We start from the raw sequence: 54077 nt of genomic DNA on the forward strand, positions 1-54077 counted from the left end.
AGCTCGGCGAGCATTTCGCCACGATTTCCGCCGGAGAGCAGCAGGGCGGTGGATTCCGTGAGGTTGCTGCTCTCCGCCGCGCTGCTCTCCTCGGCCCTGGCACGGGCGGCGAGCGCCTGCAGCGCGGGCGCGGCCAGGTCCTGGCGGACCGGGGCGAGCAGTGCGAACGCCCGGATGGCGGTCCAGCGGCGGGCCCAGTTGGTGTCGCTGCACCACTGCGTCAGCAGCCGCAGGATCGCCGGTGCCTCCAGCAGCTGGGCCAGGGTCAGGGCGTTTGCCGCCGTCACCCGGGGCCCGAAGGATGGGGAGAGCGCCCACCCGTCGATCAGGGCCGCCATCGCGGAGGGCAGATCGGCGGTCGCCAGCATCGCGACCGCGGCTGCCGCACGGGTACGGACCAGCGGACGGCGGTCCCGAGCGAGCTGTTTCAGCCAGTCCACCAGGGCGGGGCGCGCCGAGGGGTGGCCGGTCCACACCTCGGTGAGCAGGGTGTGCGCCGTCCGCGGCTCCCGGAAGTGCGCCAGATACTGCGGGACGGGTCCCCAGTCGGTCGGTTCGTTACGGGTCGTGCCCTCGGCGCGGGCCAGGGCGAGCCGGTCGGCCGCCGACGGACCGAAGACGGGGATCGCGGGCTCCTGCTCGGGATGCTGGAGACGCTGGAGGTTGACGAAGAGCCGGTCGCCGAGTTCGGCGGCCAGCACGTAGGGAGCGCCGTCGAAGACGGAGAGCGAGATCAGGAACGCCTTGTCCCGCAGGGCCAGTTCACCGTCCGGGGCGCTCAGCCAGTCGCGGCACTGCTTCTCCACCGCGTCGAGGCTGAAGCCCGCGAGCCGGGCGAGCGCCGCGGCGCTGCCGTCGTACGCGGCCAGCTGCTCGGCGAACCGGGCGGCCTCCGCACACCGGTGGTGGCCGTGCGCGAGGAAGTCCCGCACCGGTTCGAGCTCCAGCAGCCGCTCGGTCTCCGCGCCACCGGGCTCGCGGGCGGCGAGAAAGGCCCGCAGCACCTCCTCGGCGGGCGGCGGCTCCCAGCAGAAGGGCGTGACACCGGGCAGATACCGGGGTGCTTCGACGGTGATCACCAGATAGCCGTCGTCGAACTGCTTGAGCCGGTCCACCGCCGCGTACAGATGGGTGTCCCGCAGTGGCCTGTTGCGGCTCAGCGGCATGTCGCACAGCACGTGCCCGCCGGGACCGGTGAGCTGGGCGGGCAGCGCCGAGGGGCCGGTCTCCGGCTGCAGGGCCCGGACGGTGGGTACCCCCAGCCGGTCCAGCAGCATCAGCGCCGCTGTCCGGCGGCCGGTCGAGTGCGGACCCGACAGTACGAGGACCCGCTCGGCGCGCAGACGCTGGAGCGCTGCGGCGAACGAGGGTCCCTCGACGAAGACACCGGACAGCCGGTCCAGTTCCCCGCGCGGGATCTCGCCCGAGGAGTGGACGGAACCGGTCGCGGAGGTGTGGTGGTGGATCTCGGTCTTGCCGCCCATGAAGACGTCGCCCGCGACCTGGCCGCCGGATACGCCGTGCTGTGCCCCGCCGACCAGGGAGCCGCCGAAGGAAGCGGCCGAGCCGAGGATGAACTCCGGTGCGTGCGCGAAGAGTTCGCGCTGCGCCGCGCGTGCCTCCTGTGCCTGCTCCTCCGGTTCGTGGGCCCCGTCCGGGCGGTGCTCACCGGGCTGCGGCGCGTCCGGCGCGGCTCCGCGCGGCTGACCGGGAAGGTGTGAGGGCTGGTCCGGTGTGTTCACGCGCGCCCGGTCCGGTTGCTGCCGCCGAGGTGGACATCGCCGTTCACGGTGCCGCCCGACACCCCGTGCTGGTCACCGTTGACCAGGCTGCCACCGAACTGGGCGCCACCCGCACCGAAGTTGAAGACGGCGCCTCCGCGCCCCGCGGCCCCGACGGGCCGGGGCGCGGTGTCCTGGCCCGGCGCCGGGCGGTCCCCCGATCCGTCCGGCGCCGGTACCTCCGCCGTCCCGCCGTCCTGGTCCCGCGGGCCGGTGTCCGGCACCGGTCCGTGGAGCCAGGCCGCCAGCGGTCCGTTCTTGCTGGCGACCGTGATGGCGTGGAAGGCGTTCTTGGGGATGCCGGGATGGTCGTGGCGGACGATCCCGGCGTGCACGCTCTGCGAGACGCAGAGCGCGAAGTCGTCGGAGCGCTCGCGCAGGGCGGCGCGCAGTACCTCGGCGTCGAGCAGTCGGCAGGCGTGATTGAGGTCGGCGCCCACCCAGCCGTGCGGGTCGATCGCGACGTACCCGGTGGCGACCACGGCGCGCAGCCGGATCTGTGCCGAGCTGGACGCCATCCTGTTCACCGAGCGCAACTGGACCGGCACCTCGGTGAGCAGCGCCCGCAGCAGCGCGGTCACCGACGCGTTGGCGTCGATCAGCTCCATGACGGAGTCACCGCGGTCGGCGCGCAGCCGGTACGTCTCGTCGATGCCGGCGCTCTCCAGGGCCCGGTCGGTGATGCCGTACAGCATGCGCCGCAGATAGGCCTGTTCGATGTCGTCCCGGTTGCTGTACTTCTCGATGTCCAGCAGCAGGATCGTCCGGCTCACGGGGTCGTTCATGGGCACCTCTCGGGTGGTCTGCGGGCCTGGGCGGCGATGGGCTTCCGGCCTGGGCAACAGCTTCGGGTCCGCGGGCGTGGAGCAGTGAGGGCAGATGACGCACTCGGAGTGTGACCGTGTGCACAGAGTGGCTCCGGGTGACTCGTGCTCACTCCCGGTCAGGGATTCCAGCACCGGGGCCCTTCGCGCCGGGCGGCCCGGCGCGGGCGATCCGGCGCAGCACATCCGGCCGGGTGATCACCAGGGTCCGTCGCCCGGTGACCACGGCGCCGCGCTCGCGCAGCTCTTTCAGCAGCCGCTGCACCATCTCCCGCGAGGCACCGACGGAACCGGCGAGTTCCTGCTTGCTCAGGGGTACGGCCAGCTCGATGCCCTCGTCGGTGCGCCGCCCGTGCGTACGGGCGAGGTCGAGCAGCAGCACCGCGAAGCGTTCCCGTACATGCAGGGAGGCGAATTCGAGCCGTCGCCGGTCCGCCGCGCGAGTACGGTCCGACGCCAGTGCGAGGAGCGCGAAGGACGTGGCCGGGGAGCGGCCGAGGAGCCCGGTGAAGCGCTCGTGCTCGACGGCCAGGGCGCGGACCGGTTCCAGGGCGGTCACCGTCGCCGAGCGCGGGCGGCCGGTCAGCGCGGCGGATTCGCCGATGACGTCGCCGGGGCCGCGCAGGGCGAGCAGGGCCTCGTAGCCGTTGGCCGCCGAGGCGGTGACCTTCGTCCAGCCGGTCAGGATGAACAGGACGTGCGAGGACGGTTCGTTCTGGTGGAGAAGGACCACTCTGGGCGCGAAGGCCAGTTCGTGGCCGAGTGCGAGCAGCGCTGCCCGTTCCTCGCCCTCCAGCCGGGCCAGGAACGGCACACGGTCGTCCAGCCCCCCGTCGCCGGGTAGGTGCGCTGCTGTCATGTCGGCCCCCGAATCAGCACAGCGGATCGATCAACGTAGCGGACCGGGCGGCGGTCCGGGACCGGACCGCCCGGATTGCCGCCGCGCCGCCGGTCCGGCTGTGGGAGAACGGCCGAGGGCCGGCGCGAAGGGCCCGGCGTGTTGTGGTCCAGGGCATTTGTTTTGACCGCAGTCGGTGAGGTAGGTACGCTCTGACCTTGTGCCTGGGGTGTGCCCTGGCTCCTGTGCGTGTCTTCAACCGCATGACGAGTCCTTGAGCGGCCACCGCAATCTGCGCTCTTTCCGCCGTTCGGCGGAGGTCCGCAGTATTCGACACACCCGACCGCGTGGGTCGGAGATGTTCCAGGTTAGTTTCACTACACGGCACACAGAAACCGGAGAAGTAGTGCCTACGATCCAGCAGCTGGTCCGGAAGGGCCGGCAGGACAAGGTCGAGAAGAACAAGACCCCCGCGCTCGAGGGCTCGCCCCAGCGTCGTGGCGTCTGCACGCGTGTCTTCACGACCACCCCGAAGAAGCCCAACTCGGCGCTCCGTAAGGTCGCGCGTGTTCGCCTGACCTCCGGCATCGAGGTCACGGCCTACATCCCGGGTGAGGGACACAACCTGCAGGAGCACTCCATCGTGCTCGTGCGTGGTGGCCGTGTGAAGGACCTGCCTGGTGTTCGCTACAAGATCATCCGCGGTTCCCTCGACACCCAGGGTGTCAAGAACCGCAAGCAGGCCCGCAGCCGCTACGGCGCCAAGAAGGAGAAGTAAGAATGCCTCGTAAGGGCCCCGCCCCGAAGCGCCCGGTCATCATTGACCCGGTCTATGGTTCTCCTCTTGTCACCTCGCTGATCAACAAGATCCTGCTCAACGGCAAGCGTTCCACTGCCGAGCGGATCGTGTACGGCGCCATGGAAGGCCTCCGCGAGAAGACCGGCGCAGACCCGGTCATCACGCTGAAGCGCGCGCTTGAGAACGTCAAGCCGTCGCTCGAGGTCAAGTCCCGCCGTGTCGGTGGCGCCACCTACCAGGTGCCGATCGAGGTCAAGCCCGGTCGTGCCGCCACCCTCGCCCTGCGCTGGGTCGTCGGTTACTCCCGCGCCCGTCGCGAGAAGACGATGACGGAGCGGCTCACCAACGAGCTGCTCGACGCCTCCAACGGTCTTGGCGCTGCCGTCAAGAAGCGCGAGGACACCCACAAGATGGCCGAGTCCAACAAGGCCTTCGCGCACTACCGCTGGTAGTCGCTACCCACATCGAGACCGAGAGAAGATTGAGCCTTATGGCCACCACTTCGCTTGACCTGGCCAAGGTCCGCAACATTGGGATCATGGCCCACATCGACGCGGGCAAGACGACCACCACTGAGCGGATCCTCTTCTACACCGGTGTGAGCTACAAGATCGGTGAAGTCCACGACGGCGCTGCCACGATGGACTGGATGGAGCAGGAGCAGGAGCGCGGCATCACGATCACGTCTGCCGCGACGACCTGCCACTGGCCGCTCAATGATGTCGATCACACGATCAACATCATTGACACCCCGGGTCACGTCGACTTCACCGTCGAGGTGGAGCGTTCGCTCCGCGTCCTCGACGGCGCTGTCACCGTGTTCGACGGTGTCGCGGGCGTCGAGCCGCAGTCCGAGACTGTCTGGCGTCAGGCGGACCGCTACGGCGTGCCGCGTATCTGCTTCGTCAACAAGCTGGACCGTACCGGTGCCGAGTTCCACCGCTGCGTCGACATGATCGTCGACCGCCTCGGTGCGGTGCCGCTGGTCATGCAGCTCCCGATCGGTGCAGAGGCCGACTTCAAGGGCGTCGTCGACCTCGTGACGATGAAGGCCTTTGTCTGGTCTGCCGACGCGAGCAAGGGCGAGATGTACGACATTGTCGACATCCCGGAGACCCACACCGAAGCGGCCGACGAGTGGCGCGGCAAGCTGCTCGAAGCCGTTTCCGAGAACGACGACGAGATGATGGAGCTGTACCTGGAGGGCGTCGAGCCCTCCGAGGACCAGCTGTACGCGGCGATCCGCCGTATCACCCTTGCTTCCAAGGGTTCTGCGGACTCCGTCACCGTCACCCCCGTCTTCTGTGGCACCGCGTTCAAGAACAAGGGCGTGCAGCCCCTGCTCGACGCGGTCGTCCGCTACCTGCCTTCCCCCCTGGACGTCGAGGCCATCGAAGGCCACGACGTCAAGGACCCCGAGGTCGTCGTGAAGCGTCAGCCTTCCGACGACGAGCCGTTCTCCGGTCTTGCGTTCAAGATCGCGAGCGACCCGCACCTCGGCAAGCTCACCTTCGTCCGGATTTATTCGGGCCGCCTCGAGGCCGGCACCGCGGTGCTGAACTCGGTCAAGGGCAAGAAGGAGCGCATCGGCAAGATCTACCGCATGCACGCGAACAAGCGTGAGGAGATCGCGTCGGTGGGCGCGGGCGACATCATCGCCGTCATGGGGCTCAAGCAGACCACGACCGGTGAGACGCTCTGTGACGACAAGCAGCCGGTGATCCTGGAGTCCATGGACTTCCCGGCGCCGGTCATCGAGGTCGCCATCGAGCCCAAGTCCAAGGGTGACCAGGAGAAGCTGGGTGTAGCCATCCAGCGTCTCTCGGAGGAGGACCCCTCCTTCCAGGTGCACTCCGACGAGGAGACCGGCCAGACCATCATCGGTGGTATGGGCGAGCTTCACCTCGAGGTGCTGGTCGACCGCATGCGGCGCGAGTTCCGCGTCGAGGCGAACGTCGGCAAGCCCCAGGTCGCGTACCGCGAGACGATCCGCAAGACCGTCGAGCGTATCGACTACACGCACAAGAAGCAGACTGGTGGTACCGGCCAGTTCGCGAAGGTGCAGATCGCGATGGAGCCCATCGAGGGCGGCGACGCGACCTACGAGTTCGTGAACAAGGTCACCGGTGGCCGCATCCCCCGTGAGTACATCCCCTCGGTGGACGCGGGTGCTCAGGAAGCCATGAAGTTCGGCATCCTGGCCGGTTACGAGATGGTGGGCGTGCGCGTCACCCTTCTCGACGGTGGTTACCACGAGGTGGACTCCTCGGAGCTCGCCTTCAAGATCGCCGGTTCGCAGGCGTTCAAGGAGGGTGCCCGCAAGGCGTCCCCCGTGCTCCTCGAGCCGATGATGTCGGTCGAGGTCACCACGCCCGAGGACTACATGGGCGATGTGATCGGCGACCTGAACTCCCGCCGTGGCCAGATCCAGGCCATGGAGGAGCGCAGCGGCGCTCGCGTCGTGAAGGGCCTCGTGCCCCTCTCGGAGATGTTCGGCTACGTCGGAGACCTCCGCAGCAAGACCTCGGGTCGCGCAAGCTACTCGATGCAGTTCGACTCCTACGCCGAGGTTCCGCGGAACGTCGCCGAGGAGATCATCGCGAAGGCCAAGGGCGAGTAACTCTTCCGAGTCCACGCTTTAGGCTTGTCACCGGAGCCACTGGGGCATTCGGCGCGTAATGCGCCGAATGCCCCGGGCCCCGGCATCCCAGCAAAGATCACCTGGCGCCGATGAAGCAAGGCGTACAGAACCACTCCGCAGGAGGACCCAGTGGCGAAGGCAAAGTTCGAGCGGACTAAGCCGCACGTCAACATCGGCACCATCGGTCACATCGACCACGGTAAGACGACCCTCACGGCCGCCATTACCAAGGTGCTGCACGACGCGTACCCGGACCTGAACGAGGCCTCGGCCTTCGACCAGATCGACAAGGCTCCCGAGGAGCGCCAGCGCGGTATCACGATCTCGATCGCGCACGTCGAGTACCAGACGGAGTCGCGTCACTACGCGCACGTCGACTGCCCCGGTCACGCGGACTACATCAAGAACATGATCACGGGTGCCGCGCAGATGGACGGCGCCATCCTCGTGGTCGCCGCCACCGACGGCCCGATGCCGCAGACCAAGGAGCACGTGCTCCTGGCCCGCCAGGTCGGCGTTCCGTACATCGTTGTCGCGCTGAACAAGGCCGACATGGTGGACGACGAGGAGATCCTGGAGCTCGTCGAGCTCGAGGTCCGTGAGCTCCTCTCCGAGTACGAGTTCCCGGGCGACGACCTTCCGGTCGTCAAGGTCTCGGCGCTCAAGGCTCTTGAGGGCGACAAGGAGTGGGGCCAGACCGTCCTCGACCTGATGAAGGCCGTCGACGAGTCGATCCCGCAGCCCGAGCGTGACGTCGAGAAGCCGTTCCTGATGCCGATCGAGGACGTCTTCACGATCACCGGTCGTGGCACCGTCGTCACCGGTCGTATCGAGCGTGGTGTCCTCAAGGTCAACGAGACCGTCGACATCGTCGGTATCAAGACCGAGAAGACCACCACCACGGTCACCGGCATCGAGATGTTCCGCAAGCTGCTCGACGAGGGCCAGGCCGGTGAGAACGTCGGTCTGCTCCTCCGTGGCATCAAGCGCGAGGACGTCGAGCGCGGCCAGGTCATCATCAAGCCCGGTTCGGTCACGCCGCACACCGAGTTCCAGGCCCAGGCCTACATCCTGTCGAAGGACGAGGGTGGCCGTCACACCCCCTTCTTCAACAACTACCGCCCGCAGTTCTACTTCCGTACCACGGACGTGACGGGCGTGGTGACCCTTCCCGAGGGCACCGAGATGGTCATGCCGGGTGACAACACCCTCATGGACGTCGCGCTGATCCAGCCGGTCGCCATGGAAGAGGGCCTGAAGTTCGCCATCCGTGAGGGTGGCCGGACCGTGGGCGCCGGCCAGGTCACCAAGATCCTCAAGTAATTACTTGACGGTCTGACCTGGTAGCTCCGCACCAGAGCACCGAGAAGGGCCCCCGGCCCGCCGTTCGCGGCGGACCGGGGGCCCTTCTGCGTTGCCCGCGACTGTCTGGCCGGGGCGGTCGGCTACCGGGTGTAGGGGAGGACGAATTCGTAGTCCTGCGCGAGGAGTTGCGGCAGGTAGTCGGCGACGGCCTGAACGGTCTGGTCGCGGTTGCCGCCGCCGTCGTGCTGGAGGATGACGCTGCCCGGCGAGGCCCCGGTCAGTACCGCCTGCTCGATCTTGGACACTCCGGGACGCGCCCAGTCGTTGGTGTCGATGTTCCAGCCCAGCGGCTCCATGCCGAGGTCCGCGCAGATCGCCAGGGACTCCGCGTTCCAGTCGCCGTAGGGCGCGCGGCACCAGCGCGGGGGAGCGCCCAGGGTCTTCTCGATGATCTCGCTGGTGCGGCCCAGTTGGTCCCTGACCTGAGCGCCGGAGAGCTTGGTGAGCTGGGGATGGGTGTACGAGTGGTTGGCGATCTGGTGGCCCTCGGCGGAGACGGCGTGGAGCAGTTCGGGGAACGCGGTGGCGTTCTCGCCGATGACGAAGAACGTCGCCCGGATCCGGTACTTGCGCAGCACCGCCAGGACCTGCGGGGTGTTCACCGGGTGCGGGCCGTCGTCGAAGGTGAGCGCGATCCTGCGGCCCTTCGGGGCGGGGAGGACGTACTCCGCCGACGTACGGACCTGGGCGTGCGCCGGGGGCACCCCCATGGAGCTGTCGCCCGCGATGGCCCGCAGCCGGAAGTGCTCGGGGTTCTGTCGTACCCCGGGCCGTACGGCGGCGGGGCCCGCGGCTCCGGTCACGGGAGCACTCGGGGTGGGTGTCGCCGAGGGCGTTCCGCTGCCCTTGGGGCCGGGGGTTCCCCGGGAGGCCCCCCGGTCCGGAGCGATGTTCAGGACGTCCGTGGCGAAGGCCGCGCACATCACGCCGGTGGCGATGGCGGCGGTCAGGAATTGCCTTCGTGATTTTGTGTGATGATCTGATTGCATGCCTATGGCGATGCCACAGAGCTGTCCCTGGATGTCGAAGCCGCGCCCACCGGGGTCCGGGAGATCACCCGATGGGCGCTGTGGTCGTACGCGGTCGGCCCAAGGCGGGACCGGCTCCGTCGGCCGGACCCCGCGAGCCGGGCGGGGCCTTCGGGACGCGGTCTAGACGGACCGGACCGGCCGCCAGAGCCAGGGGAGCGCGCCGGGGCCGATTCCGGCGATCGTCGGGCCCTCGGTGCTGGTGCGGCCGTTGAGCAGGGTGGCCCCTTCGAGCGGTACGACCCCGTCGGTGCGGGTCAACACCTTCCCGTTCAGCAGGAGTTGGACCCGTCCTCGGTCGTCCTGGCCGAGCAGCGCGGGACCGGCGGCGTGTCCGAGGGGGTGCCGGCCGCCCAGATGCACGCGGGTGGTCGCGGCCGTGGCGGGCTTGCGGTAGTAGACATCGATGCCACCGTCCGGCGCGGCCACGGCGGTGGGGAAGTCGCCCGGCAGCGGCAGGCCCGGCTCCGGACGTTCGGTCAGCGGTCCACCGTCCGCGTCCTGGGTCCAGTGGTGCACGGTGTCACGGCCCGACGCGAAGACATGGACACGGCCCGCTGTGTCCAGCGTGGCGGAGAGGCCGTCCTGTATCTGGGCGCCGCCGAGATCGGTCCAGTCGCTCCAGCGGCCCTGGGCGCTGCGCACCCGCGTACTGATGCCCTGGGCGGCGTTGCGCAGGAAGAGGTGGACGCGGCCCTGCTGGTCGGTCACCGCCACCGGGACCCCGATGCGGCGCCCCTTCTCCGGGTCGGACTCCGGGTTGCCGAGCCCGGTCCAGGCGGCGAAGTTCCCTCCGGCGGTGCGCTGTTCGAGCAGTACGACCTCGCGCGTATTGGCGGCGCCGTGCCCGGCGATGGAGGCGAACCGCAGGGCGAACAGCAGCTGTCTGCCGTCCTTGAGCGTCGCCGAGCCGAGCGCCGGGGCGAGCGGTCCGCCGCCCAGGTCGTGCGGCGGCCCCCACTGGCCGCTGCCCGGCGCGGTCTCGCGCCAGCGCACCGCCCGCAGGCCGAGCACTCCGTACCCGACGAGGCGGCCGTCCTCGGTGGTGGCCAGCGAGGGGCGCGGGCCCGGGTAGCGGTAGTGGGTGGAGCGGACCCACCCCTTCTTGTTGGTCAGCGGTCGTCCGAGGCCGACGTTGTAGTCGCCGCAGCCGCCCGGGTTGCCGCAGTTCCAGGACTCGCTGCCGCCGTACGGCACCAGATGTGCGGCCTTCTCCTGGAGCACCTTCGGTGACAGGTTCTTCGGCCAGTGGCGGTTGTAGTAGCCCCGGTACGCGGTGGTGACGAAGGCCGGTATGTCGCCGTGGCCCGCCGTGGCCTCGGCGACCCAGCGTATGAGCGCCGCCCAGCTGAACGAGGCGGTGGCGGTGTGGTCCGGGTGGTCGGAGTAGCCGACCTGCTCGCTGTCCTTGCGGCGGACCGCGTCGGTGCTGTGCTGGACGTCCGGGTCGGGGTCGAGGGTGTGCACGACCGTGGGGCGGTACTGGGTGAGCAGCCCGGTGAGTACGTCCACCAGTCCGTCGTAGGTGTACGAGCCGGTCGACTCCAGCGGCGAGCCCTCGGCCGCCACCGTCCGCAGGTTGAGCCCCCGGTCGGACCAGAGCGACGGCAGTCCCAGCCGCCCCCGGGAGGTGTGCATGGCAAGGTTGAGGAATATCAGCTCGACCCGGCGACCGCCCCGGACCAGGGTGTTTATCTCGGCCTTGTGACCGCCGCGCAGGGTGGTCACGCCCTTCTGCCACTGCGTGAAGGGCGCCAGTCCGAGCAGCGCCGCGTACGCCTGGCGCAGCCCCTGGTGGCGGGCGGACGAGTAGGCGGGCTTGTCGGGGAGCGGATGCGGCTGCCCGGCGACCACGTTGATACCGGTGGCCTCCCCGGCGGTGACGTACACGGAGACCAGCGGGGTGCCGGAGTCCAGCATCCGCTGGGTGTCCGGGTTCATGAAGTACAGGTCGTCGTCGGGGTGCGCCAGTATCTGCATCAGCCGCTCGTGCCTGGCCACGGATATCGCCTTGCCAGGCATGGGGTCGGCGATGCTGGTCCCGCGGCGCGGGTCGGCGGGAACGGAGCAGGCGCTGAGGGCGGCCGACGCGGCCGCCGTCCCCAGGCCCGCGAGCAGGATCCGTCTGGAGGGGCCGCGCCCCGGTGAAGTGCTCAAGATCGTGCTCCGTCCGCTCCCCTGCACGGGCCGTCCCGTGCCTTTCCGGTTTGCTTGACGGAGTTCGCTTCGCGGAGGTTGCCTCGGACCGGGCGGTGTTACAGCAGGTGAGAGGGGTGTGACAGGGGCGGTTCGTGGTGCGGGCGCAGGCGGCGCCCCACGCCGGGCGGCACCGTGAACCGCAGGGCCCCGTACGGGACTTCGCGGAAACGGCCTGGGGCCGCCCCCTGTGCGGCGGGCCCCCTGTGCGCCGGTGCCGCGGGCCGGACGCCGGGGCGTGACGCATCGAGGGCCGCCCGGCCGAGGGCCGCTTCGACCGGTGCCGCATCCGTCGGCCTCCGTCACATTCGGGACGAAGAGGGAGGTTCACCAGCCCGAAGGCTGAAGAGTGGAATCTGTACGTAACGGTCGGAAATGCCTCTCGTGCGCGCGGGTGTCTCAGCAGCTGGACGCATGGGCACACGCGTTCTCGCCTCGGTGCTGGTCCAGGGGAGACACTGGGTCGGACGACCGCCCGCCGCACCCGGGCGGCCCTTGTTTGTGCCCGAACGAAAGGGACCCGCTGTGACACCCCCATCCCCCCGCTCCTCGGAGGACAAGTCCTCGAAGGACAAGCTCGCCGCCCTGCGCACCGAGATCGAGCACCGCAACCCGGCCCAGCCGGAATTCCACCAGGCCGTGCACGAAGTGCTGGAGAGCCTGGCACCCGTGCTGGCCGAGCGTGACGACTACGCGCAGGCGGCACTGCTGGAACGGCTCTGCGAGCCCGAGCGGCAGATCATCTTCCGGGTGCCCTGGCAGGACGACCGGGGGAGGGTGCACGTCAACCGCGGCTTCCGGGTGGAGTTCAACAGCGCCCTCGGGCCGTACAAGGGCGGTCTGCGGTTCCACCCCTCGGTGAACCTGGGCATCGTGAAGTTCCTCGGCTTCGAGCAGATCTTCAAGAACGCCCTGACCGGACTGGGTATCGGCGGCGGCAAGGGCGGCAGCGACTTCGACCCGCACGGCCGGACCGACTCCGAGGTCATGCGCTTCTGTCAGTCCTTCATGACGGAGCTGCAGCGCCACATCGGCGAGCACACCGACGTACCGGCCGGTGACATCGGCGTCGGCGGCCGGGAGATCGGCTATCTGTTCGGCCAGTACCGCCGCATCACCAACCGCTGGGAGGCGGGCGTCCTCACCGGAAAGGGCCTCGGCTGGGGCGGCTCCGCGATCCGCCCCGAGGCGACCGGCTACGGCAACGTGTTCTTCACCGCCGAGATGCTGCGCCGGCGCGGGGAGGACCTCCAGGGCCAGACCGCTGTGGTCTCCGGCTCGGGCAACGTCGCCATCTACACGATCGAGAAGCTGAAGGCCCTCGGCGCCAACGCCCTGACCTGCTCCGACTCCGGCGGCTACGTCGTGGACGACAAGGGCATCGACGTCGAACTGCTCAAGCAGGTCAAGGAAGTCGAGCGCGCCCGCATCAGCGAGTACGCCAAGCGCCGGGGCGCGTCCGCCCGCTACATCGCCGGTGGCCGGGTCTGGGACGTACCCGCCGACATCGCGCTCCCCTCGGCGACCCAGAACGAACTGGACGCGGACGCCGCGGCCACGCTCGTACGCAACGGCGTCAAGGCCGTCTCCGAGGGCGCGAACATGCCCGCCACCCTGGAGGCCGTGGACGTCCTGCGCGAAGCGGGCGTCGCCTTCGGCCCCGGCAAGGCCGCCAACGCGGGCGGTGTCGCGGTCAGCGCCCTGGAAATGAGCCAGAACGCGGCCCGCGACACCTGGACCCCCGCGCGGGTGGAGGACGAGCTGGTACGGATCATGCGCGACATCCACCACACCTGCTACGAGACCGCCGAGCGCTACGGCGCCCCCGGCGACTACGTGACCGGTGCCAACATCGCCGGCTTCGAGCGGGTCGCGGACGCGATGCTGGCGCAGGGCGTCATCTGACACCTCCACCACGGGCCGCCGTTCCCGACCGCGCCGGTGCGGCGGCCGGTCGGGGGCGGGGCGGTGGCCGGGGTGGCACCGGGGCCCACCCGCTTGCCTCCCAGGTACGCGACGTTGTCTGCTGTTCCTCGTACCGTGAGTAGTCGCGCGTTCGAAGTCCGGTAAGGGTGCTCCGGGTTGTGGCCACGGGAGCGGCGGGGCGGCCGAAGTACAGGCGTGCACGGAGGGGGATTCTGTGTGAGTGACCAGCAAGCGGACATCGAGCGGATCAAGGAGTGCTCGCGGTCGCTGAAGCGCATCCACGACACGTTCGACAAGAGGAGCGACCCCTCCCAGGGATACGGGGTGGCGGAACTCGGCTCGCAGAAGCTGCTCGATGCGTTCCACACGTTCGGCAGCAACTGGAAGATCCACCGTGGGAAGCTCACGGAAGAGCTGGAATCCCTGTACGGGATAACGAAGACGGCAGCCGAGTCCTACGAGAAGATCGACCACGAGCTCGCCGAAGCACTCCGGGACCAGGACAAGCCGTCTGCGGGCAAGTCCGCCGGAAAGGCGGCGAAGTGAGCGCGCAGCGTCCCGCCGGACCACGCTGGGAGGTACTCGGTGAGTCCTCCGACCCGATTCCCGGCGATCCCGAGGAAGTAGCGGGACTCGGCCGCCAACTGCGCCGGACCGCCGACGCCATCGACAAAGAAGCCCGCGAGATCAAGGCCCTCGCCTCCGTCGAGAACTGGCGCAGCAAGGCCGCCACGGAGTTCCGGAAGTCGGCCGAAGGCGCTGGTGACAAGCTGCGCAAGGCCTTCAAGCGGTACGACGAGGCAGCCACCGCACTGGGGACCGCCGTCGCCGACGGTGTGTGCAGCAAGGAATACGCTTCCGAGCTGCACAGGGCCCAGCAGATGGCGGACAAGGCGCTGACGGACGCGGAGAGCGCCCACGGCGATCTCACCTCCGCCCAGCGCTCGCTCGACGGGCAGCCCGACAACCCCCCGGACGACGACCCGGACAGCCGCAAGTTCAAGCACCACAAGGAGCAGGCGTCAGCCGCGTTGTCGAGCGCCAAGGATGCGCTGGACGCGGCCAAGGGGGTACGCGACGCGGCAGCGAAGGCGGCGGCCGACGCGATCCATGACGTCATCGAGCACGACGGGCTCAAGGACGGCTGGAAGGACAAGTTCAAGAACTGGGTCCATGAGAACGCCGGCTGGCTCACGGAAATCTCCAAGTGGGCGGGGAGGATCGCACTGTGGGCCGGGGTGGCAGCGCTCGCGCTCGGCTGGATCCCCGTCATCGGACAGGCCATTGCCGCCGTCGCCAACGTCATCGCCCTGGCGGCGAGCGTGGTGGCCCTGGCGACCGACCTCGTGCTGGCCCTGGGGGGCGAGGGCAGCTGGAAGGCGGTGTTCCTCGACGCGGTGGGTGTCGCCACGTTCGGCATCGGGCGCGCCGCCATGTCGGGTGCCAAGGGGGCGGCAGCCGGGAGCAAGGCGCTGGCTCGCAGCAGCCTGTTCAAGAACGCGGTGTCTTCGGGCATGAAGACGAACAAAGCCTGGAAGCTGGCCAATCGTGGCGCACAGGGGGCGCTGCGCGGCAGATCGGCTGCGAAGGCCCTGGCATCTGCGCCGAAGGGACCACTGCCCAGCTGGAGCAACGTCAAAGAAGGCTTCAGCCCGACTTCGATGTACCGGGACACGGTCGACGGGGTCAAGTCGGTCAAGAATGCCTTCTCCGGCCAGGCATGGCGCGAGGGCGTGAAGAGCGTTGCGCCTCCGCGATCGGCGGGGACGCTCGATCCCGACCTGGCGAGGGCCGCGGCAGACCTCAAGGGCATTTCCCCGGCAGCACTGAAGATGCCTGCTGTCGCCTCGTCCGTGAGTAACTTCACTGCCCAGACCAATGTCTGGGCCGGGGCCACTGCTACCGGAGTCGTTGCCGGCGCGGAAGGGGCGTATGGCAGCGTGACGTCCCTCTATGACAAGGTCACTGGTTGATACGGCCTCTGACCTGGGGAACTTCATGAATCCTGGCTCGACCCGGACGACAGTCGCTCCCGACGAACCCGCTCTCAGGCCTGTGGCGATGCGAGGCCCCGGTCTTGAGCTGTGCCACCGGGCCCGGCTTTTCCTGGACGGCGGCGAGCTGGTCCTGCGTCGGCGTTCCGGGGAGCGCCGGTTCGCGGTCGGAGGTGCGGACGGGATCGCCCGCGCGGTCTTCATCGATGTGGTCGGGCCGGATCTGGAGGGGCGCATGGGGCCACCGGTGCCCGGCTCCTGGGGCAAGATCCAGTTCCAGAACGGCGACGGCGGGCTGATCGGGCACCTCGATCTGGACGACTGGCTGCCCGAGTCGGGAGAGCTGCCGAAGGGTGCGGTCGGTGGTGAGCAACTGCTGGTCCGTACCGGGATGTCCGCACTGCTGAGCGCCGCCGGGATCGCGCTGCACACGGTGCGGGACGAGAGCGACCCCATGGTGGCGAGTACCGATTCCTTCCGCCGAGGCCTCTCGCTGGGGCCGGGCAGCTTCTTTCCGTACTGGTACTTGGGTATACGCCTGACGGCCGGTGCCGTTTGGTTCGTTGCTGTCAGCATCATCATTCTCTCCGGCACCCGCGCACCCTGGCTGATCCTGGTGTCTGCGACCGCGGCTGTGCTTGCCCCTGTGGCCCGGCTGGTGCTGCGCCTCTGGACCCGTGTACGGATGCGGAGGTACTCGCCCAGGGTCCGAGCCAGGATCTCGCCGTGCCCCTCAGGGGGCGCGACGATCCGGTTCCGGCGGGACACCGAACTGCGTATCCAGGACAAGGATCTGGTGCTGCGCGATCTCTCCGGGCAGGAGATCTGGCTGCCGCGCGGGGGATCACACCGCGTGGCGTCACTGGTCCGGGTGCTCGACCACACAGGGCGCCCGCTGGGCGCCGAGTTGCGCGGATCCGACGGGCAGGTCCGCGCGGTGCTGCCCTGGGAGCTGTGGTTCGGTGGTCCCGGGGGCAGCGCAAGTTGGTCGGAGTTCCAGCGGGAGGCCGGGCTCCCGGCGTCCGACCACCGGCTGAGCCGCCGTGGCTCGTGGCCCAAGAAGTCCTTCGCTGCCGGGCTGGGAGTTCTTCCGGCGACGGCCGCCGAAGCGCGCAGGGTCTCCCGCTTCCCCGGCACGATCGCCGGTATGTCCTCCACAGCCGTGATGATCGTCAGTCCGCTGCTCTCCGTGGGGCAGGGCCTGCAGATCTCGGACACCCACGCTGCTGCGGGTGACACCGCGATCCTGCTCGGATTTCTAGGTTGGTTCCTGCAGGCAGCGCCCTACGTGGTGCATCAGCTGAACAGTCGTCTGCGGCTCGACCGGCCCATACGGAGCAAGGAGATCGTGTCATGACCGATCCGGACCCGCAGCACGCCGCCCTGGACGGGGAACCGGCGCCCGCCGTTCCCGGCGACTACCGGTTGCTGCTCCCCGACGGCTGGTTCCGCATCCTGCTGGAACCCGAGCAGCGCGACAGCTCGGTCGCGGCGCTCGTGGACCGGCAGTTCGAGGGGGTCGACAATGCCCCGCATCTCAAGGCGGAACTGCGGAATGACCTGCTGCGCCGGGCAGCCAAGGCGTACCGCAACGGTGGAATAGAGCTGTATCTCAGTCTTCAGCAGGCCGGACCGTTCACCATCCCGGCCTCGCTCCTGGTGACGCTGGCCCCTTTGAAGCACGCGGAACCGCTGCCCCTGGACGCGCTCGCGCGGTCCCTCGCCGAGAGCGGCCCGGTCGGCCAGGAGGTCAGCATCGGAGAACTGGCGTCGGGCCCGGCGGTCCGGGTACGGAAACAGGTCGAACAGCCTGGTGACGGCTCTGACGCTGTCGTGCGCCTCTCCACATCTGTGGAGTACCACATGCCCGTGCCGCAGACCGCGGCGTTCCTGCTGCTGACCTTCTCGACGCCTCTGGAACCGCTGGCCGACGCGATGGCCGGCCTGTTCGACGCCGTTGCCGACTCGCTGTGCTGGACGGAGTGACCGCAGATGCTGATCGACCTGAACAATCTCGGACTGGAGTGTTCGGAGGACTGGGTGCCCTTCCCCGTCACCGACATGGATCTCGGTTACTGGGCAGGCCAGGAGGCCCGGAACCTCGCCGAACGCTACGAGCGGGACGGCCAGGCAGCCGACACCGCGCGGCTGGAGCGGGGCCTCGAGCGCGCTGCGGCCGACAGCCGTACCCGGACACCGCTGGCTGCCTTCGGCTGGTACCTCAGCGGTCACCACGAGGTCGTCGCCTTTATGGAGATCGACGCGATCCTTCCGGACGACACGGTGCCGGACGTCACCCTCGGCTGGCTGGCCGAGCACATGCGGGCCGGTGATTTCGGGGAGCCGGACGTCCGGTATCTCCCGCTGCCGCTCGGTGACGCCGTCCGTATCCGGGAGAACATGGCAGGCGAGCGCAAGTGGCGCTTCGGCGCCCGCCCGGTGATCCGGGCACTCACCTACGGAGTGCGTCCACCGGACACCGACGGGCTGCTCACCATGCACGTCTCGTGGACCGAGCCGGTGGTCGACGAACCGCTGGAGCAGATCGTCGACAGGATCGCCGCGACGCTGTCGCTGTAGGGGAATGCGGCGGGTCGCGAAGCCCGCGGGACGGGGTCCAGGTCAGCGGCGCCCGGCCACCGGCACATGCCAGAGGCAGGCCCATCACTCGTTCCGGTGAGGCCGCGAACGCGTGCCGCGTTTGACCGGCTCGTGGCGGGGAGTAAGATCTCCGGCCCGATTGGCCAGCGTCACGCCTGCTATGGCAGACTGTCGGGGTTGCTCGGTTGAGTGCCGATGCTGCGCGCCTCCCGTCGGGAGGACTGGAAGCAAGTCCCACAGTACTCGTCGCCCCAACTGCCGTAAGGCAGCGCTGAGGCGGACGTACGGGAATCTTCCGGGAAGCGTCAGCGGGGCGCCGGCCAGGCACCCGGTGGGTGTTCACCCCCGGCTTGCGGTCACGGCCCGCACCCCTTGGTTGGGAAATCCTTCGGGAGATCTTCGTAGAGGGAATGCGACACGCCCGACCGCGTGGGTCGGAGAGGAACGCAGTACCCGGCGGGTCCCAGAGCGTTACGAGAGACAGGACTACTGAGTAGCCATGGCGGGACAGAAGATCCGCATCCGGCTCAAGGCCTACGACCACGAGGTCATCGACTCTTCGGCGAAGAAGATCGTCGAGACGGTGACGCGCACTGGTGCGTCGGTCGCAGGCCCGGTGCCGCTGCCCACTGAGAAGAACGTGTACTGCGTCATCAAGTCGCCGCACAAGTACAAGGACTCGCGCGAGCACTTCGAGATGCGCACGCACAAGCGCCTCATCGACATCCTCGACCCCACGCCGAAGACGGTTGACTCGCTCATGCGCCTCGACCTCCCGGCGGGCGTCGACATCGAGATCAAGCTCTGAGGTGACGCGCGAGATGACTAAGAACATCAAGGGCGTCCTGGGCGAGAAGCTCGGCATGACCCAGGTCTGGGACGAGAACAACCGGGTTGTCCCGGTGACCGTCGTCAAGGCCGGGCCGTGCGTCGTGACGCAGGTCCGTACGAACGACATCGACGGCTACGAGTCGGTCCAGATCGCCTTCGGCGAGATCGACCCTCGCAAGGTGAACAAGCCCCTCAAGGGCCACTTCGCCAAGGCCGACGTGACTCCGCGCCGCCACCTGGTGGAGCTCCGCACCCCTGACGCCAGCGAGTACACGCTGGGCCAGGAGATCACCGCCCAGGTGTTCGAGTCCGGCATCAAGGTTGATGTCACGGGCAAGAGCAAGGGCAAGGGCTTCGCCGGTGTCATGAAGCGCCACAACTTCAAGGGTGGCAAGGCTTCCCACGGTGCCCACCGAGTGCACCGTAAGCCTGGCTCCATCGGTGGCTGTGCCACCCCGGGCCGTGTCTTCAAGGGCATGCGCATGGCGGGCCGCATGGGCAACGAGCGGGTCACCACCCAGAACCTGACCGTCCACGCCGTTGACGCGGAGAAGGGTCTGCTGCTCATCAAGGGCGCGGTCCCCGGTCCGAACGGCGGCCTCGTCCTGGTCCGTACCGCGGCCAAGGGGGCTTGAGGAACCGATGAGCACCATTGACATCCTTTCGCCGGCAGGCGACAAGGCCGGGACCGTCGAACTCCCCTCGGAGATCTTCGACGCCAAGATCAGCATCCCGCTGATCCACCAGGTCGTTGTCGCGCAGCTGGCCGCGGCCCGTCAGGGCACGCACAAGACCAAGCGTCGCGGCGAAGTCCGCGGTGGCGGTAAGAAGCCTTACCGCCAGAAGGGCACCGGCCGCGCGCGCCAGGGTTCGACCCGTGCGCCGCAGTTCGCCGGCGGTGGCGTCGTCCACGGCCCGCAGCCGCGTGACTACTCGCAGCGCACCCCGAAGAAGATGAAGGTCGCCGCTCTGCGCGGTGCCCTCACCGACCGGGCCCAGAACGCTCGTATCCACGTCGTCTCCGGCGTGGTCGAGGGCGTTGCCTCCACGAAGGCCGCGAAGTCCCTGCTGGGCAAGGTCAGCGAGCGCAAGCACGTGCTCCTGGTCGCCGAGCGTTCGGACGAGGCCGCGTGGCTGTCCGCCCGTAACCTGCCCCAGGTGCACCTCCTGGAGCCGGGCCAGCTGAACACGTACGACGTGCTCGTCTCCGACGACGTGGTCTTCACCAAGGCCGCCTTCGAGTCCTTCGTGTCTGGCCCCAAGGCCACCACTGAGACCGAAGGGAGCGACGTCTGATGGCTGAGACGACCGTTACCAGCAAGACCTTCACGGACCCGCGCGACGTCCTCGTCAAGCCGGTTGTTTCCGAGAAGAGCTACGCGCTGCTCGACGAGAACAAGTACACGTTCATCGTCGCGCCGGGCTCCAACAAGACCCAGATCAAGCAGGCCGTGGAAGCGGTCTTCTCGGTCAAGGTCACCGGGGTCAACACGATCAACCGCCAGGGCAAGCGCAAGCGCACCCGCACCGGGTTCGGGAAGCGCGCTGACACCAAGCGCGCCATTGTGACCCTTGCCGAGGGCGACCGTATCGACATCTTCGGCGGCCCGGTCTCCTAACGGAGTCCGAGTCGTCCGGAATCGGACGAGGACTGAGAAATGGGTATCCGCAAGTACAAGCCGACGACCCCGGGCCGTCGTGGCTCCAGCGTCGCCGACTTTGTCGAGATCACGCGGTCCACGCCGGAGAAGTCGCTGGTTCGCCCTCTGCACAGCAAGGGCGGCCGTAACAACACCGGCCGGATCACCGTTCGCCACCAGGGTGGCGGACACAAGCGCGCCTTCCGTGTGATCGACTTCCGTCGTCACGACAAGGACGGCGTGCCGGCCAAGGTCGCGCACATCGAGTACGACCCGAACCGCACCGCGCGCATCGCGCTGCTGCACTACGCAGACGGCGAGAAGCGCTACATCCTCGCCCCGGCCAAGCTGGGCCAGGGCGACCGGGTGGAGAACGGCGCAGGTGCCGACATCAAGCCGGGCAACAACCTGCCGCTGCGCAACATCCCGGTCGGTACGACCATCCACGCCATCGAGATGCGTCCCGGTGGCGGAGCGAAGATCGCCCGTTCCGCGGGTGCTTCGGTCCAGCTGCTCGCGAAGGAAGGCGCCATGGCGCACCTTCGTATGCCGTCGGGCGAGGTCCGTCTGGTCGACATCCGCTGCCGCGCCACCATCGGCGAGGTCGGCAATGCCGAGCAGTCGAACATCAACTGGGGCAAGGCCGGTCGTATGCGCTGGAAGGGCGTTCGCCCGTCCGTCCGCGGTGTCGCGATGAACCCGGTCGACCACCCGCACGGTGGTGGTGAGGGTAAGACCTCCGGTGGTCGCCACCCGGTCAGCCCGTGGGGTCAGAAGGAGGGTCGTACTCGCTCGCCGAAGAAGGCTTCGAGCAAGTACATCGTCCGCCGCCGCAAGACGAACAAGAAGCGCTAGGAGCGGGTTTAGATGCCGCGCAGTCTCAAGAAGGGGCCTTTCGTCGACGGACACCTTGTCAAGAAGGTGGACGTACAGAACGAAGCAGGCACCAAGAACGTCATCAAGACCTGGTCCCGGCGCTCGATGATCATCCCGGACATGCTGGGACACACCATCGCGGTGCACAACGGCAAGATCCACGTCCCGGTGTTCGTCACCGAGTCGATGGTCGGCCACAAGCTCGGCGAGTTTGCGCCGACCCGCACCTTCCGCGGCCACGTCAAGGACGACCGCAAGTCGAAGCGCCGCTAAGGCGGGGTGCGAAGACTATGAACGACACCGAAGGGACAACCATGGAAGCCAGGGCCCAGGCGCGGTACATCCGCGTCACGCCCATGAAGGCCCGCCGCGTGGTGGACCTTATCCGTGGCATGGATGCCACGGAGGCTCAGGCCGTCCTGCGTTTCGCCCCGCAGGCCGCGAGCGTGCCGGTTGGCAAGGTGCTGGACAGCGCCATTGCCAACGCTGCACACAATTACGACCACACCGACGCCGGCAGCCTCGTCATTTCCGAGGCGTACGTCGACGAGGGCCCGACCCTGAAGCGGTTCCGTCCGCGCGCCCAGGGCCGTGCCTACCGGATCCGCAAGCGGACCAGCCACATCACCGTGGTCGTCAGCAGCAAGGAAGGAACCCGGTAATGGGCCAGAAGGTTAACCCGCACGGGTTCCGGCTCGGCATCACCACGGACTTCAAGTCCCGTTGGTACGCCGACAAGCTGTACAAGGACTACGTCAAGGAAGACGTTGCCATTCGTCGCATGATGACGAAGGGCATGGAGCGCGCCGGTATCTCGAAGGTTGAGATCGAGCGCACCCGCGACCGCGTCCGCGTCGACATCCACACCGCTCGTCCGGGCATCGTCATCGGCCGCCGCGGCGCCGAGGCCGACCGCATCCGCGGCGAGCTGGAGAAGCTGACCGGCAAGCAGGTCCAGCTCAACATCCTCGAGGTCAAGAACCCCGAGGTGGACGCTCAGCTGGTGGCCCAGGCCGTCGCCGAGCAGCTGTCCTCGCGTGTCTCCTTCCGTCGCGCCATGCGTAAGAGCATGCAGTCGACGATGAAGGCCGGCGCCAAGGGCATCAAGATCCAGTGCGGTGGCCGTCTCGGCGGCGCCGAGATGTCCCGTTCGGAGTTCTACCGCGAGGGTCGTGTGCCGCTGCACACGCTCCGCGCGAACGTGGACTACGGCTTCTTCGAGGCCAAGACGACCTTCGGCCGCATCGGCGTGAAGGTCTGGATCTACAAGGGCAATGTCAAGAACATCGCCGAGGTCCGCGCCGAGAACGCTGCGGCCCGTGCGGGTAACCGCCCGGCCCGTGGTGGCGGCAGCGACCGTCCGGCCGCAGGCGGCCGTGGTGGCCGTGGTGGCGAGCGTGGCGGCCGCGGCCGCAAGCCGCAGCAGACCGCGCCGGCAGCAGAGGCCCCCAAGGCCGACGCTCCCGCCGCCGCTGCTCCGGCTGAGAGCACTGGAACGGAGGCCTGACCGACATGCTGATCCCTCGTAGGGTCAAGCACCGCAAGCAGCACCACCCCAAGCGCAGTGGTATGGCGAAGGGTGGCACTGAGGTCGCATTCGGTGAGTACGGCATCCAGGCGCTGACGCCGGCGTACGTGACGAACCGCCAGATCGAGGCTGCTCGTATCGCGATGACCCGCCACATCAAGCGTGGCGGCAAGGTCTGGATCAACATCTACCCGGACCGTCCGCTCACCAAGAAGCCTGCCGAGACCCGCATGGGTTCCGGTAAGGGTTCCCCGGAGTGGTGGATCGCGAACGTCAAGCCCGGCCGGGTGATGTTCGAGCTGTCCTACCCGAACGAGAAGGTCGCTAAGGAGGCGCTCACCCGCGCCGCCCACAAGCTTCCGATGAAGTGCCGCATCGTGCGGCGCGAGGCAGGTGAGTCGTGATGGCGGCCGGTACCAAGGCGACCGAGCTGCGTGAGCTGAACGACGAGGACCTCGTCGCCAAGCTCCGTGAGGCCAAGGAAGAGCTGTTCAACCTCCGCTTCCAGGCGGCGACCGGGCAGCTCGAGAACCACGGTCGGCTCAAGTCCGTCCGTAAGGACATCGCCCGGATCTACACCCTGATGCGTGAGCGCGAGCTGGGCATCGAGACGGTGGAGAGCGCCTGATGAGCGAGAAGAATGTGACTGAGACGACTGAGCAGCGCGGTTTCCGCAAGACCCGTGAGGGTCTCGTCGTCAGCGACAAGATGGACAAGACCGTCGTCGTCGCTGTCGAGGACCGCGTCAAGCACGCGCTGTACGGCAAGGTCATCCGCCGTACGAACAAGCTCAAGGCGCACGACGAGGCCAACGCCGCAGGCGTGGGCGACCGTGTGGTCATCATGGAGACGCGTCCGCTCTCCGCGACGAAGCGCTGGCGCATCGTCGAGATCCTTGAGAAGGCCAAGTAATAATCCCTGAGCTCATCGCTCAGGTCAGTTCCGCCAGGCTCGGTGGGGGACCCGCGTAAGTCACTTACGCGGGTTCCCCCGCCGGGAACCGGCAGACGATCAGGAGATAGACGTGATCCAGCAGGAGTCGCGACTTCGCGTCGCCGACAACACGGGTGCGAAGGAAATTCTCACCATTCGTGTTCTCGGTGGCTCGGGTCGCCGCTACGCGGGTATCGGCGACGTTATCGTCGCCACCGTCAAGGATGCGATCCCCGGTGGCAACGTGAAGAAGGGTGACGTCGTCAAGGCGGTCATCGTTCGCACCGTCAAGGAGCGCCGCCGCCAGGACGGCTCGTACATCCGCTTCGACGAGAACGCCGCCGTCATTCTGAAGAACGACGGCGACCCCCGCGGCACCCGTATCTTCGGCCCGGTGGGCCGTGAGCTGCGCGAGAAGAAGTTCATGAAGATCATCTCGCTCGCGCCGGAGGTGCTGTAAGCATGAAGATCAAGAAGGGCGACCTGGTTCAGGTCATCACCGGTAAGGACCGCGGCAAGCAGGGCAAGGTCATCGTTGCCTACCCCACGCAGAACCGTGTCCTCGTCGAGGGTGTCAACCGGGTCAAGAAGCACACCAAGGCCGGCCAGACCGCTCGTGGTTCGCAGACCGGTGGCATCGTGACGACCGAAGCCCCTGTCCACGTCAGCAATGTTCAGCTGGTTGTGGAGAAGGACGGCAAGAAGGTCGTCACCCGCGTCGGCTACCGCTTTGACGACGAGGGCAACAAGATCCGCGTTGCCAAGCGGACCGGTGAGGACATCTGATGACTGCCACCACTGCGCCGCGTCTGAAGACGCGCTACCGCGAGGAAATCGCCGGCAAGCTGCGTGAGGAGTTCTCCTACGAGAACGTCATGCAGATCCCCGGTCTCGTCAAGATCGTGGTCAACATGGGTGTGGGCGACGCCGCCCGCGACTCCAAGCTGATCGACGGTGCCATCAAGGACCTCACCACGATCACCGGTCAGAAGCCGGCCGTCACCAAGGCCCGCAAGTCGATCGCGCAGTTCAAGCTGCGCGAGGGGCAGCCGATCGGCTGCCACGTCACCCTCCGCGGTGACCGCATGTGGGAGTTCCTGGACCGTACGCTGTCGCTCGCGCTTCCGCGTATCCGTGACTTCCGTGGCCTGTCGCCGAAGCAGTTCGACGGCCGTGGCAACTACACCTTCGGTCTCACGGAGCAGGTCATGTTCCACGAGATCGACCAGGACAAGATCGACCGGGTCCGGGGCATGGACATCACCGTGGTCACCACGGCGACCAATGACGACGAGGGTCGTGCCCTCCTTCGTCACCTCGGCTTCCCGTTCAAGGAGAACTGACCGTGGCGAAGAAGTCCCTGATCGCTAAGGCCGCCCGCAAGCCGAAGTTCGGCGTCCGCGGGTACACCCGCTGCCAGCGCTGCGGCCGGCCCCACTCCGTCTACCGCAAGTTCGGCCTGTGCCGCGTGTGCCTTCGTGAGATGGCCCACCGTGGCGAGCTGCCGGGCGTGACCAAGAGCTCCTGGTAATCCCTTCCGGGATAAACCAGAGGCTCTCGGTAAGTATCTGGTCGGCAGAAGCCCCGCTCCGCATGCCGTAGGCTTGCGGGGTTGGGCGTCTGCCGCCCTAGACCGACTTACTACGCCGTAGGTCCCCGCACCGCACCCGTCCCGCCACTGAGTGGGGAGAGGGATGGCGCATACAGGAAACCCCGGCGAGAGAGGCCGAAGGCCAATTCATGACCATGACTGATCCCATCGCAGACATGCTCACGCGTCTGCGTAACGCAAACTCGGCGTACCACGACTCCGTCGTGATGCCGCACAGCAAGATCAAGTCGCACATCGCGGAGATCCTCCAGCAGGAGGGCTTCATCACCGGCTGGAAGACCGAGGACGCCGAGGTCGGCAAGAACCTCGTTCTCGAGCTGAAGTTCGGCCCGAACCGCGAGCGCTCGATCGCCGGCATCAAGAGGATCTCGAAGCCGGGTCTGCGTGTGTACGCGAAGTCCACCAACCTGCCGAAGGTTCTCGGCGGCCTGGGCGTGGCGATCATCTCCACGTCCCACGGTCTCCTGACCGGCCAGCAGGCCAGCAAGAAGGGCGTAGGTGGGGAAGTCCTCGCCTACGTCTGGTAGTCGGGAACGGAGGAAAAGCTAATGTCGCGAATCGGCAAGCTCCCCATCCAGGTTCCCGCCGGTGTGGACGTCACCATCGATGGCCGCACGGTCGCGGTGAAGGGCCCCAAGGGGACCCTCACGCACACCGTCGCCGCGCCGATCGAGGTCACCAAGGGCGAGGACGGCGTGCTGAACGTCGTCCGTCCTAACGACGAGCGTCAGAACAAGGCCCTTCACGGCCTGTCCCGCACGCTGGTGGCGAACATGATCACCGGCGTGACCGCGGGATACAGCAAGGCGCTCGAGATCAGCGGTGTCGGTTACCGCGTCCAGGCGAAGGGCTCCAACCTGGAGTTCGCCCTGGGCTACAGCCACCCGGTCGTCGTCGTTGCCCCCGAGGGCATCACCTTCAAGGTCGAGTCGCCCACGAAGCTCAGCGTCGAGGGCATCGACAAGCAGAAGGTCGGCGAGGTCGCCGCTAACATCCGCAAGCTGCGGAAGCCCGACCCGTACAAGGCCAAGGGCGTCAAGTACGCCGGCGAGGTTATCCGCCGCAAGGTCGGAAAGGCGGGTAAGTAAGCCATGGCATACGGTGTGAAGATCGCCAAGGGCGACGCGTACAAGCGCGCTGCCATCAAGCGCCGCCACGTCCGCGTGCGCAAGCACATCTCCGGTACGCCGGAGCGTCCGCGCCTGGTCGTGACGCGTTCCAACCGCAACATCGTTGCGCAGGTCATCGACGACATCGCGGGCCACACGCTCGCGTCGGCGTCGACCCTGGACACCTCGATCCGCGGTGGCGAGGCCGACAAGAGCGCCCAGGCGCAGCAGGTCGGTGCGCTCGTCGCCGAGCGTGCGAAGGCCGCGGGTGTCGAGGCTGTCGTGTTCGACCGTGGTGGCAACAGGTACGCCGGGCGCATTGCCGCTCTGGCTGACGCCGCCCGCGAAGCCGGGCTGAAGTTCTAAGCCCCGGTTCCGGGACTAACGGACGTAACAGAGAGAGGTAAATCCAATGGCTGGACCCCAGCGCCGCGGAAGCGGTGCCGGTGGCGGCGAGCGGCGGGACCGGAAGGGTCGCGACGGTGGCGCTGCCGCCGAGAAGACCGCTTACGTTGAGCGCGTAGTCGCGATCAACCGCGTTGCCAAGGTTGTCAAGGGTGGTCGTCGCTTCAGCTTCACCGCGCTCGTCGTGGTCGGAGACGGTGACGGCACCGTAGGTGTCGGTTACGGCAAGGCCAAGGAAGTTCCCGCGGCCATCGCCAAGGGCGTCGAAGAGGCCAAGAAGAGCTTCTTCAAGGTCCCGCGTATCCAGGGCACCATCCCGCACCCGATCACGGGCGAGAAGGCCGCGGGCGTCGTCCTGCTGAAGCCTGCTTCCCCCGGTACCGGTGTTATCGCCGGTGGCCCGGTGCGCGCCGTTCTGGAGTGCGCCGGCGTTCACGACATCCTGTCGAAGTCGCTCGGCTCCGACAACGCGATCAACATCGTGCACGCGACCGTGGCGGCCCTCAAGGGCCTGCAGCGTCCCGAGGAGATCGCGGCTCGCCGTGGTCTGCCCCTCGAGGACGTCGCCCCCGCGGCTCTGCTCCGTGCGCGTGCGGGAGCGGGTGCGTAATGGCTCGCCTCAAGATCACGCAGACGAAGTCGTACATCGGCAGCAAGCAGAACCACCGCGACACCCTGCGTTCGCTCGGGCTCAAGCGCCTGCACGACGTGGTTGTCAAGGAGGACCGCCCCGAGTTCCGCGGAATGGCTAACACCGTCCGCCACCTCGTGACGGTTGAGGAGGTCGACTGACATGGCGGAGAACAACCCGCTGAAGGTCCACAACCTCCGGCCCGCCCCCGGTGCCAAGACCGCCAAGACCCGTGTGGGCCGTGGTGAGGCATCGAAGGGTAAGACCGCAGGTCGTGGTACCAAGGGCACGAAGGCCCGTTACCAGGTTCCGGAGCGCTTCGAGGGTGGGCAGATGCCCCTCCACATGCGTCTCCCGAAGCTCAAGGGCTTCAAGAACCCGTTCCGCACCGAGTTCCAGGTCGTGAACCTGGACAAGCTCGGTGAGCTCTACCCGCAGGGTGGGGACGTCACGGTGGCCGACCTGGTCGCCAAGGGCGCGGTGCGCAAGAACTGCCTCGTCAAGGTCCTTGGCCAGGGCGAGATCTCCGTGGCGCTGACGGTTTCGGTTGACGCCGTTTCCGGCTCCGCCAAGGAGAAGATTGCCGCCGCGGGCGGCACCGTCACCGAGCTCGTCTGAGACGACTCGATGACCTGAACACCCAACCGGGGATGCCCTTTTGAAAGGGCATCCCCGGTTGGTCGTTCCTAGGGGGCGGGGTCGCCGGTAAGGTGGCGCTGCACTGTCTGAACCCAGCGTGGTGTATCCGCGCGGCTATTGACCGATACGTACTCATCGAACCTCAAGACCGTCACCTCTGACGCAGACCGCGCGGGGGTCGCAGGAGGCACCGTGCTCACCGCGTTCGCCCGAGCGTTCAAGACGCCCGACCTGCGCAAGAAGCTGCTCTTCACACTCGCCATCATCGTGATCTACCGGCTCGGGACGCACATCCCGATTCCCGGTGTCAGCTACTCGAACGTGCAGACCTGCATGGACCAGACGAAGACCAACCAGGGTCTGTTCGGTCTGGTCAACATGTTCAGTGGTGGCGCGCTGTTGCAGATCACCATCTTCGCGCTCGGCATCATGCCGTACATCACGGCGAGCATCATCCTTCAGCTGCTGACCGTGGTGATCCCGCGGCTGGAAGCCCTGAAGAAGGAAGGGCAGTCCGGCCAGGCGAAGGTCACGCAGTACACGCGTTATCTGACGGTCGCGCTCGCGATCCTTCAGGGCACCGGCCTGGTGGCCACCGCCCGTACCGGCGCGCTGTTCAGCGGCTGCCCGGTCGCCAGCCAGATCGTGCCCGACCAGTCGATCTTCATCACCGTCACCATGGTCATCTGCATGACCGCCGGTACCTGCGTCGTGATGTGGCTCGGCGAGCTCGTGACCGACAAGGGCATCGGCAACGGTATGTCGATCCTGATGTTCGTCTCGATCGCCGCCGGTTTCCCCGGTGCGCTGTGGGCCGTCAAGCAGCAGGGCAAGCTCGCGGACGGCTGGATCGAATTCGGCGCCGTGATCCTGGTGGGTCTGGCCATGGTCGGCCTCGTCGTCTTCGTGGAGCAGGCCCAGCGCCGGATCCCCGTTCAGTACGCGAAGCGCATGATCGGCCGGAAGTCCTACGGCGGTACGTCCACTTACATCCCGCTGAAGGTCAACCAGGCCGGTGTGATCCCGGTCATCTTCGCTTCGTCGCTGCTCTACATCCCTGGTCTCGTCGTGCAGTTCAGCGGTTCGACCGCGGGCTGGGCGACCTGGATCAAGGACAACCTGGTCAAGGGCGACCACCCCGCCTACATCGTTTCGTACTTCCTGTTGATCGTGTTCTTCGCCTTCTTCTACGTGGCGATCTCGTTCAACCCCGAGGAAGTCGCCGACAACATGAAGAAGTATGGTGGCTTCATCCCGGGCATCCGGGCTGGCCGACCGACCGCTGAGTACCTGAGTTACGTACTCAACCGGATCACCTGGCCGGGGTCGCTGTATCTGGGTGTGATCGCTCTTGTCCCAACGATGGCGTTGGTGGGCTTCGGTGCGAACCAGAACTTCCCGTTCGGCGGGACGAGCATCCTGATCATCGTGGGTGTGGGTCTGGAGACCGTGAAGCAGATCGAGAGCCAGCTCCAGCAGCGCAATTACGAAGGGTTCCTCCGCTGATGCGTATCGTCCTCGTCGGACCGCCCGGGGCGGGCAAGGGAACGCAGGCCGCGTACCTTGCCAAGAACCTGGTGATCCCGCACATCTCCACGGGCGACCTCTTCCGTGCCAATATCAGTCAGGGCACGGAGCTGGGCAAGCAGGCCAAGGCGTACATGGACGCCGGCGACCTGGTGCCCGACGAGGTCACCATCGGGATGGCACAGGACCGCATGTCCCAGCCGGACGCCGTGGGAGGGTTCCTCCTCGACGGCTTCCCGCGGAACGTCGCGCAGGCCCAGGCGCTCGACGAGTCGCTGAAGTCCGCGGGGCAGAAGCTGGACGCGGTGCTGGATCTTGAGGTCCCCGAGGACGAGGTCGTCAAGCGGATCGCAGGTCGGCGTACCTGCCGCAACGACGGCAAGCATGTCTTCCACCTGGTGTACAGCCCGCCCAAGCAGGACGGTGTCTGTGACATCTGCGGTGGCGAGCTGTACCAGCGCGGTGACGACAGCGAGGAGACGGTCCGCCGTCGCCTGGAGGTCTACCACGCCGAGACCGAGCCGATCATCGACCACTACAAGGCCCAGGGCCTGGTGGTCACGATCTCCGCGCTCGGCAAGGTCACCGAGGTGACCGAGCGGGCCATGGAGGCCCTTCGGGCCGACCGGGCCTGACGCAGTACGTATCCAGACGGCCGCGGTGTCCCCAGGACGCCGCGGCCGTACTGTTGAACAGACATCTGGCGCACTCACAATCCGGTGTCGCACACACAATCCGGGTTCGACGGGGAAGGCAATTCGATGGTGGAGATCAAGACTCCCGAGCAGATCGCGAAGATGCGTGAGGCGGGGCTGGTCGTTGCCGCGATCCACTCCGCGACCCGGGAAGCCGCGGTGCCCGGGGCGACCACGAACGATCTGGACCAGGTGGCCCGGAAGGTGCTCGCCGAGCACGGCGCGAAGCCGAACTTCCTCGGGTACGGCGGGTTCCCCGCCACGATCTGTACGTCGGTGAACGAGGTCGTGGTCCACGGCATCCCCGACGACAGGACCGTCCTCAAGGACGGCGACATCATCTCGATCGACTGCGGCGCCATCATCGACGGCTGGCACGGCGACGCGGCGTACACCGCGTTCGTCGGCACGGGGCACGCCCCGGAGCTGGTCGAGCTCTCCCGGGTGACCGAGGAGTCGATGTGGGCCGGGATCGCCGCGATGAAGAAGGGCGCCAGGCTGGCCGAGGTCTCGAAGGCGATCGAGGGCTACATCCGCCGCCAGCCCCGCCCGTCCTCCGGCAAGTACGGGATCATCGAGGACTACGGGGGCCACGGCATCGGCTCGGAGATGCACATGGACCCGCATCTGCTGAACTACGTCGACAAGCGGCGCCTCATCGGCCGGCACAACCCGAAGCTGGTGCCCGGGTTCTGCCTGGCGATCGAGCCGATGGTCTCGCTGGGCACCCCGCGGACCCAGGTGCTGGACGACGACTGGACGGTCATCACGACCGACGGGACCTGGTCCTCGCACTGGGAGCACTCGATCGCGCTGACCGAGGAGGGCCTGATCGTGCTGACCGCGCCCGACGGCGGCAAGGCCAAGCTGGCCGAGCTGGGTGTCACGACCGCCCCCGACCCGCTCGGCTGAGTCTTCGGCCGACCGGCTTAAGGATCTTGACAGCAGGGCATCCTTCCCGGATTCGTCTTTACGGATGCCCTGACGTAGACTGACTCGTCGGCTCGCGTATACCCGTATGTCTTCATGCGTGCTGTACGGAGTCGATCAAGGTAGCCGATTCGAAGGGCGAAGCGTGGCCAAGAAGCAAGGTGCCATCGAAATCGAGGGCACCGTGATCGAGTCCCTCCCGAACGCAATGTTCAAGGTGGAACTTCAGAACGGTCACAAGGTCCTAGCGCACATCAGCGGCAAGATGCGGATGCACTACATCCGCATCCTCCCGGATGACCGGGTCGTGGTGGAGCTGTCTCCTTACGACCTGACGCGTGGTCGGATCGTCTACCGCTACAAGTAGATCTTGCCCGCATCCCGCTTCGCGGTGGGGTGGTGGCACCGACCCGGAGAACCTGACATCCCATGAAGGTCAAGCCGAGCGTCAAGAAGATCTGCGACAAGTGCAAGGTGATCCGCCGTCACGGTCGGGTCATGGTCATCTGCGACAACCTGCGCCACAAGCAGCGCCAGGGCTGACGCACGACCTGCACCTCGCAGTTCTTCGCGCGACGCACGTAAATACGTACATACGCAGGGCCCGCCCAGCTGACACAGCGGGCGACACCTCCGGCGGGGGCCGGGGACCCGGAATCGTGCCTACGCATCTGTAGGCACTTTTGTCTGGGAGAGGCTCTGCGGAAGACCCCCGATATCAACAGGAGCCATTGAATGGCACGCGTTTCAGGTGTTGACATCCCGCGCGAAAAGCGCGTGGAGGTTGCCCTCACCTACGTCTTCGGCATCGGGCGCACCCGGTCCAAGGAGGCCCTGGCCGCCACCGGTGTTGACCCCAACACCCGCGTTCGTGATCTGGCCGAAGAGGACCTGGTCAAGATCCGCGAGTACGTGGACGCCAACCTCCGTACCGAGGGTGACCTCCGCCGCGAGATCCAGGCCGACATCCGCCGCAAGGTCGAGATCGGCTGCTACCAGGGTCTGCGTCACCGTCGTGGACTTCCGGTCCACGGCCAGCGCACCAGCACGAACGCTCGTACCCGCAAGGGCCCGCGTCGCGCGATCGCCGGTAAGAAGAAGCCGGGCAAGAAGTAGTCCTCAGCTAGGGACGCTGTTCAGCGGTCTTCGCTGTAGGACCGATCACCTCCACTCCAACGGGAGTAAGACATGCCTCCTAAGGGCCGTCAGGGTGCTACCAAGAAGGTGCGCCGCAAGGAAAAGAAGAACGTCGCTCATGGGCATGCCCACATCAAGAGCACGTTCAACAACACCATCGTCTCGATCACGGACCCCTCGGGCAACGTGATCTCCTGGGCCTCCGCCGGCCACGTCGGCTTCAAGGGCTCGCGCAAGTCCACCCCCTTCGCCGCGCAGATGGCTGCCGAGTCGGCCGCCCGTCGCGCGCAGGAGCACGGCATGCGCAAGGTCGACGTCTTCGTCAAGGGTCCCGGCTCCGGCCGTGAGACCGCGATCCGCTCCCTCCAGGCCACCGGCCTCGAGGTCGGCTCGATCCAGGACGTCACGCCCACCCCGCACAACGGCTGCCGCCCTCCCAAGCGTCGCCGCGTCTGACCCGTTACGGGCCGGACCTGCAGGACTCTCGGGCGGTACGGCGCTTCGGTGCCGTGCCGCCCGTACCCTTGTAGTACTTGGGGGCGTCAAATAGTGGGCGCCCACGAATGAAGGATCACCACATGCTTATCGCTCAGCGTCCGTCGCTGACCGAAGAGGTCGTCGACGAGTACCGCTCCAGGTTCGTCATCGAGCCGCTGGAGCCGGGCTTCGGTTACACCCTCGGCAACTCGCTCCGCCGCACGCTCCTCTCCTCCATCCCCGGCGCCGCTGTCACCAGCATCCGCGTCGACGGTGTCCTGCACGAGTTCACCACCGTGCCGGGCGTCAAGGAGGACGTGACCGACCTCATCCTCAACATCAAGCAGCTGGTCGTCTCCTCGGAGCACGACGAGCCGGTCGTGATGTACCTGCGCAAGCAGGGCCCCGGCCAGGTCACCGCTGCTGACATCGCCCCGCCGGCCGGTGTCGAGGTGCACAACCCCGACCTGGTGCTCGCCACGCTGAACAGCAAGGGCAAGCTGGAGATGGAGCTGACCGTCGAGCGCGGTCGCGGCTACGTCTCCGCCGTGCAGAACAAGCAGCTGGGCCAGGAGATCGGCCGTATCCCGGTCGACTCCATCTACTCCCCGGTGCTGAAGGTCACGTACAAGGTCGAGGCGACCCGTGTCGAGCAGCGCACCGACTTCGACAAGCTGATCGTCGACGTCGAGACCAAGCAGGCCATGCGTCCCCGTGACGCCATGGCGTCGGCCGGTAAGACCCTGGTCGAGCTGTTCGGTCTGGCCCGTGAGCTCAACATCGACGCCGAGGGCATCGACATGGGCCCGTCGCCGACGGACGCCGCGCTCGCCGCCGATCTCGCCCTGCCGATCGAGGAGCTGGAGCTCACCGTTCGGTCGTACAACTGCCTCAAGCGCGAGGGCATCCACTCCGTGGGTGAGCTCGTGGCGCGTTCCGAGGCCGACCTGCTCGACATCCGCAACTTCGGTGCGAAGTCGATCGACGAGGTCAAGGCGAAGCTGGCCGGCATGGGCCTGGCGCTCAAGGACAGCCCGCCCGGATTCGACCCGACCGCGGCTGCTGACGCGTTCGGCGCCGACGACGACGCGGACGCCGGTTTCGTGGAGACCGAGCAGTACTAGCACGTCCCGGGGCCCGAGAGGGCCCCGGATCTGAACTTCCGGCGGGCACCAGCCCCCGGTAACTGACACCGGTACCTGATACGGCCGGTGCAGATCACAAGGAGCAACACCATGCCGAAGCCTGCCAAGGGTGCCCGTCTGGGCGGCAGCGCCGCGCACGAGCGTCTGCTGCTCGCGAACCTCGCGAAGTCGCTGTTCGAGCACGGCCGCATCACCACGACCGAGGCCAAGGCTCGCCGCCTGCGTCCGGTCGCGGAGCGTTTCATCACCAAGGCGAAGAACGGTGACATCCACAACCGTCGCCTCGTGCTGAAGTCGATCACGGACAAGGGCGTCGTCCACACGCTCTTCACCGAGATCGCCCCCCGGTACGAGAACCGCCCCGGTGGCTACACCCGCATCACCAAGATCGGCAACCGTCGTGGCGACAACGCCCCGATGGCGGTCATCGAGCTGGTCGAGGCGCTGACCGTGGCCCAGGAGGCCACCGGTGAGGCCGAGGCCGCGACCAAGCGTGCCGCCAAGGACGCGGCGCCCAAGACCGAGGCCCCGGCCGAGGTCGTCGAGGACGCCAAGCCGGTCGAGGCCGCTGAGGAGTCCAAGGACGCCTGAGCGTTCTGAAGACTGCTGGACGGGCTCGTATCTCCCTTCGGGGCGGTGCGGGCCCGTTCTTTTGTGGTGCCGTTCTTTTGTGGTGCCGAGCTTTCAGTGGTGCCGAGCTTTCAGTGGTGCTGTGCTTTTAGAGGAGAGGACGCGCGGGTGAGTGACGAGGTGGAGCCTGGTTCGGTGCGGGTGCGGCTGGACCTTGCGTACGACGGCAGGGACTTCTCGGGCTGGGCGAAGCAGAACGAACGGCGCACCGTACAGGGCGAGTTGGAGTCGGCGATCCGTACGGTGACCCGGTCGCCCAGGACGTACGACCTGACGGTGGCCGGGCGCACCGACGCGGGCGTGCACGCGCGTGGCCAGGTCGCGCAGGTCGACCTGCCCGTCGAGGTGTGGGAGGAGCACGGGGACAAGCTGCTGCGGCGGCTGGCCGGGCGGCTTCCGCAGGACGTACGGGTGTGGCGGGTGGCGGAGGCGCCCGCCGGTTTCAACGCGCGGTTCTCGGCGGTCTGGCGGCGGTACGCCTACCGCGTGACGGACCGTCCGGGCGGGGTCGACCCGCTGCTGCGGGGTCACGTCCTCTGGCACGACCGGGAGCTGGACGTCGCGGCGATGAACGACGCGTCGCGGCTGCTGCTCGGCGAGCACGACTTCGCGGCGTACTGCAAGAAGCGGGAGGGCGCGACCACCATCCGTACCCTCCAGCAGCTGATCTGGGAGCGCGGTACCGACGGGATCGTGACCGGGACCGTGCGGGCCGATGCCTTCTGCCACAACATGGTGCGCTCGCTGGTGGGCGCCCTGCTGTCCGTCGGCGACGGGCACCGGCCGGTGGAGTGGCCGGGTGAGGTACTGGCCGCCGCGGTGCGGGACTCCTCGGTGCGGGTGGTGCGGCCACATGGGCTGACCCTGGAGGAAGTCGGGTACCCCGCCGACGAGTTGCTCGCCGCGCGGAGCAGGGAGGCCCGTAATATGCGGACGCTGCCGGGGTCCGGCTGCTGCTGAGCGGCGGCCGTCGGTCCGCCGCGCGGTGCTCACCCGACCCATGTACGGAGGACCCATGGCCCAGCCCTCTGCGAGCGAGCGGATTCCCCAGGAGTGGGGCCGGCTGCCGCTGACCGTGGTGATGCCGACGTACAACGAGGTGACGAATCTGCCGCGGATCGCCGAGACCGTGCTGGGGCTGCCGCTGACGGGCCTTCAGCTGAAGATCGTCGACGACTCCAGCCCCGACGGTACCGGGCGGCTGGCGGACGAGCTGGCCGCCGGGTACAACGCGGGGGGCCGCACCCGGATGACGGTGCTGCACCGTACGGAGAAGGACGGCCTCGGGCGGGCCTACGCCGCGGGGATGCTCGCCGCGCTCGACGAGGGCGCCGAGTTCGTCGTGCAGATGGACGCCGACGGCAGCCACCCCGCGCACGTCGTGCCGCAGATGCTGGGGACGGCGCTGGCCACCGACGCGGGGTTCGTCGTCGGCAGCCGGTACGTGGACGGCGGCTCGCTCGACGAGGACTGGGGCTGGCACCGGAAGGTGCTGTCGCGCTTCGCCAACCGGTACGCGCGCACCGTGCTGAACACCCGGATCAGGGACATCACGGCCGGGTTCAACCTGTGGCGGGCGGACACGCTGCGGGGGGTGGACCTGACGACGCTGGGCAGCGCCGGCTACAGCTTCCAGGTGGAGCTGAAGTTCCTCGCCGTACGCCGTGGTTACACCGGTGTGGAGATCCCGATCCGCTTCGAGGAGCGGACCGAGGGAGTCTCGAAGATGAACCTGTCGACCCAGATCGAGTCGGCGCTGGTGCCGCTGCGGCTGCGGATCCGTGACCGCAGCCGCGTGCGCTGACAGGTGGCCGTGAGCGGGGCGGGGCGGGTCAGCCCGCGGGTGCGCCGGCCGCGGCGGACGCCTGGGCCTGTCCGCGGGCGACGATCTGACGGAAGGTGAACTCGGCCACGTCGTCACCGGCCGTGAAGACGTTCGCGTCGGACTGGGCGACGTTCTTGCCGCTGGTGAACCCACCGACCGTGAAGTAGGCATAGCGGCCGTAGGAGTTGCCGACCCGGCGGCAGACCGAGCCGTTGCGGCAGAAGGTGGGGACCCCGCCGCCGCTGAGCGAGGCGATGCCGCCGGACGACTGCTTCACGGCCTGCTGCGCCTGCGCCTCGGTGTCGAAGACCGCGACCCCGATGGTGACGGCGACGCCGCCCTTGCTGAAGGTGGCCCGGATGACCTGGCCACAGCCGTTGTTCACCAGGACGGCGCCGAGTGCGCCCTGGGTGACGGAGCCGCAGGCGGTGGTGCGGTGCGTGGCGCCCTTGGCGTACGTGTGGTCGCCCACCGTCAGATTCGGGCCCGGGAAGAGGGTGTTGGCGCTGAGCGGCGCCTTGTCCTTCTTCGAGCTGGAGATGTAGTCCTTCGGATTCGGCGGCGGCGCGGGCGCCTTCGGGGTGAAGGAGGGTATGGCCTCGCCGGACTTGCTGGGCAGCGCCTCGGGTGAGGGGAGCTGGCTGGCGTTCTTGTCCGCGGAGTCCGCTCCCTTGCCCGCCGAGACGACGGCGGTGGCCACGATCGCGCCCACCGCGGCGGTCGCCAGTACGCCGCCCCCGATCAGCAGCCACTTCTTACGACGGCCGCGCGCGGCGCTCGCGTCGGCGAGTGCGGTCCAGTCAGGAGTCTGCGGACTGTGCTGCGGATTTCTTTGCTGATCCCCCGGCCCCCAGGAGGGCCCCCCTTGCCCAAAGCTCATGGCGCGCATCTTACGACCTCACCCGCGATGGAGAGTGGATCAGCGAGCGGCGTCATGCGGCTTCGCATCCAAGGCGGAGGAGGGAGGGATGGCGGAGCCCTCGCGACTGACGACAACGCCGGAGGCGGAGTCGCAGGGCGTCGGGAGCCCGCTCGCTATCGCGGGTGAGGTCGTTGGACCGACCGGCACATGGGGGGCGGCGTCGCGGGTGCCGATCGAAATGGGGTTGCCTCCGGGCCGTCGTGGTGGGCGACAATCCGTTCATGGGACATCTTGAAGCGGGACATCTGGAGTACTACTTGCCGGACGGGCGGGTGCTCCTCGGTGACGCCTCGTTCCGGGTGGGGGAAGGCGCGGTCGTGGCCCTGGTGGGGGCGAACGGCGCGGGGAAGACCACGCTGCTGCGGCTGATCGCGGGGGAGTTGCAGCCGCACGGCGGGAGCGTCTCGGTGAGCGGCGGGCTCGGGGTGATGCGGCAGTTCGTCGGCTCGGTCCGGGACGACCGTACGGTCAGGGACCTGCTCGTCTCGGTGGCCCAGCCGCGGATCAGGGAGGCCGCGCAGGCCGTGGACGCCGCCGAGCACCTGATCATGACCGTCGACGACGAGGCCGCGCAGATGAAGTACGCGCAGGCGCTGAGCGACTGGGCGGAGGTGCAGGGGTACGAGGCCGAGACCGTCTGGGACATCTGCACGATGGCGGCGCTCGGGGTCCCGTACGAGAAGGCCCAGTTCCGCGAGGTGCGGACGCTGTCGGGCGGTGAACAGAAGCGGCTGGTCCTGGAGGCGCTGCTGCGCGGCCCGGACGAGGTCCTGCTGCTCGACGAACCGGACAACTACCTGGACGTACCCGGCAAGCGGTGGCTGGAGGAGCGGCTGAAGGAGACCCGCAAGACGGTCCTGTTCGTCAGCCACGACCGGGAGCTGCTGTCCCGCGCCGCCGAGAAGATCGTGAGCGTGGAGCCGAGCCCGGCGGGCTCGGACGTCTGGGTGCACGGCGGCGGATTCGACACGTACCACGCCGCCCGCAAGGAGCGCTTCGCCCGCTTCGAGGAGCTGAAGCGGCGCTGGGACGAGGAGCACGCCCGGCTGAAGGCGCTGGTGCTGCGGCTGCGCAACCAGGCGGCGATCAGCCCCGACATGGCCTCGCGGTACCGGGCGATGCAGACCCGCTTCCAGAAGTTCGAGGACGCCGGGCCGCCGCCCGAGCCGCCGCGCGAGCAGGAGATCACGATGCGGCTGCGCGGCGGCCGTACCGGCGTGCGGGCCGTGACCTGCGAGAACCTTGAGCTGACCGGGCTGATGAAGCCGTTCTCGCTGGAGATCTACTACGGCGAGCGGGTGGCGGTTCTCGGGTCCAACGGTTCCGGCAAGTCGCACTTCCTGCGGCTGCTCGCCGACGGGGCCGTGGCCCACACCGGCCAGTGGAAGCTCGGCGCGCGCGTCGTCCCCGGCCACTTCGCCCAGACGCACGCCCACCCGGAGCTGCTGGGCCGCACCCTGGTCGACATCCTGTGGACCGAGCACGCCAAGGACCGGGGCGCCGCGATGTCCGTACTGCGCAGGTACGAGCTGGAGCGCCAGGGCGACCAGAGCTTCGAGAAGCTCTCCGGCGGCCAGCAGGCGCGCTTCCAGATCCTGCTCCTGGAGCTGGCGGGCACGACGGCGCTGCTGCTGGACGAGCCGACGGACAACCTGGACCTGGAGTCCGCGGAGGCGCTCCAGGAGGGCATGGAGGCGTACGACGGCACGGTGATCGCGGTCACCCACGACCGCTGGTTCGCCAAGTCCTTCGACCGGTACCTGGTCTTCGGCTCGGACGGTGTCGTACGGGAGACGCCGGAGCCGGTGTGGGACGAGCGGCGGGTGGCACGGGCCCGATGATCCTCCCGGTACCTCCGATCAGGATCCTGCCGCTGGGAAGCGGCGGGTGAGCGGTCCGGGCGCGGGTGCTGAGGCGTTTTGACCCGGGTGAGGGAACGCGGGTAGTCTCGGCTTTTGTTATACGTATTGGCTTCGTCGTTCTCACGCGAAGGGCCCTTACGTAGGTTCCCTGGAGCAGTTACCAGAGGCTCGCATACGGGCAGTGTCCCCGGCATTGTGAGCCCCAGCTGCATGTGATCGCTTCAGCGGTGCCGTGTGTCTGGACCTCATCCACTGAAGAAGCGAAGGCTACGAAGTGCGTACGTACAGCCCCAAGCCCGGCGATGTCACTCGCCAGTGGCACATCATCGACGCGCAGGACATCGTCCTGGGCCGTCTGGCGACGACCGCCGCCACCCTCCTGCGGGGCAAGCACAAGGCGATCTACGCCCCGCACATGGACATGGGCGACTTCGTCATCATCATCAACGCCGAGAAGGTTCACCTCTCCGGCAACAAGAAGACCCAGAAGATGGCGTACCGCCACTCCGGTTACCCGGGTGGTCTGCGTTCCGTCCGCTACGACGAGCTGCTCGAGAAGAGCCCCGAGAAGGCCATCGAGAAGGCCATCAAGGGCATGATCCCCAAGAACACCCTGGGTCGTCAGGTGCTCTCGAAGCTGAAGATCTACGCGGGAGACCAGCACCCGCACGCTGCTCAGCAGCCTGTTCCGTTCGAGATCACCCAGGTCGCGCAGTAGTTCCGGCCGCCCCCTAAGACATCCAGAAAGATCTGAGGAGAATCGTGGCCGAGACCACTGCAGAGACGCCCACCGACGACGTGGCGGGCACCGAGGGCGAAGAGACCTTCGCCGAGGTGACCACCTTCGAGTCCGAGGTCCCCGTCGAGGGCGAGTACACCAGCGAGTCGCTCGCGGGCCGCTTCGGCGACCCGCAGCCGGCGGCCGGCCTGGGCCGTCGCAAGAACGCCATTGCCCGCGTCCGGATCGTTCCGGGCACCGGCAAGTGGAAGATCAACGGTCGCACCCTTGAGGACTACTTCCCCAACAAGGTGCACCAGCAGGAAGTCAACGAGCCCTTCAAGGTGCTCGAGCTCGACGACCGCTACGACGTCATCGCCCGCATCTCGGGTGGCGGCGTCTCCGGCCAGGCCGGCGCCCTGCGCCTCGGTGTGGCCCGCTCGCTGAACGAGGCGGACGTGGACAACAACCGCGCCACGCTGAAGAAGGCCGGCTTCCTCTCCCGCGACGACCGTGCGGTCGAGCGCAAGAAGGCCGGTCTCAAGAAGGCCCGTAAGGCCCCGCAGTACAGCAAGCGCTAAATACCGCTTGCAGGGCTGCATGCACGACCCTGTTCGTATGACGTTCGCCCCGGCGGCACCTTCTGTGCTGCCGGGGCGTTCGTTTATCGGGCCCCCCGGCGTATAACGGCACAAGGCGTCGTACAAGGCGTCGCACGAGGCGTCGTACGAGACGTTCAAGGCGTTCAGGGCGCTCGGGGACCCGTATTTTCGGAGCTTTCTTTCGGAGGACAGCAAGTGGGACGACTCTTCGGCACGGACGGTGTGCGCGGTGTCGCCAACGTGGATCTGACGGCGGAGCTCGCGCTCGGCCTCTCGGTCGCCGCGGCGCACGTACTCGCAGAGGCGGGCACGTTCGAGGGCCATCGGCCCAAGGCGGTGGTCGGACGAGATCCGCGCGCGTCCGGAGAGTTCCTGGAGGCCGCCGTCGTCGCGGGCCTCGCGAGCGCGGGCGTGGACGTCCTGCGCGTCGGTGTGCTGCCCACCCCCGCGGTGGCGTATCTCACCGGTGCGCTCGGTGCCGACTTCGGCGTGATGCTCTCCGCCAGTCACAACGCCATGCCGGACAACGGCGTCAAGTTCTTCGCCCGCGGCGGTCACAAGCTCGCCGACGAGCTGGAGGACCGGATCGAGACGGTCTACGACCAGCACCGCGGCGGCGAGCCGTGGGAGCGGCCGACCGGCGCGGGTGTGGGCCGGGTGCACACGTACGACGAAGGCTTCGACCAGTACGTCGCCCACCTCATCGCGGTCCTGCCCAACCGGCTCGACGGCCTCAAGGTCGTCCTCGACGAGGCGCACGGCGCGGCCTCCCGGGTCTCGCCCGAGGCGTTCACCCGGGCCGGGGCCGAGGTCGTCACCCTGGGCGCCGAGCCCGACGGGCTGAACATCAACGACAACTGCGGCTCGACCCACCTGGACCTGATCAAGGCCGCGGTCGTCGAGCACGGCGCCGCCTTCGGCATCGCGCACGACGGCGACGCCGACCGCTGCCTCGCCGTGGACGCGTCCGGCGAAGAGGTGGACGGGGACCAGATCCTCGCCGTGCTGGCCCTCGCCATGCGTGAGGCGGGCACCCTGCGCGGGAACGCCGTGGTGGGCACCGTGATGTCCAACCTCGGCTTCAAGATCGCCATGCAGCGTGAGGGCATCGAGCTGGTCGAGACCGCGGTGGGCGACCGCTATGTGCTGGAGTCGATGAAGGAGCACGGCTACGCGCTGGGTGGCGAGCAGTCAGGCCACGTCATCGTGCTGGACCACGCGACGACCGGCGACGGCACCCTGACCGGTCTGATGCTGGCCGCCCGGGTGGCGGCCACCGGCCGTTCGCTCGCCGAGCTGGCGGGCGTGATGGAGCGGCTGCCGCAGGTCCTGATCAACGTCCCGGACGTGGACAAGTCGCGGGTCACCACCTCCGCCCAGCTGATGACCGCCGTCGCCGAGGCCGAGCGCGAGCTGGGCTCGACCGGCCGCGTACTGCTCCGCCCCTCGGGCACGGAGCCGCTGGTACGGGTCATGGTCGAGGCGGCGGACATCGAGCAGGCCCGGTCGGTGGCCGGACGGCTGGCCGACGTGGTCAAGTCGGCGCTGGGGTAGGTCCCGCCCGCCGCGGTCCTTTCGCCGCCCCGCCCCGCCCGCCGTGCTGCGGGCGGGGCGGTGTGCGTACGGCAACCGGACGGCTGGTTCAGCCGGCCGGTTGTGGCGTACGGCGGCGGCGTGCCGACTGCAGGGCCTTCTGCACCAGCAGGGTCAGCGTGCCCGCGAGCACGATCCCGCCGAGGTTCGCCATCAGCTGGCCGACCGAACCCCAAGTCTGCGCGTAATCGCGGTAGTTGAACGCCACCGCGGCATTCGCGGCGGCCGGTACGGTCGTCACCGAGATGGCCACACCGATCAGGGCCCCGGACTTCGCCGAGGTGAGCGAGAGCGTTCCCGCGATGCCGGCGAGGAACGCCACCACGAAGGACATCCAGTTCGGCTGCCAGATGAACGACGTGTTGGGGCGGTCCGCCTCGATCATCTGCATCGTGAAGAGCCCGAAGGCGTTCATCATCCAGGCGAACCCGGCCGTCAGCGCCATCGCCGACGCGAACCCGCCGATCAGTGCCCACAGCGACCGGACCACCAGGCGTGGAGCACGCTGCACGATCGCCGTCGAGATCCCCGCCAGCGGGCCGAAATCGGGGCCGACCGCCATCGCGCCCACGATCAGGATCGAGTTGTCGAGCATCACACCGCAGGCGGCGAGCATCGTCGCCACGGCCATGAACGCCACATAGGTGATGCTGAACGTGGACTCCTCGTCGGTCGCCTTGGTCAGCTCCTCCCACAGCACCGCGTCCGATCCCTCGCCGGGCGCATCGGCCTCGGCCTTGTCGGCGAACGCGGAGAGCGTCAGGTCCATGTTCTCCAGCGTGATCGACCCCTCCCGGTCGATGCCGAGTCCGCGCAGCGCGCCGATCAGATCGTCGCCCGCCTCGCGCGCCACATCGCACATCACCACGTCGCCCTGCGGATCGTGGGCCACACCGGGCAGCACCACGAGGTGCGTGGTGCCCACGGTGTCCCGCACCAGGCGCAGCACCTCGTCCGTACGGTCGGTGGGCACGATCAGGCGCAGATGCAGCACGCGGGTACTCCCGGGGGGTCAGAGCTTGCGGAGCGAGAGGCGCTGGACCTTGTGGTCCGGTCCTTTGCGCACGACGAGGGTGGCACGGCTGCGCGTCGGCGCCACATTCTCCACCAGATTGGGCTTGTTGATGGTCCGCCACATGGTGCGGGCGTACTCCAGCGCCTCCTCCTCGGAGACCTGTGTGTACTTCCTGAAGTACGAACAGGGGTCCTGGAACGCGGTCTCGCGCAGCTTCCGGAAGCGGTTGAGGTACCAGGTCTCGATGTCCTCGGTGCGCGCGTCGACGTACACGGAGAAGTCGAAGTAGTCGGCGAGTCCGACCCGGGTGCGGCCGTCGCTGCCGGGGAGCGCGGGCTGGAGCACGTTCAGCCCCTCGACGATCAGGATGTCCGGGCGGCGCACGGTCAGCCGCTCGCCGGGCACGATGTCGTAGATCAGGTGCGAGTAGACGGGGGCGGTGACCTCGCCCCGGCCGGACTTCACGTCCGCGACGAACCGGGTGAGGGCGCGGCGGTCGTACGACTCGGGGAATCCCTTGCGGGCCATGAGCCCGCGCCGCTTCAGCTCGGCCATCGGGTGGAGGAACCCGTCGGTGGTGATCAGCTCGACGTGCGGGTGCTCGGGCCAGCGGGCGAGCAGCGCCTGGAGGAGCCGGGCGACGGTGGACTTGCCGACCGCCACGCTCCCCGCGACGCCTATGACGAAGGGCGTGCCGTGCTGGGTGCCGTGGCCGTTGCCCGCGTCGCCGAGGAAGGTGTTGAGCGCGCCGCGCAGCCCGTCCGACGCCTGGACGTACAGATTGAGCAGCCGCGACAGCGGGAGGTAGATGTCCCGCACCTCGTCGAGATCTATCACGTCGCCGAGCCCGCGCAGCTGCTCGACCTCCTCGGCGGTCAGCGGCAGCGGCGTCTTCTCCCGCAGGGCGCTCCATTCGGTACGGGTGAGGTCCACGTACGGGGTCGGCTCGGCCCGGCGGTGGGACCGGTGGACGTTTCGTGGCGGCGAATCGATCACCCGTTCATTGTCGGGGGTGTGAGCCGATGGTGGAGGGTGGGGTGGGTCACGTGGGGCGGCCGGGCGGGCCGGGTGAGCGGCCGTCGGGGCGGTGCGCGGATACCGGCCTCGCGGGCAGGTCCGCCGTAGGCTGCCGACATGTGCGGAATCGTGGGGTACGTCGGCGGGCAGTCGGCGCTGGATGTTGTCATCGCGGGTCTCAAACGGCTGGAGTACCGGGGCTACGACTCGGCCGGGGTGGCCGTGCTCGCGGACGGCGGACTGGCAGCCGCGAAGAAGGCCGGGAAGCTCGTCAATCTGGAGAAGGAGCTGGTCGAGCGGCCCTTGCCCGCCGGGTCGACCGGGATCGGGCACACCCGGTGGGCGACGCACGGTGCGCCCAACGACGACAACGCGCATCCGCATCTGGACAACGCGGGGCGGGTCGCGGTCGTGCACAACGGGATCATCGAGAACTTCGCGGCGCCCCGTGACGAACTGGCCGGACGCGGACACGACTTGGCGTCGGAGACCGACACCGAGGTGGTGGCCCACCTGCTCGCCGAGGCGTACTCCTCGTGCGGGGACCTGGCGGAGGCGATGCGTCAGGTGTGCAGGCGGCTCGACGGGGCGTTCACCCTGGTCGCGGTGCACGCGGACGAACCGGACGTGGTGGTCGGCGCGCGGCGGAACTCCCCCCTGGTGGTGGGCGTCGGGGAGGGCGAGGCCTTCCTCGCCTCGGACGTGGCCGCGTTCATCGCCCATACCCGGTCCGCGATCGAGCTGGGGCAGGACCAGGTGGTGGAGCTCCGCCGGGACGGGGTGCTCGTCACCGACTTCGAGGGGGCACCGGCCGAGACCCGTGCGTACCACGTGGACTGGGACGCGTCGGCGGCGGAGAAGGGGGGTTACGACTACTTCATGCTCAAGGAGATCGCCGAACAGCCGAAGGCGGTCGCCGACACCCTGCTGGGACGGATCGACGCCGGCGGGCTGCTGACCCTCGACGAGGTGCGGATTCCCGCCGGTGTGCTGCGGGAGGTCGACAAGGTCGTCATCGTGGCCTGCGGGACCGCGTACCACGCCGGGATGATCGCCAAGTACGCGATCGAGCACTGGACCCGGATCCCCTGCGAGACCGAACTGGCCAGCGAGTTCCGCTACCGGGACCCGATCCTCGACCAGCAGACGCTGGTGATCGCCATTTCGCAGTCCGGCGAGACCATGGACACGCTGATGGCGCTGCGCCATGCCCGCGAGCAGGGCGCGAAGGTGCTGGCCATCTGCAACACCAACGGGTCGACCATTCCCCGGGAATCGGACGCGGTGCTCTACACGCACGCGGGCCCGGAGGTCGCCGTCGCCTCGACCAAGGCGTTCCTCACCCAACTGGTGGCGTGCTACCTCGTGGCGCTGTACCTGGGGCAGGTGCGCGGGACGAAGTGGGCGGACGAGATCAGGGTGGTCGTCCGTGAGCTGTCCGAGATCTCGGGACAGGTCGAGCGGGTGCTGGAGACCATGGGCCCGGTGCGGGAGTTGGCGCGGTCACTGGCCGGCAAGCGCACGGTGCTGTTCGTCGGCCGCCACGTCGGGTACCCGGTGGCGCTGGAGGGCGCGCTCAAGCTGAAGGAGCTGGCGTACATGCACGCCGAGGGGTTCGCGGCGGGTGAGCTCAAGCACGGCCCCATCGCGCTGATCGAGGACGATCTGCCGGTGGTCGTGGTGGTGCCGTCGCCGCGCGGCCGGTCGGTGCTGCACGGGAAGATGGTGTCGAACATCCAGGAGATCAGGGCCCGTGGGGCGCGCACGATCGTGATCGCGGAGGAGGGGGACGAGGCCGTGGTGCCGTACGCGGACCATCTCGTCCGGATCCCGGCCACGCCCACGCTGCTGCAGCCGCTGGTGGCGGCCGTCCCGTTGCAGGTCTTCGCCTGTGAACTGGCGACCGCGCGCGGCAACGAGGTCGACCAGCCGCGCAACCTCGCGAAGTCGGTGACGGTCGAATGATTGTCGGGGTCGGGATCGACGTCGCCGAGATCGAACGGTTCGCCGCAGCTCTGGAGCGGACCCCGCAGATGGCTGAACGGCTCTTCCTGCCGGGGGAGTTGATACTTCCCGGCGGTGAACGGCGGGGTATCGCCTCACTGGCTGCCCGGTTCGCCGCCAAGGAGGCGCTGGCGAAGGCGCTCGGGGCGCCCAGCGGGCTGCGCTGGACGGACGCCGAGGTGTTCGTGGAGGACAGCGGGCGGCCCAGGCTTCGGGTCAGCGGCACGGTGGCGGCGCGCGCCGCCGAGCTGGGGGTGCAGTCGTGGCATGTCTCGCTCAGCCATGACGCGGGAGTGGCCTCCGCCGTCGTGATCGCGGAGGGTTGAGGTATGCGTACTGCTTACAGCGTGGAGACCGTACGAACCGCCGAGCGCGAACTGATGGCCCGGCTGCCGGAGGGCGCCCTCATGCAGCGGGCCGCCGCCGGCCTTGCCGCGGCCTGCGCGGACCTGCTGGGACGGGTGTACGGCGCCAGGGTCGTGCTCCTCGTCGGGAGCGGGGACAACGGCGGGGACGCCCTGTACGCGGGGGCCCGGCTCGCCCGGCGCGGTGCGGGGGTGGCGGCGGTGCTGCTGGCCCCCGACCGGGCCCACCCGGGCGGGCTGCGGGCGCTGCTCGCGGCCGGTGGGCGGGTCGACGACGTCTCGGTGATCGGCCGCGCCGACCTGGTGGTCGACGGGATCACCGGCATCGGCGGCCGGGGCGGTCTGCGGCCGGACGCGGTGGCCGCGCTGTGGGCGGTGTCCGACGCGGTCCCGGTGGTCGCCGTGGACCTGCCGAGCGGGGTGTCCGCCGACACCGGTGAGGTCGTCGGCGAGGCGGTGCGGGCGGACGCGACGGTCACCTTCGGGGCGTACAAGCCGGGGCTGCTCATCGACCCGGCCGCCGAGTACGCCGGGGCGGTGCGGCTCGTCGACATCGGGCTCGACCTGCCCGTCGTACCGGAGCTCGAAGCGCTCCAGTACGCGGACGTGGCGGCCCTGCTGCCGATGCCTTCCGCCGAGAGCGACAAGTACCGGCGCGGTGTCGTCGGCATCGTTGCCGGGTCGGCGCGCTACCCCGGCGCCGCGGTGCTCGCGGTGGCGGGCGCGCTGCGGGGCGGTGCGGGGGCGGTGCGGTACGTGGGCCCGGCGGCGGACGCGGTGATCGCGCGGTTCCCCGAGACGCTGGTGCACGCCGGGCCGCCGTCGAAGGCCGGACGGGTGCAGGCCTGGGTGGTGGGACCGGGGCTCGGGGACGACGTGTCGGCGGTCGACGAGATCCTGGCCTCCGACGTCCCGGTCCTGGTGGACGCCGACGGGCTGCGGCTGCTGGACGCCGCGGCCGTACGGGCCCGGTCGGCGCCCACCCTGCTCACCCCGCACGCGGGCGAGGCGGCGGCGCTGCTGGAGGTGTCGCGCGAGGAGGTCGAGGGCGCCCGGCTGTCGTCGGTGCGGGCGCTGGCCTCGCGGTACGGGGCGACGGTCCTGCTCAAGGGCTCCACCACGCTCGTCGCGGCGCCCTCGGGGGACACCCCGGTTCGGGTGAATCCGACCGGCACACCGTGGCTGGCCACCGCGGGCAGCGGCGATGTGCTGTCGGGCCTCGCGGGCTCGCTGCTCGCGGCGGGTCTCGACGCGCGGGACGCGGGTTCGGCCGCGGCCTATCTGCACGGCCTGGCGGCCCGCCGGGCGTCCGGCGGGGCGTCCGTGGTGGCGCAGGACGTGGCGGACGGTATCGCGGGGGCCTGGCGGGATGTCTGCGGGTGAGAGCGGTGCGGGTCCGGCGCCGGCCGGACAGGTCCTGAGTCCCTGCCCGCGCTCTGAGAGACTGTCGACGCGATGACTGACACCCCCATGCGAGCGCGCGCCGAGATCGATCTCGCAGCTCTGCGCGCCAATGTTCACGCTCTGCGCGCCCGCGCGCCCCGTGCCCAGCTGATGGCTGTGGTCAAGGCGGACGCCTACGGGCACGGCATGGTGCCCTGTGCCAGGGCCGCCCTGCAGGCCGGTGCGAACTGGCTCGGCACCGCCACCCCGCAGGAGGCCCTCGCGCTGCGCGCCGCGGGAATCGACAGCAGGCTGCTCTGCTGGCTGTGGACGCCCGGCGGGCCGTGGCGGGAGGCCGTCGAGGCCGATATCGACGTGTCCGTGGGCGGGATGTGGGCGCTCGACGAGGTACGGGAGGCGGCGCGGGCGAGCGGTCGCACGGCGCGGGTCCAGCTCAAGGCCGACACCGGCCTCGGGCGGGGCGGCTGCCAGCCCGCCGACTGGCCGGAACTGGTCGCTGCGGCGGTCGCCGCCGAGGCGGCCGGGCTGATCCGGGTCACCGGGATCTGGTCGCACTACGCCTGCGCGGACGAGCCGGGCCACCCGTCGATCGCCCCGCAGACGGCCCGCTTCGACGAGGCCGTCGCGTACGCGGAGAAGGCGGGCCTGCGCCCCGAGGTCCGGCACATCGCCAACTCACCGGCGGTGCTGACCCTGCCCGGCTCGCACTACGACCTGATCCGCCCCGGCGTCGCGCTGTACGGCATCTCGCCCGTTCCGCAGCTCGGCAGCGCCGCCGACTTCGGCCTGCGCCCGGTGATGACGCTCAGCGCCCGCCTCGGCCTGGTCAAGCGGGTCCCGGCGGGGCACGGCGTCAGCTACGGCCACCACTACGTCACCTCCGCCGACACCACCCTGGGCCTGGTCCCGCTCGGATACGCGGACGGCATCCCCCGGCACGCCTCGGGCCGGGGCCCGGTGCTGGTCGGCGGCGCGTGGCGGCGGGTGGCCGGACGGATCGCCATGGACCAGTTCGTGGTGGATCTGGACGGGGACGCGCTCCTGCCGGGCGCGGAGGCCGTGCTGTTCGGCCCGGGTGACCGGGGCGAGCCGACCGCGGAGGACTGGGCGGAGGCGGCGGACACGATCGCGTACGAGATCGTCACCCGCATCGGTTCCCGGGTGGACCGCGTGTACGTCGACGGGGACCCGGAAGGCCCGGTGAACGGGGATCCGGCCGGTGCGGTGATCAGGACCCCGGAAGGCCCGCGGGATCCGGCCGGCCAGGGCGACGACCGGACGGACCACTAGACGACCGCTGTACGACCGCTGTACGACCACGAGGAGAGCGGCACGGTGAGCGAGAGCACCAGCGCGGATGTGGCCGGGGCCGTCGCGGCGGGCGCCAACTGGCGCCGGGCCGGGGGCTTCGCCGGTGCCGCCATCGGCGTGCTCGCGGCCGGGGCCGCGGCGGGCGTGGCGGTCGAGCGGCTGACCGTCGGCCGCGGCATGCGCAAGAAGGCACGGCTCGCCCTGGACGCGTCGGGGCCGTACGGCTCCCTGCGCGGCATGCCGGGCCGGGCGGTCGCCGACGACGGCACGGAGATCTACTACGAGGTGGACGAGACCGGCCCGGAGGCCTCCGGCCCCGCCCCCCGGCTACCCGGCCGCCGGGCCGCCCGTCCCGTCACGGTCGTCTTCTCGCACGGCTACTGCCTCGGCCAGGACTCCTGGCACTTCCAGCGCGCGGCGCTGCGCGGCGTCGTCCGTACCGTCCACTGGGACCAGCGCAGCCACGGCCGGTCACAGCGCGGCCGGGCGCAGGCCGACGGCGTACCGGTCACCATCGACCAGCTCGGCCGCGACCTGAAGGCGGTCATCGATGCGGCGGCGCCCGAGGGGGACCTGGTCCTGGTGGGGCACTCGATGGGCGGCATGACGATGATGGCGCTCGGCGACCAGTTCCCCGCGCTGGTACGCGAGCGGGTGGTCGGCGCCGCCTTCGTCGGCACCTCCTGCGGGAAGCTCGGCGAGGTGAGCTTCGGGCTGCCCGTGGCGGGGGTGAACGCGGTACGCAGGGTGCTCCCCGGCGTACTGAAGGCGCTCGGCTCCCAGACGGAGCTGGTGGAGCGGGGACGGCGTGCCACCGCCGATCTGTTCGCCGGTCTGATCAAGCGGTACTCCTTCGGTTCGAAGGATGTCGACCCCGGGGTGGCCCGGTTCGCCGAGCGGCTGATCGAGGGGACGCCGATCGACGTGGTCGCGGAGTTCTACCCGGCCTTCACCGATCACGACAAGGCGGACGCGCTGGCCGCGGTCTTCGCCGAGGTGCCCGCGCTCGTCCTGGCGGGCGACAACGACCTGGTGACACCCAGCGCGCACAGCGAGGTCGTCGCCGACCTGCTGCCCGGTTCCGAGCTGGTCATCGTCCCGGACGCCGGGCACCTGGTCATGCTCGAACACCCCGAGGTCGTCACCGATCGGCTGGCCGCGCTGCTGGCCCGGGTCGGCGCGGTGCCGGCAGCCGCTAACGTTGGACCGTATGGAAGCCCCGCACAGCCCGGCAGCTGATCCGGCCGCCGCGTTCGCCACCCGCCTGACCGTCGATTCCCCCCGCCGCATGCAGGAGCTGGGCCGCCGCCTGGCCGCCCTGCTGCGCCCCGGTGACCTGGTGATGCTCTCCGGGGAGCTCGGCGCGGGCAAGACCACCCTGACGCGCGGCCTGGGCGAGGGCCTGGGCGTGCGCGGCGCGGTCACGTCCCCGACCTTCGTCATCGCCCGCGTCCACCCACCGCTGGGTGACGGTCCCGCGCTGGTGCACGTGGACGCGTACCGCCTCGGCGGCGGTCTCGACGAGATGGAGGACCTGGACCTCGACGTCTCGCTGCCCGACTCGGTGATCGTGGTCGAGTGGGGGGACGGGAAGGTCGAGGAGCTGTCCGACGACCGGCTGCGGGTGGTCATCGAACGGGGCGTCGGGGACACCGACGACGACCGCCGTGTGGTCACGCTCAGCGGGATCGGCGGACGGTGGGGGCAGGACGAACTGACGGGGCTGCTGGGACACGAGGGGAACCAGCCGCACGAGGGCCAGGACGGCTGACGGCTCCGCGCCCGGCGTCCCGTGCCGGACGGCCGCCGCGCTCCGTACTTTCCGACAAGCCGTCGGCAAGGTGTTGCACAGATCCCACCAGGCGTGGTCACATGGATGGCAAGACCTGGTTAGGTCTACCTAACCACGCCTGACCGAGGAGGCAGCCATGTCCGCGTCGGAGACCGAAGCGCAGTCGCCGTCCCCCCTGTCGATGCGCGATCTGCTCGCCTCCTGCGAGGCGGCCAGCGCCGTGTCCACACCACCGCGAGCCCCGGAGCCCGATCCCGGGGCCGACGTGGTGGAGCCCGAGGAGCAGCGCGACGCCGCGTAATCCGTACGGGTCACGCGGGACAGCGGGCCGAGGGGCTCCGCGGCCTGCCCTGCGCCTGACGGCCCCTGCCTGTCCCTGACGGCCCCTGCCTGTCCCTGACGGCCCCTGCCTGTCCCTGATGGCTTTCCCGCCCGTTCCGCTACAGGACGACGACGACCTTCGTGCCGTACGTCGCCAGCGGCCACATCGCGTCGCCGTCCTCCCGCGACATCCGGATCCCGCCGGTCTTCTGGGTCGGGTCCGGACTCGCCATGGAGCCGTCCACCGCCGCGCTGAAGCCGATCGTCACCCCGTTGACGCTCGCGAACCGGACCACGTGCTCGATCCGCACCCCGTCGGAACCGGGGATGTTCCCCGAGCGGGACTGCACCCCGTAGATGCCCACCGGCGGATTCACCGTGCTCGGCATGACCTTGAAGGTCCGCGTGCCGGAGTCGGAGACCAGCCATACCCGCTTCTCCGACAGCGAGTACACGACGCGGGTGCCGGTTCCGGAGTGCGGGGGCACGGCGGCGGGGCCGTGCGGTTTCTTCGGAGTGCCTCCGGGGTGCGCCGGGGCGCTGGCCGAGACCGAGGGCTTGGGGGCCGCCAGGCTGTCAGGGGCGTTCGCGGACGCCTGGTAGGCGAGGAAACCCACCGTGACGAGCGCTGCCCCGGTGAGCCCGGCCACGATTCCCGAGCTGCTCCTTGACACCTGAGGCTCCTCATTTCTTCGTACGTACGAATTCTCGGTGACGTTAGCAGCAGGAGGCTGACGGGACGGGGCGCCGTGCCTCCGCCGCAGGAGCCGTAGGCTGTTTGCGTGCTCTTGCTCGCCGTTGATACCGCCACGCCCGCCGTCACCGCCGCCCTCCACGACGGCACCTCCGTCGTCGCCGAAACCAGCAGGACCGACGCCCGCCGGCACGGGGAGCTGCTGCTGCCCGCCGTCGACCAGGTCCTCGCCGAGGCCGGACTCACGCTCGACGCCGTCACGGACATCGTCGTCGGGGTCGGCCCGGGACCGTACACCGGACTGCGCGTCGGCCTGGTGACAGCCGCCACATTCGGCTCCGTCCTGGGGGTGCCGGTCCACGGGCTGTGCACGCTGGACGGCCTCGCGTACGCCTCCGGGCTGGAGGGCCCCTTCGTCGTCGCGACGGACGCCCGGCGCAAGGAGGTCTACTGGGCGCGGTACGACGGCTGCCGTACGCGCCTGGGCGAGCCCGCGGTCGACCGGCCCGCCGACATCGCCGAACAGGTCGCCGGGGTGCCCGCGGTGGGAGCCGGGGCGCTGCTCTACCCCGGGACCTTTCCGGACGCCCGCGCTCCCGAGCACGTCCCGGCGGGGGCGCTCGCCGCGCTGGCCGCGGAGAAACTGGCCGCTGCGGGACCGGCCGCGGGGGACGGGACGGCCGTGGCCGGCTTCCTCCCGGTCACCCCCCTCTACCTGCGGCGTCCCGACGCGCAGGTGCCCAAGAACTACAAGGTGGTCACCCCGCAGTGACCGCCCCCGTACTGCGCGAGATGCGCTGGTGGGACATTGCTCCCGTACTGGATCTCGAACACGAGCTGTTTCCCGAGGACGCCTGGTCCGAGGGCATGTTCTGGTCGGAGCTCGCCCATGCGCGCGGGCCCGCCGCGACCCGCCGTTACGTGGTCGCGGAGGCCGGCGAGCGGATCGTGGGCTACGCCGGGCTGGCGGCCGTCGGCGGCACCGGGGACGTCCAGACCATCGCGTCGGCCCGTGACCGGTGGGGCTCCGGCCTCGGCGCCGAACTGCTCGGCGACCTCCTCAGGCACGCCACCGCCTTCGAATGCGCCGAACTGCTCCTCGAAGTGCGGGTCGACAACATCCGCGCCCAGAAACTCTACGAACGCTTCGGCTTCGAGCCCATCGGCTTCCGCCGCGGCTACTACCAGCCGGGCAATGTGGACGCGCTCGTGATGCGCCTCGACCTGCACCCGGAAGCGGACCTCGCACAGGGACCGGAAACGGACCTCGCACAAGGAACAGAGACCCATGGCTGACGAACCTCTCGTACTCGGTATCGAGACCTCCTGCGACGAGACGGGCGTCGGCATCGTCCGCGGTACGACGCTGCTCGCCGACGCCGTGGCTTCGAGCGTCGACACGCACGCCCGTTTCGGCGGTGTGGTGCCGGAGATCGCCTCCCGGGCGCATCTGGAGGCGATGGTTCCGACCATCGAGCGCGCGCTGAAGGAGGCCGGGATCGCCGCCAGGGACCTGGACGGCATCGCGGTCACGGCGGGGCCCGGCCTCGCCGGGGCGCTGCTGGTCGGTGTCTCGGCGGCGAAGGCGTACGCGTACGCCCTGGGCAAGCCGCTGTACGGCGTCAACCACCTGGCCTCGCACATCTGCGTCGACCAGCTCGAACACGGGCCGCTGCCCGAGCCGACGATGGCCCTGCTGGTCTCGGGCGGGCACTCGTCGCTGCTGCTCGCGCCGGACATCACCGCGGACGTACGGCCGCTGGGCGCCACCATCGACGACGCGGCGGGCGAGGCGTTCGACAAGATCGCGCGGGTGCTGAACCTCGGGTTCCCGGGCGGCCCGGTCATCGACCGCCTGGCGAAGGAGGGCGACCCGAAGGCGATCGCGTTCCCG

Annotated in this window: 65 protein-coding genes (2 of these 65 only partly in view); 56 read left to right on the forward strand and 9 right to left on the reverse strand. The window is 69.0% G+C overall.

Features of this window, described 5'->3' with window-relative positions; translation table 11 throughout:
- From NBY69_RS07650 to NBY69_RS07660, 3 genes are all read right to left on the reverse strand, one after another.
- A protein-coding gene (locus tag NBY69_RS07650) for a hypothetical protein (RefSeq protein ID WP_250299256.1) crosses the window boundary here: on the reverse strand, window positions 1-1742 show its 5' portion. 409 nt of this gene lie to the left of the window's left edge; 1742 of the gene's 2151 nt are visible here — the first part of the coding sequence; its start codon is at window positions 1740-1742; its stop codon lies beyond the left edge, outside the window.
- The gene (locus NBY69_RS07655; protein WP_250299258.1) at window positions 1739-2566 is read right to left on the reverse strand and encodes a hypothetical protein; all 828 of its coding nucleotides are present in this window, start codon (window positions 2564-2566) and stop codon (window positions 1739-1741) included. Before NBY69_RS07655 ends, NBY69_RS07650 begins: the two co-directional genes overlap by 4 nt.
- A 148-nt stretch (window positions 2567-2714) precedes the next feature.
- A complete protein-coding gene (locus tag NBY69_RS07660) occupies window positions 2715-3464 on the reverse strand; it encodes a Crp/Fnr family transcriptional regulator (RefSeq protein ID WP_250299259.1) in 750 nt (249 codons plus the stop codon).
- Window positions 3465-3849: 385 nt separating this feature from the next.
- Here NBY69_RS07660 and rpsL point away from each other — a divergent pair, with 385 nt between their 5' ends.
- The 4 genes from rpsL (at window position 3850) to tuf (ending at window position 8206) form a co-directional block, all read left to right on the forward strand.
- Window positions 3850-4221 (forward strand): 30S ribosomal protein S12, encoded by a 372-nt coding sequence (gene rpsL, locus NBY69_RS07665; RefSeq protein ID WP_003948652.1) that lies wholly within the window; start codon window positions 3850-3852, stop codon window positions 4219-4221.
- A 2-nt stretch (window positions 4222-4223) separates the two neighbouring features.
- Entirely contained in the window at window positions 4224-4694 is a 471-nt protein-coding gene (rpsG, locus tag NBY69_RS07670; protein ID WP_164264073.1) for a 30S ribosomal protein S7, read from the forward strand.
- A 38-nt stretch (window positions 4695-4732) separates the two neighbouring features.
- Window positions 4733-6862 (forward strand): elongation factor G, encoded by a 2130-nt coding sequence (fusA, locus tag NBY69_RS07675; protein WP_250299263.1) that lies wholly within the window; start codon window positions 4733-4735, stop codon window positions 6860-6862.
- 150 nt (window positions 6863-7012) lie between these two features.
- On the forward strand, window positions 7013-8206 hold the full coding sequence (gene tuf, locus NBY69_RS07680; protein ID WP_250299265.1) for an elongation factor Tu: 1194 nt from the start codon (window positions 7013-7015) through the stop codon (window positions 8204-8206).
- A gap of 122 nt (window positions 8207-8328) precedes the next feature.
- On the opposite strand, the gene NBY69_RS07685 is transcribed toward tuf, so the two are convergent.
- Window positions 8329-9237 (reverse strand): polysaccharide deacetylase family protein, encoded by a 909-nt coding sequence (locus tag NBY69_RS07685; RefSeq protein ID WP_250299267.1) that lies wholly within the window; start codon window positions 9235-9237, stop codon window positions 8329-8331.
- A gap of 162 nt (window positions 9238-9399) precedes the next feature.
- The gene (locus tag NBY69_RS07690; protein WP_374211227.1) at window positions 9400-11433 is read right to left on the reverse strand and encodes a PIG-L family deacetylase; all 2034 of its coding nucleotides are present in this window, start codon (window positions 11431-11433) and stop codon (window positions 9400-9402) included.
- Between the two features lie 564 nt (window positions 11434-11997).
- On the opposite strand from NBY69_RS07690, the gene gdhA reads away from it, so the two are divergent.
- The 38 genes from gdhA to NBY69_RS07880 all read left to right on the forward strand — a co-directional run bounded on the left by gdhA (window position 11998) and on the right by NBY69_RS07880 (window position 36542).
- Window positions 11998-13377 carry an NADP-specific glutamate dehydrogenase gene (gene gdhA, locus NBY69_RS07695; RefSeq protein WP_250299268.1) on the forward strand — a complete coding sequence of 460 codons (1380 nt, stop codon included), beginning with the start codon at window positions 11998-12000 and terminating at the stop codon, window positions 13375-13377.
- Between the two features lie 237 nt (window positions 13378-13614).
- Window positions 13615-13944, forward strand: coding sequence for a hypothetical protein (locus tag NBY69_RS07700; RefSeq protein ID WP_250299270.1), 330 nt, complete (start codon window positions 13615-13617; stop codon window positions 13942-13944).
- Window positions 13941-15371 (forward strand): hypothetical protein, encoded by a 1431-nt coding sequence (locus NBY69_RS07705; protein ID WP_250299272.1) that lies wholly within the window; start codon window positions 13941-13943, stop codon window positions 15369-15371. Before NBY69_RS07700 ends, NBY69_RS07705 begins: the two co-directional genes overlap by 4 nt.
- A gap of 88 nt (window positions 15372-15459) precedes the next feature.
- The gene (locus NBY69_RS07710) at window positions 15460-16749 is read left to right on the forward strand and encodes a hypothetical protein (protein WP_250299274.1); all 1290 of its coding nucleotides are present in this window, start codon (window positions 15460-15462) and stop codon (window positions 16747-16749) included.
- On the forward strand, window positions 16746-17378 hold the full coding sequence (locus NBY69_RS07715; RefSeq protein WP_250299276.1) for a hypothetical protein: 633 nt from the start codon (window positions 16746-16748) through the stop codon (window positions 17376-17378). Before NBY69_RS07710 ends, NBY69_RS07715 begins: the two co-directional genes overlap by 4 nt.
- 6 nt (window positions 17379-17384) lie before the next feature.
- A complete protein-coding gene (locus tag NBY69_RS07720; RefSeq protein ID WP_250299278.1) occupies window positions 17385-17972 on the forward strand; it encodes a hypothetical protein in 588 nt (195 codons plus the stop codon).
- A 520-nt stretch (window positions 17973-18492) separates the two neighbouring features.
- Window positions 18493-18801, forward strand: coding sequence for a 30S ribosomal protein S10 (rpsJ, locus tag NBY69_RS07725; protein WP_003948644.1), 309 nt, complete (start codon window positions 18493-18495; stop codon window positions 18799-18801).
- Between the two features lie 13 nt (window positions 18802-18814).
- Window positions 18815-19459, forward strand: coding sequence for a 50S ribosomal protein L3 (gene rplC / locus NBY69_RS07730; protein ID WP_250299280.1), 645 nt, complete (start codon window positions 18815-18817; stop codon window positions 19457-19459).
- A gap of 7 nt (window positions 19460-19466) precedes the next feature.
- Complete coding sequence (rplD, locus tag NBY69_RS07735) at window positions 19467-20120, forward strand: 50S ribosomal protein L4 (protein ID WP_250299282.1); 654 nt, start codon at window positions 19467-19469, stop codon at window positions 20118-20120.
- Window positions 20120-20443: a 50S ribosomal protein L23 gene (rplW, locus tag NBY69_RS07740; RefSeq protein ID WP_164264444.1), complete on the forward strand. Its 324-nt coding sequence runs from the start codon at window positions 20120-20122 to the stop codon at window positions 20441-20443. The genes rplD and rplW overlap by 1 nt, the downstream gene beginning before the upstream one ends.
- Before the next feature lie 39 nt (window positions 20444-20482).
- On the forward strand, window positions 20483-21319 hold the full coding sequence (gene rplB, locus NBY69_RS07745; protein ID WP_164264445.1) for a 50S ribosomal protein L2: 837 nt from the start codon (window positions 20483-20485) through the stop codon (window positions 21317-21319).
- A 12-nt stretch (window positions 21320-21331) separates the two neighbouring features.
- Window positions 21332-21613, forward strand: a complete 282-nt coding sequence (rpsS, locus tag NBY69_RS07750; protein WP_164264446.1) for a 30S ribosomal protein S19 — start codon at window positions 21332-21334, stop codon at window positions 21611-21613.
- Window positions 21614-21654: 41 nt separating this feature from the next.
- On the forward strand, window positions 21655-22002 hold the full coding sequence (gene rplV, locus NBY69_RS07755) for a 50S ribosomal protein L22 (protein WP_006604878.1): 348 nt from the start codon (window positions 21655-21657) through the stop codon (window positions 22000-22002).
- The gene (rpsC, locus tag NBY69_RS07760) at window positions 22002-22847 is read left to right on the forward strand and encodes a 30S ribosomal protein S3 (RefSeq protein WP_250299284.1); all 846 of its coding nucleotides are present in this window, start codon (window positions 22002-22004) and stop codon (window positions 22845-22847) included. Before rplV ends, rpsC begins: the two co-directional genes overlap by 1 nt.
- Window positions 22848-22852: 5 nt before the next feature.
- Window positions 22853-23272 (forward strand): 50S ribosomal protein L16, encoded by a 420-nt coding sequence (gene rplP / locus NBY69_RS07765; RefSeq protein WP_164264448.1) that lies wholly within the window; start codon window positions 22853-22855, stop codon window positions 23270-23272.
- Window positions 23272-23496 (forward strand): 50S ribosomal protein L29, encoded by a 225-nt coding sequence (gene rpmC / locus NBY69_RS07770; RefSeq protein WP_028812369.1) that lies wholly within the window; start codon window positions 23272-23274, stop codon window positions 23494-23496. Before rplP ends, rpmC begins: the two co-directional genes overlap by 1 nt.
- Complete coding sequence (rpsQ, locus tag NBY69_RS07775; protein ID WP_250299290.1) at window positions 23496-23780, forward strand: 30S ribosomal protein S17; 285 nt, start codon at window positions 23496-23498, stop codon at window positions 23778-23780. The genes rpmC and rpsQ overlap by 1 nt, the downstream gene beginning before the upstream one ends.
- Window positions 23781-23892: 112 nt before the next feature.
- Window positions 23893-24261, forward strand: coding sequence for a 50S ribosomal protein L14 (rplN, locus tag NBY69_RS07780; RefSeq protein ID WP_003966950.1), 369 nt, complete (start codon window positions 23893-23895; stop codon window positions 24259-24261).
- Between the two features lie 2 nt (window positions 24262-24263).
- Window positions 24264-24587 (forward strand): 50S ribosomal protein L24, encoded by a 324-nt coding sequence (gene rplX, locus NBY69_RS07785; protein ID WP_164264450.1) that lies wholly within the window; start codon window positions 24264-24266, stop codon window positions 24585-24587.
- Window positions 24587-25144, forward strand: coding sequence for a 50S ribosomal protein L5 (rplE, locus tag NBY69_RS07790; protein ID WP_164264451.1), 558 nt, complete (start codon window positions 24587-24589; stop codon window positions 25142-25144). Before rplX ends, rplE begins: the two co-directional genes overlap by 1 nt.
- A gap of 2 nt (window positions 25145-25146) precedes the next feature.
- On the forward strand, window positions 25147-25332 hold the full coding sequence (locus tag NBY69_RS07795) for a type Z 30S ribosomal protein S14 (protein ID WP_024491590.1): 186 nt from the start codon (window positions 25147-25149) through the stop codon (window positions 25330-25332).
- 209 nt (window positions 25333-25541) lie between these two features.
- Window positions 25542-25940 carry a 30S ribosomal protein S8 gene (gene rpsH / locus NBY69_RS07800; RefSeq protein WP_164264452.1) on the forward strand — a complete coding sequence of 133 codons (399 nt, stop codon included), beginning with the start codon at window positions 25542-25544 and terminating at the stop codon, window positions 25938-25940.
- Between the two features lie 21 nt (window positions 25941-25961).
- Complete coding sequence (rplF, locus tag NBY69_RS07805; protein ID WP_250299292.1) at window positions 25962-26501, forward strand: 50S ribosomal protein L6; 540 nt, start codon at window positions 25962-25964, stop codon at window positions 26499-26501.
- 3 nt (window positions 26502-26504) lie between these two features.
- Complete coding sequence (rplR, locus tag NBY69_RS07810; RefSeq protein ID WP_250299294.1) at window positions 26505-26888, forward strand: 50S ribosomal protein L18; 384 nt, start codon at window positions 26505-26507, stop codon at window positions 26886-26888.
- A 46-nt stretch (window positions 26889-26934) separates the two neighbouring features.
- Entirely contained in the window at window positions 26935-27537 is a 603-nt protein-coding gene (gene rpsE / locus NBY69_RS07815) for a 30S ribosomal protein S5 (protein WP_250299297.1), read from the forward strand.
- Complete coding sequence (rpmD, locus tag NBY69_RS07820; protein WP_024491595.1) at window positions 27537-27719, forward strand: 50S ribosomal protein L30; 183 nt, start codon at window positions 27537-27539, stop codon at window positions 27717-27719. Before rpsE ends, rpmD begins: the two co-directional genes overlap by 1 nt.
- Before the next feature lies 1 nt (window position 27720).
- Window positions 27721-28176: a 50S ribosomal protein L15 gene (gene rplO / locus NBY69_RS07825; protein ID WP_250299301.1), complete on the forward strand. Its 456-nt coding sequence runs from the start codon at window positions 27721-27723 to the stop codon at window positions 28174-28176.
- Window positions 28177-28389: 213 nt separating this feature from the next.
- On the forward strand, window positions 28390-29703 hold the full coding sequence (gene secY / locus NBY69_RS07830) for a preprotein translocase subunit SecY (RefSeq protein WP_250299303.1): 1314 nt from the start codon (window positions 28390-28392) through the stop codon (window positions 29701-29703).
- Window positions 29703-30359 (forward strand): adenylate kinase, encoded by a 657-nt coding sequence (locus tag NBY69_RS07835; protein ID WP_250299305.1) that lies wholly within the window; start codon window positions 29703-29705, stop codon window positions 30357-30359. Before secY ends, NBY69_RS07835 begins: the two co-directional genes overlap by 1 nt.
- Window positions 30360-30485: 126 nt before the next feature.
- Window positions 30486-31331: a type I methionyl aminopeptidase gene (gene map, locus NBY69_RS07840; protein ID WP_250299568.1), complete on the forward strand. Its 846-nt coding sequence runs from the start codon at window positions 30486-30488 to the stop codon at window positions 31329-31331.
- A gap of 163 nt (window positions 31332-31494) precedes the next feature.
- A complete protein-coding gene (gene infA, locus NBY69_RS07845) occupies window positions 31495-31716 on the forward strand; it encodes a translation initiation factor IF-1 (protein WP_003956442.1) in 222 nt (73 codons plus the stop codon).
- 62 nt (window positions 31717-31778) lie between these two features.
- Entirely contained in the window at window positions 31779-31892 is a 114-nt protein-coding gene (rpmJ, locus tag NBY69_RS07850) for a 50S ribosomal protein L36 (protein WP_003956441.1), read from the forward strand.
- A gap of 192 nt (window positions 31893-32084) precedes the next feature.
- Window positions 32085-32465, forward strand: a complete 381-nt coding sequence (gene rpsM / locus NBY69_RS07855) for a 30S ribosomal protein S13 (protein WP_164264459.1) — start codon at window positions 32085-32087, stop codon at window positions 32463-32465.
- A gap of 72 nt (window positions 32466-32537) precedes the next feature.
- Complete coding sequence (gene rpsK / locus NBY69_RS07860; protein ID WP_125496499.1) at window positions 32538-32942, forward strand: 30S ribosomal protein S11; 405 nt, start codon at window positions 32538-32540, stop codon at window positions 32940-32942.
- A gap of 122 nt (window positions 32943-33064) precedes the next feature.
- Window positions 33065-34087 carry a DNA-directed RNA polymerase subunit alpha gene (locus tag NBY69_RS07865; RefSeq protein WP_250299306.1) on the forward strand — a complete coding sequence of 341 codons (1023 nt, stop codon included), beginning with the start codon at window positions 33065-33067 and terminating at the stop codon, window positions 34085-34087.
- Window positions 34088-34198: 111 nt separating this feature from the next.
- A complete protein-coding gene (gene rplQ / locus NBY69_RS07870) occupies window positions 34199-34699 on the forward strand; it encodes a 50S ribosomal protein L17 (protein WP_250299308.1) in 501 nt (166 codons plus the stop codon).
- Window positions 34700-34846: 147 nt separating this feature from the next.
- Entirely contained in the window at window positions 34847-35698 is an 852-nt protein-coding gene (gene truA / locus NBY69_RS07875; protein ID WP_250299313.1) for a tRNA pseudouridine(38-40) synthase TruA, read from the forward strand.
- Between the two features lie 55 nt (window positions 35699-35753).
- Entirely contained in the window at window positions 35754-36542 is a 789-nt protein-coding gene (locus NBY69_RS07880) for a polyprenol monophosphomannose synthase (RefSeq protein WP_250299316.1), read from the forward strand.
- A gap of 28 nt (window positions 36543-36570) precedes the next feature.
- Here the strand turns inward: NBY69_RS07880 and NBY69_RS07885 are convergent, their stop codons facing one another.
- Entirely contained in the window at window positions 36571-37443 is an 873-nt protein-coding gene (locus tag NBY69_RS07885; protein WP_250299318.1) for a hypothetical protein, read from the reverse strand.
- A 263-nt stretch (window positions 37444-37706) separates the two neighbouring features.
- On the opposite strand from NBY69_RS07885, the gene NBY69_RS07890 reads away from it, so the two are divergent.
- The 4 genes from NBY69_RS07890 (at window position 37707) to glmM (ending at window position 42221) form a co-directional block, all read left to right on the forward strand.
- Window positions 37707-39326, forward strand: coding sequence for an ABC-F family ATP-binding cassette domain-containing protein (locus NBY69_RS07890; RefSeq protein ID WP_250299324.1), 1620 nt, complete (start codon window positions 37707-37709; stop codon window positions 39324-39326).
- 295 nt (window positions 39327-39621) lie between these two features.
- Window positions 39622-40065: a 50S ribosomal protein L13 gene (gene rplM, locus NBY69_RS07895; RefSeq protein WP_250299329.1), complete on the forward strand. Its 444-nt coding sequence runs from the start codon at window positions 39622-39624 to the stop codon at window positions 40063-40065.
- A gap of 44 nt (window positions 40066-40109) precedes the next feature.
- A complete protein-coding gene (gene rpsI / locus NBY69_RS07900) occupies window positions 40110-40646 on the forward strand; it encodes a 30S ribosomal protein S9 (RefSeq protein ID WP_374211229.1) in 537 nt (178 codons plus the stop codon).
- 216 nt (window positions 40647-40862) lie between these two features.
- Window positions 40863-42221 (forward strand): phosphoglucosamine mutase, encoded by a 1359-nt coding sequence (gene glmM, locus NBY69_RS07905; protein WP_250299334.1) that lies wholly within the window; start codon window positions 40863-40865, stop codon window positions 42219-42221.
- Window positions 42222-42309: 88 nt separating this feature from the next.
- Here the strand turns inward: glmM and NBY69_RS07910 are convergent, their stop codons facing one another.
- Window positions 42310-43254 carry a DUF389 domain-containing protein gene (locus NBY69_RS07910; protein ID WP_250299335.1) on the reverse strand — a complete coding sequence of 315 codons (945 nt, stop codon included), beginning with the start codon at window positions 43252-43254 and terminating at the stop codon, window positions 42310-42312.
- Window positions 43255-43272: 18 nt separating this feature from the next.
- Window positions 43273-44271 carry a type I pantothenate kinase gene (gene coaA, locus NBY69_RS07915; RefSeq protein WP_374211230.1) on the reverse strand — a complete coding sequence of 333 codons (999 nt, stop codon included), beginning with the start codon at window positions 44269-44271 and terminating at the stop codon, window positions 43273-43275.
- A 138-nt stretch (window positions 44272-44409) separates the two neighbouring features.
- Here coaA and glmS point away from each other — a divergent pair, with 138 nt between their 5' ends.
- The 7 genes from glmS (at window position 44410) to NBY69_RS07950 (ending at window position 51469) form a co-directional block, all read left to right on the forward strand.
- A complete protein-coding gene (gene glmS / locus NBY69_RS07920) occupies window positions 44410-46257 on the forward strand; it encodes a glutamine--fructose-6-phosphate transaminase (isomerizing) (protein WP_250299339.1) in 1848 nt (615 codons plus the stop codon).
- Window positions 46254-46622 carry a holo-ACP synthase gene (locus tag NBY69_RS07925; protein ID WP_250299344.1) on the forward strand — a complete coding sequence of 123 codons (369 nt, stop codon included), beginning with the start codon at window positions 46254-46256 and terminating at the stop codon, window positions 46620-46622. Before glmS ends, NBY69_RS07925 begins: the two co-directional genes overlap by 4 nt.
- Window positions 46623-46625: 3 nt before the next feature.
- On the forward strand, window positions 46626-48044 hold the full coding sequence (locus NBY69_RS07930; RefSeq protein ID WP_250299346.1) for an NAD(P)H-hydrate dehydratase: 1419 nt from the start codon (window positions 46626-46628) through the stop codon (window positions 48042-48044).
- A gap of 87 nt (window positions 48045-48131) precedes the next feature.
- Window positions 48132-49355 (forward strand): alanine racemase, encoded by a 1224-nt coding sequence (gene alr, locus NBY69_RS07935; RefSeq protein ID WP_250299571.1) that lies wholly within the window; start codon window positions 48132-48134, stop codon window positions 49353-49355.
- A 45-nt stretch (window positions 49356-49400) separates the two neighbouring features.
- The gene (locus NBY69_RS07940; protein ID WP_250299349.1) at window positions 49401-50615 is read left to right on the forward strand and encodes an alpha/beta fold hydrolase; all 1215 of its coding nucleotides are present in this window, start codon (window positions 49401-49403) and stop codon (window positions 50613-50615) included.
- Window positions 50587-51147, forward strand: a complete 561-nt coding sequence (tsaE, locus tag NBY69_RS07945; protein WP_250299350.1) for a tRNA (adenosine(37)-N6)-threonylcarbamoyltransferase complex ATPase subunit type 1 TsaE — start codon at window positions 50587-50589, stop codon at window positions 51145-51147. Before NBY69_RS07940 ends, tsaE begins: the two co-directional genes overlap by 29 nt.
- A gap of 157 nt (window positions 51148-51304) precedes the next feature.
- Complete coding sequence (locus NBY69_RS07950) at window positions 51305-51469, forward strand: hypothetical protein (protein ID WP_250299352.1); 165 nt, start codon at window positions 51305-51307, stop codon at window positions 51467-51469.
- Window positions 51470-51608: 139 nt separating this feature from the next.
- Here the strand turns inward: NBY69_RS07950 and NBY69_RS07955 are convergent, their stop codons facing one another.
- Window positions 51609-52163: a hypothetical protein gene (locus tag NBY69_RS07955; protein WP_250299353.1), complete on the reverse strand. Its 555-nt coding sequence runs from the start codon at window positions 52161-52163 to the stop codon at window positions 51609-51611.
- Window positions 52164-52271: 108 nt separating this feature from the next.
- On the opposite strand from NBY69_RS07955, the gene tsaB reads away from it, so the two are divergent.
- The 3 genes in view from tsaB to tsaD are tightly spaced (at most 20 nt apart) and all read left to right on the forward strand, a layout consistent with a single transcriptional unit that may run on beyond the window.
- Complete coding sequence (tsaB, locus tag NBY69_RS07960) at window positions 52272-52955, forward strand: tRNA (adenosine(37)-N6)-threonylcarbamoyltransferase complex dimerization subunit type 1 TsaB (RefSeq protein WP_250299360.1); 684 nt, start codon at window positions 52272-52274, stop codon at window positions 52953-52955.
- Between the two features lie 20 nt (window positions 52956-52975).
- Window positions 52976-53479, forward strand: a complete 504-nt coding sequence (gene rimI, locus NBY69_RS07965; RefSeq protein WP_250299572.1) for a ribosomal protein S18-alanine N-acetyltransferase — start codon at window positions 52976-52978, stop codon at window positions 53477-53479.
- Window positions 53472-54077, forward strand: partial view of a tRNA (adenosine(37)-N6)-threonylcarbamoyltransferase complex transferase subunit TsaD gene (gene tsaD, locus NBY69_RS07970; RefSeq protein WP_250299368.1) — the 5' portion only. 516 nt of this gene lie beyond the right edge of the window; the window shows 606 of its 1122 coding nt (coding positions 1-606); it begins with the start codon at window positions 53472-53474; its stop codon lies off the right edge, out of view. The genes rimI and tsaD overlap by 8 nt, the downstream gene beginning before the upstream one ends.

The organism is Streptomyces sp. A 4/2 (genome assembly GCF_940670765.1).
In the GTDB taxonomy this organism is placed as follows: Bacteria; Actinomycetota; Actinomycetes; order Streptomycetales; family Streptomycetaceae; genus Streptomyces.

Excerpts from the sequence above, each read along its gene's own strand:
- tsaE (WP_250299350.1), top strand. The coding sequence starts at position 50,587 with ATGGAAGCCCCGCACAGCCCGGCAGCTGATCCGGCCGCCGCGTTCGCC.
- NBY69_RS07685 (WP_250299267.1), bottom strand. The coding sequence starts at position 9,237 with ATGCAATCAGATCATCACACAAAATCACGAAGGCAATTCCTGACCGCC.
- alr (WP_250299571.1), top strand. The coding sequence starts at position 48,132 with ATGCGAGCGCGCGCCGAGATCGATCTCGCAGCTCTGCGCGCCAATGTT.
- rplV (WP_006604878.1), top strand. The coding sequence starts at position 21,655 with ATGGAAGCCAGGGCCCAGGCGCGGTACATCCGCGTCACGCCCATGAAG.
- rpsQ (WP_250299290.1), top strand. The coding sequence starts at position 23,496 with ATGAGCGAGAAGAATGTGACTGAGACGACTGAGCAGCGCGGTTTCCGC.
- NBY69_RS07865 (WP_250299306.1), top strand. The coding sequence starts at position 33,065 with ATGCTTATCGCTCAGCGTCCGTCGCTGACCGAAGAGGTCGTCGACGAG.
- rpsJ (WP_003948644.1), top strand. The coding sequence starts at position 18,493 with ATGGCGGGACAGAAGATCCGCATCCGGCTCAAGGCCTACGACCACGAG.
- rplB (WP_164264445.1), top strand. The coding sequence starts at position 20,483 with ATGGGTATCCGCAAGTACAAGCCGACGACCCCGGGCCGTCGTGGCTCC.
- rplF (WP_250299292.1), top strand. The coding sequence starts at position 25,962 with ATGTCGCGAATCGGCAAGCTCCCCATCCAGGTTCCCGCCGGTGTGGAC.
- rplW (WP_164264444.1), top strand. The coding sequence starts at position 20,120 with ATGGCTGAGACGACCGTTACCAGCAAGACCTTCACGGACCCGCGCGAC.
- rplC (WP_250299280.1), top strand. The coding sequence starts at position 18,815 with ATGACTAAGAACATCAAGGGCGTCCTGGGCGAGAAGCTCGGCATGACC.
- NBY69_RS07885 (WP_250299318.1), bottom strand. The coding sequence starts at position 37,443 with ATGAGCTTTGGGCAAGGGGGGCCCTCCTGGGGGCCGGGGGATCAGCAA.
- rplR (WP_250299294.1), top strand. The coding sequence starts at position 26,505 with ATGGCATACGGTGTGAAGATCGCCAAGGGCGACGCGTACAAGCGCGCT.
- NBY69_RS07890 (WP_250299324.1), top strand. The coding sequence starts at position 37,707 with ATGGGACATCTTGAAGCGGGACATCTGGAGTACTACTTGCCGGACGGG.
- rpmD (WP_024491595.1), top strand. The coding sequence starts at position 27,537 with ATGGCTCGCCTCAAGATCACGCAGACGAAGTCGTACATCGGCAGCAAG.
- rplX (WP_164264450.1), top strand. The coding sequence starts at position 24,264 with ATGAAGATCAAGAAGGGCGACCTGGTTCAGGTCATCACCGGTAAGGAC.
- rpsS (WP_164264446.1), top strand. The coding sequence starts at position 21,332 with ATGCCGCGCAGTCTCAAGAAGGGGCCTTTCGTCGACGGACACCTTGTC.
- NBY69_RS07720 (WP_250299278.1), top strand. The coding sequence starts at position 17,385 with ATGCTGATCGACCTGAACAATCTCGGACTGGAGTGTTCGGAGGACTGG.
- NBY69_RS07715 (WP_250299276.1), top strand. The coding sequence starts at position 16,746 with ATGACCGATCCGGACCCGCAGCACGCCGCCCTGGACGGGGAACCGGCG.
- rplE (WP_164264451.1), top strand. The coding sequence starts at position 24,587 with ATGACTGCCACCACTGCGCCGCGTCTGAAGACGCGCTACCGCGAGGAA.
- rimI (WP_250299572.1), top strand. The coding sequence starts at position 52,976 with ATGCGCTGGTGGGACATTGCTCCCGTACTGGATCTCGAACACGAGCTG.
- rpsM (WP_164264459.1), top strand. The coding sequence starts at position 32,085 with ATGGCACGCGTTTCAGGTGTTGACATCCCGCGCGAAAAGCGCGTGGAG.
- NBY69_RS07925 (WP_250299344.1), top strand. The coding sequence starts at position 46,254 with ATGATTGTCGGGGTCGGGATCGACGTCGCCGAGATCGAACGGTTCGCC.
- NBY69_RS07655 (WP_250299258.1), bottom strand. The coding sequence starts at position 2,566 with ATGAACGACCCCGTGAGCCGGACGATCCTGCTGCTGGACATCGAGAAG.
- rpsK (WP_125496499.1), top strand. The coding sequence starts at position 32,538 with ATGCCTCCTAAGGGCCGTCAGGGTGCTACCAAGAAGGTGCGCCGCAAG.
- fusA (WP_250299263.1), top strand. The coding sequence starts at position 4,733 with ATGGCCACCACTTCGCTTGACCTGGCCAAGGTCCGCAACATTGGGATC.
- NBY69_RS07880 (WP_250299316.1), top strand. The coding sequence starts at position 35,754 with ATGGCCCAGCCCTCTGCGAGCGAGCGGATTCCCCAGGAGTGGGGCCGG.
- rpsC (WP_250299284.1), top strand. The coding sequence starts at position 22,002 with ATGGGCCAGAAGGTTAACCCGCACGGGTTCCGGCTCGGCATCACCACG.
- rplQ (WP_250299308.1), top strand. The coding sequence starts at position 34,199 with ATGCCGAAGCCTGCCAAGGGTGCCCGTCTGGGCGGCAGCGCCGCGCAC.
- rpsH (WP_164264452.1), top strand. The coding sequence starts at position 25,542 with ATGACCATGACTGATCCCATCGCAGACATGCTCACGCGTCTGCGTAAC.
- NBY69_RS07950 (WP_250299352.1), top strand. The coding sequence starts at position 51,305 with ATGTCCGCGTCGGAGACCGAAGCGCAGTCGCCGTCCCCCCTGTCGATG.
- glmS (WP_250299339.1), top strand. The coding sequence starts at position 44,410 with ATGTGCGGAATCGTGGGGTACGTCGGCGGGCAGTCGGCGCTGGATGTT.
- rplP (WP_164264448.1), top strand. The coding sequence starts at position 22,853 with ATGCTGATCCCTCGTAGGGTCAAGCACCGCAAGCAGCACCACCCCAAG.
- NBY69_RS07710 (WP_250299274.1), top strand. The coding sequence starts at position 15,460 with ATGCGAGGCCCCGGTCTTGAGCTGTGCCACCGGGCCCGGCTTTTCCTG.
- NBY69_RS07930 (WP_250299346.1), top strand. The coding sequence starts at position 46,626 with ATGCGTACTGCTTACAGCGTGGAGACCGTACGAACCGCCGAGCGCGAA.
- rplO (WP_250299301.1), top strand. The coding sequence starts at position 27,721 with ATGGCGGAGAACAACCCGCTGAAGGTCCACAACCTCCGGCCCGCCCCC.
- rpmC (WP_028812369.1), top strand. The coding sequence starts at position 23,272 with ATGGCGGCCGGTACCAAGGCGACCGAGCTGCGTGAGCTGAACGACGAG.
- rpmJ (WP_003956441.1), top strand. The coding sequence starts at position 31,779 with ATGAAGGTCAAGCCGAGCGTCAAGAAGATCTGCGACAAGTGCAAGGTG.
- map (WP_250299568.1), top strand. The coding sequence starts at position 30,486 with ATGGTGGAGATCAAGACTCCCGAGCAGATCGCGAAGATGCGTGAGGCG.
- rpsE (WP_250299297.1), top strand. The coding sequence starts at position 26,935 with ATGGCTGGACCCCAGCGCCGCGGAAGCGGTGCCGGTGGCGGCGAGCGG.
- rplD (WP_250299282.1), top strand. The coding sequence starts at position 19,467 with ATGAGCACCATTGACATCCTTTCGCCGGCAGGCGACAAGGCCGGGACC.
- NBY69_RS07835 (WP_250299305.1), top strand. The coding sequence starts at position 29,703 with ATGCGTATCGTCCTCGTCGGACCGCCCGGGGCGGGCAAGGGAACGCAG.
- rpsG (WP_164264073.1), top strand. The coding sequence starts at position 4,224 with ATGCCTCGTAAGGGCCCCGCCCCGAAGCGCCCGGTCATCATTGACCCG.
- NBY69_RS07660 (WP_250299259.1), bottom strand. The coding sequence starts at position 3,464 with ATGACAGCAGCGCACCTACCCGGCGACGGGGGGCTGGACGACCGTGTG.